Source organism: Burkholderia sp. LMU1-1-1.1, from assembly GCF_040675865.1.
GTDB lineage: Bacteria > Pseudomonadota > Gammaproteobacteria > Burkholderiales > Burkholderiaceae_D > Rugamonas.
The window spans coordinates 1-56,211 of sequence record NZ_JBEGHG010000015.1; the positions used below are offsets into that span (position 1 = coordinate 1).

At 63.4% G+C, this 56,211-nt stretch carries 51 protein-coding genes and 1 other RNA gene (1 of these 52 only partly in view); 27 read left to right on the forward strand and 25 right to left on the reverse strand.

What is annotated here, in order from left to right:
* On the reverse strand, nucleotides 1-280 hold a 280-nt coding region (locus MRBLMU1_RS15320; protein ID WP_363502810.1), incomplete at its 3' end, for a biotin/lipoyl-containing protein.
* Between the two features lie 21 nt (nucleotides 281-301).
* Nucleotides 302-2,992 (reverse strand): pyruvate dehydrogenase (acetyl-transferring), homodimeric type, encoded by a 2,691-nt coding sequence (aceE, locus tag MRBLMU1_RS15325; RefSeq protein WP_363502812.1) that lies wholly within the window; start codon nucleotides 2,990-2,992, stop codon nucleotides 302-304.
* A gap of 268 nt (nucleotides 2,993-3,260) precedes the next feature.
* Here aceE and folD point away from each other — a divergent pair, with 268 nt between their 5' ends.
* From folD to MRBLMU1_RS15350, 5 genes are all read left to right on the forward strand, one after another.
* Nucleotides 3,261-4,106 (forward strand): bifunctional methylenetetrahydrofolate dehydrogenase/methenyltetrahydrofolate cyclohydrolase FolD, encoded by an 846-nt coding sequence (folD, locus tag MRBLMU1_RS15330; protein WP_315222831.1) that lies wholly within the window; start codon nucleotides 3,261-3,263, stop codon nucleotides 4,104-4,106.
* A gap of 34 nt (nucleotides 4,107-4,140) precedes the next feature.
* Nucleotides 4,141-6,219 (forward strand): M3 family metallopeptidase, encoded by a 2,079-nt coding sequence (locus MRBLMU1_RS15335; protein WP_363502815.1) that lies wholly within the window; start codon nucleotides 4,141-4,143, stop codon nucleotides 6,217-6,219.
* 179 nt (nucleotides 6,220-6,398) lie between these two features.
* On the forward strand, nucleotides 6,399-6,824 hold the full coding sequence (locus tag MRBLMU1_RS15340) for a DNA polymerase III subunit chi (RefSeq protein ID WP_363502817.1): 426 nt from the start codon (nucleotides 6,399-6,401) through the stop codon (nucleotides 6,822-6,824).
* Nucleotides 6,821-7,237, forward strand: coding sequence for a hypothetical protein (locus tag MRBLMU1_RS15345; RefSeq protein WP_363502819.1), 417 nt, complete (start codon nucleotides 6,821-6,823; stop codon nucleotides 7,235-7,237). The genes MRBLMU1_RS15340 and MRBLMU1_RS15345 overlap by 4 nt, the downstream gene beginning before the upstream one ends.
* A 279-nt stretch (nucleotides 7,238-7,516) precedes the next feature.
* Nucleotides 7,517-8,659, forward strand: coding sequence for a branched-chain amino acid ABC transporter substrate-binding protein (locus MRBLMU1_RS15350; protein WP_363502821.1), 1,143 nt, complete (start codon nucleotides 7,517-7,519; stop codon nucleotides 8,657-8,659).
* A gap of 64 nt (nucleotides 8,660-8,723) precedes the next feature.
* Here MRBLMU1_RS15350 and MRBLMU1_RS15355 read toward each other — a convergent pair whose 3' ends face one another.
* Nucleotides 8,724-9,044, reverse strand: coding sequence for a c-type cytochrome (locus tag MRBLMU1_RS15355; RefSeq protein ID WP_363502823.1), 321 nt, complete (start codon nucleotides 9,042-9,044; stop codon nucleotides 8,724-8,726).
* 186 nt (nucleotides 9,045-9,230) lie between these two features.
* On the opposite strand from MRBLMU1_RS15355, the gene MRBLMU1_RS15360 reads away from it, so the two are divergent.
* From MRBLMU1_RS15360 to MRBLMU1_RS15380, 5 genes are all read left to right on the forward strand, one after another.
* Nucleotides 9,231-9,455 (forward strand): TIGR04438 family Trp-rich protein, encoded by a 225-nt coding sequence (locus tag MRBLMU1_RS15360; protein WP_363502825.1) that lies wholly within the window; start codon nucleotides 9,231-9,233, stop codon nucleotides 9,453-9,455.
* 290 nt (nucleotides 9,456-9,745) lie between these two features.
* Nucleotides 9,746-11,437, forward strand: a complete 1,692-nt coding sequence (locus tag MRBLMU1_RS15365) for a methyl-accepting chemotaxis protein (RefSeq protein WP_363502827.1) — start codon at nucleotides 9,746-9,748, stop codon at nucleotides 11,435-11,437.
* A 21-nt stretch (nucleotides 11,438-11,458) separates the two neighbouring features.
* Complete coding sequence (gene cysC / locus MRBLMU1_RS15370; RefSeq protein ID WP_363502829.1) at nucleotides 11,459-12,091, forward strand: adenylyl-sulfate kinase; 633 nt, start codon at nucleotides 11,459-11,461, stop codon at nucleotides 12,089-12,091.
* Nucleotides 12,092-12,096: 5 nt separating this feature from the next.
* A complete protein-coding gene (locus tag MRBLMU1_RS15375; RefSeq protein ID WP_363502831.1) occupies nucleotides 12,097-13,086 on the forward strand; it encodes a hypothetical protein in 990 nt (329 codons plus the stop codon).
* Nucleotides 13,061-14,194: a sulfotransferase family protein gene (locus MRBLMU1_RS15380; protein WP_363502833.1), complete on the forward strand. Its 1,134-nt coding sequence runs from the start codon at nucleotides 13,061-13,063 to the stop codon at nucleotides 14,192-14,194. Before MRBLMU1_RS15375 ends, MRBLMU1_RS15380 begins: the two co-directional genes overlap by 26 nt.
* Nucleotides 14,195-14,218: 24 nt before the next feature.
* On the opposite strand, the gene ilvD is transcribed toward MRBLMU1_RS15380, so the two are convergent.
* The gene (gene ilvD / locus MRBLMU1_RS15385) at nucleotides 14,219-16,081 is read right to left on the reverse strand and encodes a dihydroxy-acid dehydratase (protein WP_363502835.1); all 1,863 of its coding nucleotides are present in this window, start codon (nucleotides 16,079-16,081) and stop codon (nucleotides 14,219-14,221) included.
* A 162-nt stretch (nucleotides 16,082-16,243) separates the two neighbouring features.
* Between ilvD and MRBLMU1_RS15390 the strand changes: the two genes are divergently transcribed.
* Both MRBLMU1_RS15390 and lgt read left to right on the forward strand, forming a co-directional pair.
* Complete coding sequence (locus MRBLMU1_RS15390; protein ID WP_363502837.1) at nucleotides 16,244-17,164, forward strand: LysR family transcriptional regulator; 921 nt, start codon at nucleotides 16,244-16,246, stop codon at nucleotides 17,162-17,164.
* Complete coding sequence (lgt, locus tag MRBLMU1_RS15395; RefSeq protein ID WP_363502839.1) at nucleotides 17,158-18,018, forward strand: prolipoprotein diacylglyceryl transferase; 861 nt, start codon at nucleotides 17,158-17,160, stop codon at nucleotides 18,016-18,018. Before MRBLMU1_RS15390 ends, lgt begins: the two co-directional genes overlap by 7 nt.
* Here lgt and MRBLMU1_RS15400 read toward each other — a convergent pair.
* From MRBLMU1_RS15400 to MRBLMU1_RS15435, 8 genes are all read right to left on the reverse strand, one after another.
* Nucleotides 17,999-18,460 (reverse strand): EVE domain-containing protein, encoded by a 462-nt coding sequence (locus MRBLMU1_RS15400; protein ID WP_363502841.1) that lies wholly within the window; start codon nucleotides 18,458-18,460, stop codon nucleotides 17,999-18,001. The genes lgt and MRBLMU1_RS15400 overlap by 20 nt on opposite strands.
* Before the next feature lie 62 nt (nucleotides 18,461-18,522).
* A non-coding RNA gene (ssrS, locus tag MRBLMU1_RS15405) (6S RNA) lies at nucleotides 18,523-18,703 on the reverse strand.
* A gap of 46 nt (nucleotides 18,704-18,749) precedes the next feature.
* Nucleotides 18,750-19,061, reverse strand: a complete 312-nt coding sequence (locus MRBLMU1_RS15410) for a cell division protein ZapA (protein ID WP_090322921.1) — start codon at nucleotides 19,059-19,061, stop codon at nucleotides 18,750-18,752.
* Nucleotides 19,058-19,333, reverse strand: a complete 276-nt coding sequence (locus MRBLMU1_RS15415) for a hypothetical protein (protein ID WP_363502843.1) — start codon at nucleotides 19,331-19,333, stop codon at nucleotides 19,058-19,060. The genes MRBLMU1_RS15410 and MRBLMU1_RS15415 overlap by 4 nt, the downstream gene beginning before the upstream one ends.
* Nucleotides 19,334-19,467: 134 nt before the next feature.
* The gene (gene galA / locus MRBLMU1_RS15420; RefSeq protein ID WP_363502845.1) at nucleotides 19,468-22,335 is read right to left on the reverse strand and encodes a beta-galactosidase GalA; all 2,868 of its coding nucleotides are present in this window, start codon (nucleotides 22,333-22,335) and stop codon (nucleotides 19,468-19,470) included.
* Nucleotides 22,336-22,499: 164 nt separating this feature from the next.
* The gene (locus MRBLMU1_RS15425) at nucleotides 22,500-25,130 is read right to left on the reverse strand and encodes a TonB-dependent receptor (protein WP_363502847.1); all 2,631 of its coding nucleotides are present in this window, start codon (nucleotides 25,128-25,130) and stop codon (nucleotides 22,500-22,502) included.
* Nucleotides 25,131-25,319: 189 nt separating this feature from the next.
* Nucleotides 25,320-26,282, reverse strand: a complete 963-nt coding sequence (locus MRBLMU1_RS15430) for a LysR substrate-binding domain-containing protein (protein WP_363502849.1) — start codon at nucleotides 26,280-26,282, stop codon at nucleotides 25,320-25,322.
* Nucleotides 26,283-26,331: 49 nt separating this feature from the next.
* Nucleotides 26,332-27,288 carry an SMP-30/gluconolactonase/LRE family protein gene (locus MRBLMU1_RS15435; RefSeq protein WP_363502851.1) on the reverse strand — a complete coding sequence of 319 codons (957 nt, stop codon included), beginning with the start codon at nucleotides 27,286-27,288 and terminating at the stop codon, nucleotides 26,332-26,334.
* 219 nt (nucleotides 27,289-27,507) lie between these two features.
* Between MRBLMU1_RS15435 and dgoD the strand changes: the two genes are divergently transcribed.
* The 5 genes from dgoD to MRBLMU1_RS15460 all read left to right on the forward strand — a co-directional run bounded on the left by dgoD (nucleotide 27,508) and on the right by MRBLMU1_RS15460 (nucleotide 33,209).
* Nucleotides 27,508-28,656, forward strand: a complete 1,149-nt coding sequence (gene dgoD, locus MRBLMU1_RS15440) for a galactonate dehydratase (RefSeq protein ID WP_363502853.1) — start codon at nucleotides 27,508-27,510, stop codon at nucleotides 28,654-28,656.
* Between the two features lie 185 nt (nucleotides 28,657-28,841).
* Nucleotides 28,842-29,831 (forward strand): arabinose ABC transporter substrate-binding protein, encoded by a 990-nt coding sequence (locus MRBLMU1_RS15445; RefSeq protein ID WP_363502855.1) that lies wholly within the window; start codon nucleotides 28,842-28,844, stop codon nucleotides 29,829-29,831.
* Between the two features lie 3 nt (nucleotides 29,832-29,834).
* Nucleotides 29,835-31,388 (forward strand): L-arabinose ABC transporter ATP-binding protein AraG, encoded by a 1,554-nt coding sequence (araG, locus tag MRBLMU1_RS15450; protein ID WP_363502857.1) that lies wholly within the window; start codon nucleotides 29,835-29,837, stop codon nucleotides 31,386-31,388.
* A complete protein-coding gene (araH, locus tag MRBLMU1_RS15455; protein ID WP_363502859.1) occupies nucleotides 31,385-32,368 on the forward strand; it encodes an L-arabinose ABC transporter permease AraH in 984 nt (327 codons plus the stop codon). Before araG ends, araH begins: the two co-directional genes overlap by 4 nt.
* Nucleotides 32,369-32,435: 67 nt before the next feature.
* Complete coding sequence (locus MRBLMU1_RS15460; RefSeq protein ID WP_363502861.1) at nucleotides 32,436-33,209, forward strand: SDR family oxidoreductase; 774 nt, start codon at nucleotides 32,436-32,438, stop codon at nucleotides 33,207-33,209.
* A gap of 24 nt (nucleotides 33,210-33,233) precedes the next feature.
* On the opposite strand, the gene MRBLMU1_RS15465 is transcribed toward MRBLMU1_RS15460, so the two are convergent.
* Nucleotides 33,234-34,574 (reverse strand): MFS transporter, encoded by a 1,341-nt coding sequence (locus tag MRBLMU1_RS15465; protein WP_363502863.1) that lies wholly within the window; start codon nucleotides 34,572-34,574, stop codon nucleotides 33,234-33,236.
* 9 nt (nucleotides 34,575-34,583) lie between these two features.
* Entirely contained in the window at nucleotides 34,584-35,708 is a 1,125-nt protein-coding gene (locus tag MRBLMU1_RS15470; RefSeq protein WP_363502865.1) for an ROK family transcriptional regulator, read from the reverse strand.
* 137 nt (nucleotides 35,709-35,845) lie between these two features.
* On the opposite strand from MRBLMU1_RS15470, the gene MRBLMU1_RS15475 reads away from it, so the two are divergent.
* The 6 genes from MRBLMU1_RS15475 (at nucleotide 35,846) to MRBLMU1_RS15500 (ending at nucleotide 42,892) form a co-directional block, all read left to right on the forward strand.
* Nucleotides 35,846-38,356: a TonB-dependent receptor gene (locus MRBLMU1_RS15475; protein ID WP_363502867.1), complete on the forward strand. Its 2,511-nt coding sequence runs from the start codon at nucleotides 35,846-35,848 to the stop codon at nucleotides 38,354-38,356.
* Between the two features lie 14 nt (nucleotides 38,357-38,370).
* Entirely contained in the window at nucleotides 38,371-39,522 is a 1,152-nt protein-coding gene (locus MRBLMU1_RS15480; protein ID WP_363502869.1) for a YdcF family protein, read from the forward strand.
* A 248-nt stretch (nucleotides 39,523-39,770) separates the two neighbouring features.
* On the forward strand, nucleotides 39,771-40,061 hold the full coding sequence (gene groES, locus MRBLMU1_RS15485) for a co-chaperone GroES (RefSeq protein ID WP_008451606.1): 291 nt from the start codon (nucleotides 39,771-39,773) through the stop codon (nucleotides 40,059-40,061).
* 49 nt (nucleotides 40,062-40,110) lie between these two features.
* Nucleotides 40,111-41,760, forward strand: coding sequence for a chaperonin GroEL (gene groL, locus MRBLMU1_RS15490; protein WP_363502872.1), 1,650 nt, complete (start codon nucleotides 40,111-40,113; stop codon nucleotides 41,758-41,760).
* A 121-nt stretch (nucleotides 41,761-41,881) separates the two neighbouring features.
* Nucleotides 41,882-42,331, forward strand: a complete 450-nt coding sequence (locus MRBLMU1_RS15495) for a cupin domain-containing protein (protein WP_363502874.1) — start codon at nucleotides 41,882-41,884, stop codon at nucleotides 42,329-42,331.
* A 69-nt stretch (nucleotides 42,332-42,400) separates the two neighbouring features.
* Nucleotides 42,401-42,892, forward strand: a complete 492-nt coding sequence (locus tag MRBLMU1_RS15500; RefSeq protein ID WP_363502876.1) for a hypothetical protein — start codon at nucleotides 42,401-42,403, stop codon at nucleotides 42,890-42,892.
* 12 nt (nucleotides 42,893-42,904) lie between these two features.
* Here the strand turns inward: MRBLMU1_RS15500 and MRBLMU1_RS15505 are convergent, their stop codons facing one another.
* From MRBLMU1_RS15505 to MRBLMU1_RS15515, 3 genes are all read right to left on the reverse strand, one after another.
* A complete protein-coding gene (locus MRBLMU1_RS15505) occupies nucleotides 42,905-43,264 on the reverse strand; it encodes a hypothetical protein (RefSeq protein ID WP_363502878.1) in 360 nt (119 codons plus the stop codon).
* A 6-nt stretch (nucleotides 43,265-43,270) separates the two neighbouring features.
* Nucleotides 43,271-43,756 (reverse strand): hypothetical protein, encoded by a 486-nt coding sequence (locus MRBLMU1_RS15510; RefSeq protein ID WP_363502880.1) that lies wholly within the window; start codon nucleotides 43,754-43,756, stop codon nucleotides 43,271-43,273.
* Between the two features lie 113 nt (nucleotides 43,757-43,869).
* Complete coding sequence (locus MRBLMU1_RS15515) at nucleotides 43,870-44,295, reverse strand: DUF7684 family protein (protein ID WP_363502882.1); 426 nt, start codon at nucleotides 44,293-44,295, stop codon at nucleotides 43,870-43,872.
* Between the two features lie 167 nt (nucleotides 44,296-44,462).
* Between MRBLMU1_RS15515 and MRBLMU1_RS15520 the strand changes: the two genes are divergently transcribed.
* Nucleotides 44,463-44,897: a VOC family protein gene (locus MRBLMU1_RS15520; RefSeq protein WP_363502884.1), complete on the forward strand. Its 435-nt coding sequence runs from the start codon at nucleotides 44,463-44,465 to the stop codon at nucleotides 44,895-44,897.
* Nucleotides 44,898-44,915: 18 nt separating this feature from the next.
* Here MRBLMU1_RS15520 and MRBLMU1_RS15525 read toward each other — a convergent pair whose 3' ends face one another.
* The 4 genes from MRBLMU1_RS15525 to MRBLMU1_RS15540 form a co-directional block, all read right to left on the reverse strand.
* Nucleotides 44,916-45,905 (reverse strand): glycoside hydrolase family 53 protein, encoded by a 990-nt coding sequence (locus MRBLMU1_RS15525; RefSeq protein ID WP_363502886.1) that lies wholly within the window; start codon nucleotides 45,903-45,905, stop codon nucleotides 44,916-44,918.
* Nucleotides 45,906-46,047: 142 nt separating this feature from the next.
* Nucleotides 46,048-46,932 carry an SMP-30/gluconolactonase/LRE family protein gene (locus MRBLMU1_RS15530; protein ID WP_363502888.1) on the reverse strand — a complete coding sequence of 295 codons (885 nt, stop codon included), beginning with the start codon at nucleotides 46,930-46,932 and terminating at the stop codon, nucleotides 46,048-46,050.
* Nucleotides 46,933-46,957: 25 nt separating this feature from the next.
* Nucleotides 46,958-47,578: a 2-dehydro-3-deoxy-6-phosphogalactonate aldolase gene (locus MRBLMU1_RS15535; protein WP_363502890.1), complete on the reverse strand. Its 621-nt coding sequence runs from the start codon at nucleotides 47,576-47,578 to the stop codon at nucleotides 46,958-46,960.
* A 2-nt stretch (nucleotides 47,579-47,580) separates the two neighbouring features.
* Nucleotides 47,581-48,489 (reverse strand): 2-dehydro-3-deoxygalactonokinase, encoded by a 909-nt coding sequence (locus MRBLMU1_RS15540; protein ID WP_363502892.1) that lies wholly within the window; start codon nucleotides 48,487-48,489, stop codon nucleotides 47,581-47,583.
* 209 nt (nucleotides 48,490-48,698) lie between these two features.
* Between MRBLMU1_RS15540 and MRBLMU1_RS15545 the strand changes: the two genes are divergently transcribed.
* Both MRBLMU1_RS15545 and MRBLMU1_RS15550 read left to right on the forward strand, forming a co-directional pair.
* Nucleotides 48,699-49,499, forward strand: coding sequence for a class I SAM-dependent methyltransferase (locus MRBLMU1_RS15545; RefSeq protein ID WP_363502894.1), 801 nt, complete (start codon nucleotides 48,699-48,701; stop codon nucleotides 49,497-49,499).
* A gap of 80 nt (nucleotides 49,500-49,579) precedes the next feature.
* Entirely contained in the window at nucleotides 49,580-50,149 is a 570-nt protein-coding gene (locus MRBLMU1_RS15550; RefSeq protein ID WP_363502896.1) for a hypothetical protein, read from the forward strand.
* A gap of 2 nt (nucleotides 50,150-50,151) precedes the next feature.
* On the opposite strand, the gene MRBLMU1_RS15555 is transcribed toward MRBLMU1_RS15550, so the two are convergent.
* The 4 genes from MRBLMU1_RS15555 to MRBLMU1_RS15570 all read right to left on the reverse strand — a co-directional run bounded on the left by MRBLMU1_RS15555 (nucleotide 50,152) and on the right by MRBLMU1_RS15570 (nucleotide 55,884).
* A complete protein-coding gene (locus MRBLMU1_RS15555; RefSeq protein ID WP_363502898.1) occupies nucleotides 50,152-51,405 on the reverse strand; it encodes an MFS transporter in 1,254 nt (417 codons plus the stop codon).
* A gap of 2 nt (nucleotides 51,406-51,407) precedes the next feature.
* Complete coding sequence (locus MRBLMU1_RS15560; RefSeq protein WP_363502900.1) at nucleotides 51,408-51,845, reverse strand: PadR family transcriptional regulator; 438 nt, start codon at nucleotides 51,843-51,845, stop codon at nucleotides 51,408-51,410.
* A gap of 369 nt (nucleotides 51,846-52,214) precedes the next feature.
* A complete protein-coding gene (locus MRBLMU1_RS15565) occupies nucleotides 52,215-54,089 on the reverse strand; it encodes a glucokinase (RefSeq protein ID WP_363502902.1) in 1,875 nt (624 codons plus the stop codon).
* 154 nt (nucleotides 54,090-54,243) lie between these two features.
* Nucleotides 54,244-55,884: an alpha-amylase family glycosyl hydrolase gene (locus MRBLMU1_RS15570; RefSeq protein ID WP_363502904.1), complete on the reverse strand. Its 1,641-nt coding sequence runs from the start codon at nucleotides 55,882-55,884 to the stop codon at nucleotides 54,244-54,246.
* A gap of 241 nt (nucleotides 55,885-56,125) precedes the next feature.
* Between MRBLMU1_RS15570 and MRBLMU1_RS15575 the strand changes: the two genes are divergently transcribed.
* Nucleotides 56,126-56,211, forward strand: partial view of an oligopeptide:H+ symporter gene (locus MRBLMU1_RS15575; protein WP_363502965.1) — the beginning only. Its footprint extends 1,504 nt past the window's final position; only the first 86 of its 1,590 coding nucleotides appear in the window; the start codon lies at nucleotides 56,126-56,128; the stop codon falls past the right edge of the window.

The window sequence follows — 56,211 nt, forward strand, 5'->3', positions numbered from 1 at the left end:
GCGCCGGCGCGGCGGCAGCGGCGGCCGGCGCGGCGGCGGCGCCTTCGGCCTCCACCAGCAACAGCAGCGAACCCTCGGCGACCTTGTCGCCGACCTTGACCTTGATTTCCTTGACCACGCCGGCGGCGGACGAAGGAATCTCCATGCTTGCCTTATCCGATTCAACGGTGATCAGCGACTGATCGACCTTGATCGTATCGCCGACCTTGATCATCAATTCAATGATTTCAACTTCCTTGAAATCGCCGATATCCGGGACTTTAACTTCCACAATGCTCATAGCGTTTGCTCCGTATTCTATTTATTGGGTCACCGGATTTGGCTTGTTCGGATTCAGGCCGTACTTGACGACTGCCTCCTCAACCACCTTGACGTCGATCTTGCCTTCTTCGGCCAGCGATTTCAGCGCGGCGACCGTGATGTAGTAACGGTTCACCTCGAAGAATTCACGCAGCGCGGCGCGGGTGTCCGAACGGCCGAAACCATCGGTGCCCAGCACGCGGTAGGTGCGGTCCTTGGGAATGAAGGCGCGGATCTGTTCAGCAAAGGCGCGCATGTAATCGGTCGTCGCAACGATAGGACCGGAGGTATCTTTCAGCAGCTGGGTCACGTAAGGAACACGTGCTTCCTTGGTCGGGTTGACCAGGTTCCAGCGCTCGGCGTCCTGGCCGTCGCGGGCCACCAGGGTCAGCGAAGGAGCGGACCAAACGTCGGCGGCGATGTTCCAGTCGTTCTTCAGCAGGTCGGCGGCGAAGATCGATTCGCGCAGGATGGTGCCGGAGCCGATCAGCTGCACGCGCTGCTTGGCTTTCTCGTCGCCCTTCTGCAGCAGGTACATGCCCTTCAGGATGCCCTCTTCCTGGCCTGGCTTGATGCCTGGATGCGGGTAGTTCTCGTTCATGATGGTGATGTAGTAGAACACGTCTTCCTGTTCTTCCACCATGCGGCGCATACCGTCCTGGATGATCACTGCCAGTTCGTGGCCGAAGGTCGGATCGTACGGCATGCAGTTCGGTACGGCGGCCGCGAACAGGTGGCTATGGCCGTCCTCGTGCTGCAGGCCTTCGCCGTTCAGCGTGGTGCGGCCGGCGGTGCCGCCCATCAGGAAGCCGCGCGAACGCATATCGGCCGCTGCCCACACCAGATCGCCGATACGCTGCATACCGAACATCGAGTAGTAGGTGTAGAACGGGATCATCACGCGGTTGTTGGTCGAGTACGACGTCGCCGCTGCGATCCACGAGCTCATACCACCGGCTTCATTGATACCCTCTTGCAGGATCTGGCCGGCCTTGTCTTCGCGGTAGTACATGACCTGGTCTTTGTCGACCGGCTCGTACAACTGGCCTTGCTGGTTGAAGATGCCGACCTGACGGAACAAGCCTTCCATACCGAAGGTGCGCGACTCGTCGACCAGGATCGGGACGATGCGCGAACCGACGCTAGGGTCTTTCAGCAGCGTGGTGAGGATACGCACGAAGGTCTGGGTGCTCGATACTTCACGGCCTTCGGCGGTCGCATCCAGCACGTTCTGGAAGGCGCTCAGTGGCGGCACGGTCAGTTTTTCATCGGCTTGCTGGCGGCGGGCCGGCAGGTAGCCGCCCAGCGCGGCGCGGCGCTCGTGCAGGTACTTGATTTCCGGCGCGTCGTCGGCCGGCTTGTAGAACGGGATGTCGGCCAGCTTGTCGTCCGGGATGGGGATCGAGTAGCGGTCGCGCATTTCGCGCACGGCTTCGTCGGTCAGCTTTTTGGTGTTGTGCGCGGTGTTGCGCGCTTCGCCGTGCTTGCCCATGCCGAAGCCCTTGATGGTCTTCACCAGCAGGACGGTCGGCTGACCTTTGTGCTCTTGCGCGACCTTGAAGGCGGCGTAGATCTTGTGCGGATCGTGGCCGCCACGGGTCAGGCGCCAGATGTCGTCGTCGGTCATGTTGGCGACCATTTCCAGCAGCTTCGGATGCTTGCCGAAGAAGTGCTTGCGCACGTAGGCGCCGTCCTTGGCTTTGTAGTTCTGGTATTCGCCGTCCAGCGTTTCCATCATCACCTTGCGCAGGATGCCGTCCTTGTCCTGCTTCAGCAGCGCGTCCCAGCCCGGACCCCAGATGACTTTGACGACGTTCCAGCCGGCGCCGCGGAAGTCCGCTTCCAGCTCTTGAATGATCTTGCCGTTGCCGCGCACCGGGCCGTCCAGACGCTGCAGGTTGCAGTTGACGACGATGACCAGGTTGTCCAGCTTTTCACGCGCGGCCATGCCGATCGCGCCCAGCGATTCCGGTTCATCCATCTCGCCGTCGCCGCAGAAGGCCCAGACCTTGCGGTCGGTGGTGTCGGCGATCGAGCGCGCGTGCAGGTACTTCAGGAAGCGCGCCTGGTAGATCGCCATCAACGGGCCCAGGCCCATCGACACGGTCGGGAACTGCCAGAAGTCCGGCATCAGTTTCGGGTGCGGATACGACGACAGACCCTTGCCGTCGACTTCGCGACGGTAATGGGTCAGTTGTTCTTCGGTCAGGCGGCCTTCCAGGAACGCGCGGGCGTAGACGCCTGGCGACGAGTGCCCCTGGATGTACAGCAGGTCGCCGCCGTGGCTTTCGCTCGGCGCTTTCCAGAAGTGGTTGAAACCGATGCCCAGCATGTTGGCCAGCGAGGCGAACGAGGACAGGTGGCCACCGAGGTCGCCGTCGACGCGGTTGGCCTTGACGACCATCGCCATGGCGTTCCAGCGCATCCACGAGCGCAGCTTCTCTTCGTATTCCAGGTTGCCCGGGCAGTGCACTTCCATGCTGGTCGGGATGGTGTTGACGTAGGCGGTGTTGGCCGAGAACGGGATGTCCGAGCCGCTTTGGCGGGCCAGGTCGATCAGGCGTTCCATCAGGTAATGAGCACGTTCAGGGCCCTCTTGTTCCAGCACTGCGGCCAGAGCATCCAACCATTCTTTGGTTTCTTGCGAATCAGGGTCGGTGTTTGCCGTTACCTGGTCAAGTTGAGCTGACATGTATTAAGTCTCCTGAGTTGAGTGCCCGTTTTATACCGTTCTGGGCCGTTGGAACGCTGTCTTTAATGAATTATTTACTATTACTTCAATGACGTGTGGGGATTCTAACAGTGATTTTTTGGTTTTTCAAACTATGATACGACATTTCGTATTATGAAATTGCCCTATGAAAATCTTGTGCGACGCAGCATGGCAAACTGCTTGGAAACGCGGCGCGGCGCGCCCCGGCGCTTTATAATCCTGCTTTCCTCTCCAACCTGGTTAAATCATGCCTGCTCAACTGATCGACGGAATCGCCCTCTCCCAAAAACTGCGCGCGGAAATTGCTGCACGTGCTGCCGCCCTCACCGCCAAAGGCAAAAAACCCGGCCTGGCCGTGATCCTGGTCGGCGACGACCCGGCCAGCCACGTATATGTCCGCAACAAGGTCAAGGGGTGCGAGGACGCCGGTTTCTACTCGTTGAAGGAACAGTACCCTGCCGACCTGACCGAGGCCGCCCTGCTCGAACGCATCGCCGCCCTGAACGCCGATCCGGCCATCCACGGCATCCTGGTGCAAATGCCGCTGCCTAAACACATCAACCCGCACAAGGTCATCGAAGCGATCTCGACCACCAAGGACGTCGACGGCTACTCGGTGCTCAGCGCCGGCGAGCTGATGACGGGCCTGGAAGGCTTCCGTCCGTGCACGCCGTACGGCTGCATGAAGCTGATCGAAAGCACCGGCGTCGACCTGCGCGGCAAGCACGCGGTCGTCATCGGCCGCAGCAACACCGTCGGCAAGCCGATGGCGCTGCTGCTCTTGCAAGCCAACGCCACCGTCACCATCTGCCATAGCGCGACGCCGGATCTGGGCCTGTACACCCGCCAGGCCGATGTCGTCGTGGCCGCCGTCGGCCGCCGCAACACCCTGACCGCCGACATGGTCAAGCCGGGCGCGATCGTCATCGACGTCGGCATGAACCGCGACGACGCGGGCAAGCTGTGCGGCGACGTGGATTTTGCCGGTGTTAAGGAAGTGGCGTCGCACATCACGCCGGTGCCCGGTGGCGTCGGTCCGATGACGATCACGATGCTGTTGATGAACACTGTAGAGGCGGCGGAACGCAGCTAACCGCGAGCATTTAAACAACCTATTGGAAGCTGACATGACCACAGACGCAAGCAATCCCCTTCTCGATTTTTCCGGCCTGGCGCGCTTCGACGCGATCAAGCCCGAGCATGTCACCCCGGCCATCGACGACCTGCTGGCCAAGAGCCGCGCCGTCGTCGAACAGTTGCAAGCGCCCTCGGAGCAAGTGACGTGGGAGAACTTCGTCACGCCACTGGAGAACGCCACCGAGCTGCTGGGACGCGCCTGGGGCATCGTCAGCCATCTGAACAACGTGGTCGACACGCCCGAGCTGCGCGCCACCTTCAACGAGAACCAGCCCAAGGTCACCGAGTTCTGGACCGCGCTGGCGCAGAACGAGGCGCTGTTCGCCAAATACAAGGCGCTGCGCGCGTCGCCCGAATTCGCCACCCTGTCGCCGGCGCGCAAGCGCATCGTCGACAACGCCATCCGCGATTTCCGCATGGGCGGCGCCGAGCTGCCGGCCGATAAGAAGGAACGCTTCGCCGCCATCCAGGAAGAGCACGCGTCGGTGTCGACCCGCTTTTCCGAAAACGTGCTCGACGCCACCAACGATTACAAGCTGCTGGTGACCGACGAGGCCGACCTGGCCGGCCTGCCGGACGATGTCAAGGCGGCCGCCCGCGCCGCCGCCGAAAAGGACGGCAAGCAAGGCTGGCAATTCTCGCTGCACTTCCCGTCCTACTACCCGATCCTGCAATTCGCCCACAAGCGCGAGCTGCGCGAGACCGTCTACCGCGCCAACGCCACCAAGGCGTCCGAGCAGGGCGACGTGTTCAGCAAAAAGGACGAGTGGGACAACACGCAAAACATCGTCACCTTGCTCAAGCTGCGCGACGAGGAAGCCAAGCTGCTCGGCTACAAGAATTTCGCCGAGGTGTCGCTGGTGCCGAAGATGGCCAAGTCGCCCGACGAGGTCGTCAACTTCCTGGAAGACCTGGCCAAACGCGCGCGTCCGTTCGCCGAGAAGGATCTGGAAGAGCTGCGCCAGTTCGCCAAGGCCGAACTGGGCATCGACGAATTGAAGGCGTGGGACATTCCGTACGCGTCCGAAAAATTGCAGGAACAGCGCTACGCGTTTTCCGCGCAGGAAGTGAAGCAGTACTTCCCGGAACATAAAGTGGTCGACGGCTTGTTCCGCCTGATCCAGAACCTGTTCACGGTCGAGATCAAACCGGACCAGGCGCCGGTCTGGCACAAGGACGTGCGCTTCTTCCGCATCGAACGCGACGGCAAGCTGATCGGCCAGTTCTACCTGGACCTGTACGCGCGCGCCGGCAAGAGCGGCGGCGCCTGGATGGACGACGCCCGTGGCCGCCGCGCCGACAAGCAGACCGTGCAAACGCCGATCGCCTACCTGACCTGCAACTTCACCGAACCGGCCGTGGTCGACAGCAAGGCGCAGCCGTCGCTGTTCACGCACGACGAGGTGATCACCTTGTTCCACGAGTTCGGCCACGGCCTGCACCACATGCTGACGGCGGTCGACGAGCTGGGCGTGTCGGGCATCTCCGGCGTCGAGTGGGACGCGGTCGAACTGCCGTCGCAGTTCATGGAAAACTTCTGCTGGGAATGGGAAGTGCTGGAACACATGACGGCCCACGCCGTCACCGGCGAACCGCTGCCGCGCGCGCTGTACGACAAGATGCTGGCCGCGAAGAATTTCCAGTCCGGTTTGCAGACCTTGCGCCAGGTCGAGTTCTCGCTGCTGGACATGCACCTGCACTACGACTACGACGCCAGCACCGGCAAGACCGTGCAGCAACTGATCGACGAAGTGCGCGCCAAGTTCGCGCTGATCATTCCGCCGGCGTTCAACCGCTTCCAGAATTCCTTCGGCCACATTTTCGCCGGCGGCTACGCGGCCGGCTACTACAGCTACAAGTGGGCCGAGGTGCTGTCCGCCGACGCCTACGCGGCGTTCGAGGAAGCCAAGGCGCTGGGACCGGCGGCGACGACGGAAACGGGCAAGCGCTACCTGCGGGAGATCCTGTCGGTCGGCGGCTCGCGCCCGGCGCTCGAATCGTTCACCGCCTTCCGCGGCCGCGAGCCGAGCATCGACGCGCTGCTGCGCCACAGCGGTATGGCCGCCTGAACAAACTTCGTCTAAACGAGATACCGCCGCGCGCATCGAAAGCCGATGACGCGCGGCATTTTCGTTTTACGCGGGGTCGATAGCAACATCGATGCCAGCGGCAAAAACAGTTTTCGCATAAACTGGAATCATGCGGGCCACGCCGCCCGCCATTCCCCTCTACAGACAGAACAACAGCTATGACACGCATCGATTTCCACACCAATGTGCCGGACAAGATCGCCTACGCCTGCCGCCTGGTGCGCAAGGCCTGGGCGGCCAACCACCGCGTGGTGCTGATGGCGGAAGATGAGGCACAACTGACGGAACTTAACGCGGCGATGTGGACATTTTCGGCGACCGACTTCCTGCCGCACGTGCTGGCCGGCGACGCGCTCGCGCCGCACACGCCGATCGTGCTCACCGACAACGATGAGGCGGAATTACCACACACCGAATTATTAGTGAATTTGTCGCGCCGCGCGCCAAACCGGGTCGCGCAGTTTCAGCGCATGATAGAAGTGATTTCCTCCGACGAGGATGATGCGGCCGCCGGCCGCAAGCGCTATGTCGCCTACAAGCAGCAAGACTATCCACTCACCCACTTTGTCACAGGAAAATCATGAGCCAAGCCCAATCGTTTGACGCCAGTATCCCTGTATTGACGGAAGTCCTCAAAGCCGAGCCGCTGGGCGGGGACTTGCTACCCGGCGAAACGGCCAACGCGCCGCTCGCCACCTCCACCCGCGCCGAAATGGCCGCCCAGCTCGAAGCCGACGCCGTCGACGGCTGGAGCGACGCCGAATGGGCGATGCTGGAGCATCGCCTGTCCGAGCGCATCATGGGCAAGCTGCAATCGCGCGTCGACTTCGTGCTCGAGCAGCGCATCAAGGACAGCATGGCCGAAGTGCTGACACACGCGCTGCACGGCCTGACCAACGAGATCCGCATCGGCCTGCACGACACCATCGAGAAGATCGTCGCCCGCGCCGTGTCGCAGGAGCTGACGCATCTGCAAGCGCAAAAGAAGTCGCAATAGTCCGAACCCGTCCATCCCACCCCGCTTCCCTTCCCTCCGGTCCGCGCCCCCACGGTGCGCGGATCGCCCCGTTTGCGCGCACGGCCGCACCAATTTTGGTAATGCATCATAGATAGCCGTACCAATTCTGGAGCTGCATCATAAAAGCGCAAACTTTCGCGTTTCTTTCGTGTTTCCTCCTTTGCGCGGGCAATAATTTGTTGTACCTTTTGGCCTTGCAGAAAAAAACCGCGGCGTTCACAAGACAGCCGTCGACTATTCAACCATTGGAGAATGTATATGCTGTTCAAATCTAAATTCATTCCACTCGCCATCGCCCTGGCTTTCGCCGGCAGCGCCGGTGCGCAAGAAGTGATCAAGATCGGCCACGTCGGCCCGGTCTCGGGTCCGTCGGCTCACCTCGGCAAGGACAATGAAAACGGCGCCAAGATGGCAGTCGAAGAATTGAACGCCAAAGGCTTCAAAATCGACGGCAAGCCGGTCAAGTTCGTACTGCAACTGGAGGACGACGCCAGCGATCCGAAACAAGGCACGGCGGTCGCGCAGAAGCTGGTCGACGCCAAGGTCAACGGCGTGATCGGCCACCTGAACTCGGGCACCAGCATTCCGGCCTCGAAGATCTACTACGACGCCGGCATTCCACAGATCTCCCCCGCCACGACGCAAACCAAGTACACGCAGCAAGGCTTCAACTCGACGTTCCGCGTGGTCGCCAATGACGCCAAGCTGGGCGGCACCCTCGGGGCCTACGCCGTCGGCAAGATGGGCGCCAAGAAGATCGCCGTCATCGACGACCGCACCGCCTACGGCCAGGGCGTCGCCGACGAATTCATCAAGGGCGCCAAGAAAGCGCTGCCGGGCGTGCAAATCGTCGGCAAGGAATTCACCAACGACAAGGCCACCGACTTCAACGCCATCCTGACCACCATCAAGGGCAAGAATCCGGACCTGGTGTTCTTCGGCGGCATGGACTCGGTCGGCGGCCCGCTGCTGCGCCAGATGAAGGCGCTGGGCATCAAGGCCAAATACATGGGCGGAGACGGCATCTGCACCGAGCCGTTCGCCAAGCTGGCCGGCGACGCCGCCACCAACGGCACGGTGATCTGCGCCGAAGCGGGCGGTGTGTCGCCTGAGCAGCAAAAGAACATGGACGACTTCGTCGCCCGCTACAAGAAGAAATACAACGCCGACGTGCAGATCTACGCGCCGTACGTGTACGACGCCGTCATGACGATGGCCACCGCGATGGCCGAGGCCAAATCGTCGCAACCGGCCAAGTACCTGCCGTTCCTGCACAAGATCAAGTACCAGGGCGTAACGGGTCTGATCTCGTTCGACCCGAAAGGCGACATCAAGGACGGCGCGCTGACTTTGTTCACCTACACCGATGGCAAGAAAACCAAGGTCGAAGTGGTCAAATAAATTATCCGGCCCAACAAAAAACGCACCCCGTGGGGTGCGTTTTTTTATGCCGGCCAGAAGTGGATTACTTCTGCGCCAGTACCCATTTGACCAGGGTCTTGGCTTCCGCCTCGCTCACCTGCGGGTTGGCCGGCATCGGGATCGCGCCCCAGGTGCCCGAGCCGCCCTTGATCACTTTGGTGGCCAGCTTGGCCTCCGCGTCCTTTTGACCGGCGTATTTCGCGGCCACATCCTTATAGGCGGGGCCGACCAGCTTGGTCGCGACAGCGTGGCAAGCCATGCAGTTCTTCGCCTTCGCCAGATCCATGCCGGCATCCGCCATCGCCGACGACGATGCGAAAGCCGTGGCCACTACCATCCCAACCATCATCAAATTGCGTTTCATTGTGTTCTCCAAGTTAATGCTATCAATGCATGCTATCAATTCGGTGCTATCGATCCGCCGATCATTCTACCGTGTTTTGCCATTGTGCATTTAACGCATAAACCGCCCAAGGGTTGACCCAGAATTAGAATATTGCCCCCAGTAAAGCTAGAATCTTTGTAAGATGAGGGCAGGAGGAAATCCAACATGCCTATCATTCTGCTGATCGTGGCGCTGTCGGGGCTGCGTTATTTTGAAGTGTGGAAGTTCGCCCAGATCTCCTGGTGGTGGATCGTCGCGTTGAGCGTGTTCGCCTTTGTCTGGTTCGAATTCCTGGAACCCCTGTTTGGCCTGGACAAACGAAAAGCGCATAACGAAGACGAACGCCGCCGTAAGGCCCGCGTCAAAAAAAACTTCGACAAGAAGTCGTAAGACCGCAACAGTGGCCCTAAAGCCCGCCACACTCATCTTTCGTTGCGTGATGCAAGTCGCCGCCCGCGCCGATACTGCCGCGCTCGCCTTCTTGCCTGTGGACGCATAAAGCTAAGCCTTCTTTTACCTCACGTCAATGCCGGCGCGCATTGTTGCGTCTCAACAAAAAGTGACTATTGGAGACTTTTTAACCCCGCGCGCTCACTAAGATGAATCGTCCGATATGCGAAATTCTTATTTGCATATGCGGATCACGATGGACCTCAGGAGGAAGTATGAAAGCGCGTAACATGACAATTGCGAAACGGCTGGGCATGGGTTTTGGCCTCGTTTCGGTGTTTCTCATAGTAGTAATAGCGCTGGGATTGGTCAGCATGCGCCAAATCCAGGGCCGCATGGACGAGATCATCAACGTCAACGGCGTCGAGACCAGGCTCGCCCAAACCATGGATTTGACCGTCACCGAGCGCGCACTGGCACTGCGCAACCTGATTTTGTTAAAAGAAGATAAAGAAATCCAGATCGAGATCAAACGCATCGCCGAACAGGAAAAAAAATACGCCGCTGCCCAGGACAAATTGGCCCAGATGTTCGGCAAGCTCGAGGAGACGTCGGCCGAGGAAAAACAACTGCTGGACCAGATCCAGAAACAGGCCGTGCTGGCCGCCCCCTTCATCCAGCGCGCCGCCGGCCTGGCGCTGGAGCAACAACAGGACGACGCGTACAAGCTGCTGCGCTATGAATTCCGCCCGGTGCAAAAAGCTTGGTGGGAAATGCTGCGCAAGCTCATCGCCGTCGAGGAAAAGCAGAATCTGGAGGCCACCGAGGCCGCCGCGGCCGCCTACGAGCGCGCCCGCACGGTGATGCTGATCATCGGCTCGCTGGCCCTGCTGACCAGCCTGGTCGCGGCGGTGTTGATCACGCGCGGCGTCGTGCGCGAACTGGGCTGCGAGCCGGAGCACGCCGCCGAGATCGCCGGCCAGATCGCCGCCGGCAACCTGGCCGTGCACATCGCCACCAAACCGGGCGACACGCACAGCCTGCTGTTCGCGATGCGCTCCATGCGCGACAGTCTGGCGGAGATCGTTAGCCAGGTGCACGCCAGCACCGAGACCATCGCCTGCGCGGCCGGCCAGATCGCCTCCGGCAACCTCGACCTGTCCTCGCGCACCGAGCAGCAGGCCAGCACGCTGGAGGAAACCGCCTCGTCGATGGAGGAGTTGACCAGCACCGTGCGCCTGAACACGGACCACGCGCGCCAGGCCAACGGCTTGGCCGAATCGGCCTCCAGCGTCGCGGTCAAGGGCGGCGCCGTGGTCGCGCAGGTGGTCGACACGATGGCCGCCATCAATATCTCGGCGCGCAAGATCGTCGACATCATCGGCGTCATCGACGGCATCGCCTTCCAGACCAACATCCTCGCGCTCAATGCCGCCGTCGAGGCGGCGCGCGCCGGCGAGCAGGGACGCGGCTTCGCCGTGGTGGCGACCGAGGTGCGCAACCTGGCGCAGCGCTCGGCGGCGGCGGCCAAGGAGATCAAGGACCTGATCGGCGACTCGGTCGACAAGGTCGAAGCGGGCAACCGCCTGGTCGAACAGGCCGGCTCGACGATGCACGAGGTGGTCGCCAGCGTCAAGCGCGTGACCGACATCATGTCCGAGATCATGTCGGCCAGCCAGGAGCAATCGAACGGCATCGAGCAAATCAACACCGCCGTCACCCAGATGGACGACGTGACGCAGCAGAACGCCGCGCTGGTCGAGGAGGCGGCCGCCGCCGCGCAGGCCATGCAGGACCAGGTCAACAGTCTCAATGAGGTGGTCGGCATCTTCCGCGTCGAGGCGAAGCCCGGCGCGGCGCGCCCGCCCATGAAGTCGCTGGCCAAGCCGGCGCCGATGCAGCGGCTGGCCCACACGCCCGCCAAGCCGGCGGCGCGCGCCAAGGCGCCGGCGCTGGCCTCGGATAGCTGGGAACAATTCTAAGTCGCCAACGGAGAAACGATCATGGGCAAACTGGACAAAATCGATCCCCCCGGCATCGCCGGCAACGCGCCACACATCTTCTGGCACGCCAGCCAGGTGACGGCGCAGGCGCGCACGCACCAGGCGGGCCAGCAGGCCGCCACCGTGTGGCTGACCGGCTTGAGCGGCGCCGGCAAATCCACGCTGGCGTGCGCGCTGGAGACAAAGCTGATGGCGGCGGGCCACATGGCCTACGTGCTCGATGGCGACAATCTGCGCCACAACCTGAACCGCGATCTCGGCTTCTCGCCGGCCGACCGGCGCGAGAACATCCGCCGCAGCGCCGAAGTGGCGCGGCTGATGAACGACGCGGGCCTGATCGTGATCTGCGCCTTCATCTCGCCGCTGCGCAGCGACCGGGAGATCGCCCGCGACATCATCGGCAGCGGCAATTTTGTCGAAACCTACGTCAGCACGCCGTGCGAGGTGTGCGAGGAGCGCGATCCCAAGGGCCTGTACAAGAAGGCCCGCGCCGGGCTGATACCGGAATTCACCGGCGTCTCGGCGCCGTACGAGGTCCCGCTCGCACCGGCCATGTCGCTCGACACCGGCGAGCTGTCGCTGGAGCAGTCGTGCGAACAGCTGCTTGAGCACCTGTCGTACCGCTTCCTGTGATGCAGATGAAGTATGACGTCTTCAACGGCGACGCCGACGGCATCTGCGCGTTGCACCAGCTACGCCTGCACGCGCCGGCCGACACGCAACTGGTCACCGGCGTCAAGCGCGATATCGAACTGCTGCGGCGCGTGCCGCAAGGCGCGGCCGAGGTGCTGGTGCTCGACATTTCGCTCGACGCCAACGCCGGTGAGCTGCGGCGCCTGCTGGACGGCGGCGCGCGGGTCGACTACTACGACCACCACTCGGCCGATTGCGCCTTCGAGCATCCCGGCCTGCGCCTGCACTGCGACGGTTCGCCCGACGTCTGCACCAGCATCCTGGTCGACCGCCAGCTCGGCGGCCGCCACCGGCTGTGGGCCGTGACGGCGGCCTTCGGCGACAACCTGGAACAGGTCGGACAAACAATGGCGCTGGAGATGGGCCTGCGCGACGATGCGGTCGCCGAACTGGCGCAACTGGGCCAGACCATCAACTACAACGCCTACGGCGAATGCACGGAAGACCTGCACATCGCCCCCGAGGCGCTGTACCGTGAATTGAGCGGCTACGAAAACCCGTTCGACTTCATCGCCGCCAGCGCCGTCTACCGCGACCTGCGCGAAGGTTACCGCGAGGACTGCACCCGCCTGCACGAGCTGCAACCGTACCTCGAGCAGCCGGGCGGCGCCATCTACCTGCTGCCGGCGACACCCTGGTCGCGCCGCATCAGCGGCGTGCTGGCCAACCGGCTGGCGGCGCGGCGCGACGGCGCCTCCTTCGCCGTGCTCAATGAACGGGCCGACGGATCCTATCTGGTCAGCGTGCGCTCCGGCGCGCCGTCGCTGCGCAGCGCCTGTGGACTGTGCCAGCAATTCGACAGCGGCGGAGGCAGGGTCGCCGCCGCCGGCATCAACCGCTTGCCGCGCCAGGAACTGGCCAGCTTCATGAAACGCTTTTGCGAATATTTTGAATTGAAAGGAACATGGAATGACTACCGCCCCCAAAACTCCTAGCCTCCAGATGGCCCAGGGCGCGCGTCCGCGTCCCGTGATGATGATACCGCTGCGCCGCTGCGGCAGCCACGCGCTGCGCCTGCGGCTGAACATGTCGCCGCAGTTCTATTCGCCCTACCCGCTGCACATCGTCGACCTGATGCCGCTGGTGCCGCTGTACGGCGACCTGCGCGACGACCGCAGCTACTTCCGCATGGTGGCCGACGTGGTCGGTCTGCAGGCGGTCAGCATGGTCAAGTGGCCCGGCGCGGTGTTCGACCCTGTCGAAATCTTCGAAACCATCCGCAACCAGCCGCGCAGCATCCACCGCGTGGTGTGGGAACTGCTGCTGCGCGCCGGCGAGCGCCAGCACGCCAGCGTGGTGATGGACAAGTCGCTCGACAGCGTGCACTACGCCGACCAGCAGATGGAGCTGTATCCGGATATGTTGTTCGTCAACGTGGTGCGCGATCCGCGCGCGCAGGTGGCGTCGATGAACCGCGCCATCATCCATGATTTCGACAGCCTGCTCAACGCGCAGACCTGGCTGGCCGCGCACCGCGCCGCCGACCATGTGCGGCTGCGCTGGCCGGAGCGGGTGCTGACGATACGCTATGAGGATTTCCTGTCGCAGCAGGAGACAACGCTGCGGCAGGTGTGCGTCTTCCTCGGCATCGACTTCCTGCCGCAGATGCTGGACGTGACGGGCTCGCAGGAAGCGAAGCAGATCTCGCAATTGTCGGCGTTGTGGTCGTCGAACTGCTACCCGCCGATCGCCGCCAATATCGACAAGTTCAAGCAGCAGTTGACGACGCCGGAGATCAACGTCATCGAGACGGTGACGGGCGAGTTTATGGATCGCTATGGCTACACGCGCTTGACGGCGGGCGATACCGAGATCACGCCGGAACTCAAGGCGCAGGCGCGCGTACGTTCGAACGAGGGCCGAGAGCGCGCGTGGCGCGATCTGGAATTGGATAATTTCAGGGATTATGTGCTGCGCCGCTGCCGCGCCGATTATCTGGCGCAGCTGGCGGCCAGGTTGACGCAGCAGGCGGCGCATCCGGGCCGCAACACCATCGTCACGTTGGATGCGTTGGACCCGGCGGCGTTCGAGGTGACGGATTGAAGTCAGCCACCTCGAAGTGAGCGCTTAACGCTTCAACTGCGACAGGTCGCGCACCGCGCCACGGTCGGCGGACGTGGTCAACGCCGCGTACGCCTGCAACGCCTGCGACACATACCGCTCGCGGTTGACAGGCTGCCAGGCGTCGCCGCCCTTCGCTTCCATCACCTGGCGGCGCGCCGCCAGATCGGCGTCGCTGATGCGCAGATTGATGGTGCGGTTCGGGATATCGATGTCGATCATGTCGCCCTCTTCCACCAGACCGATGGCGCCACCCTCGGCCGCCTCCGGCGACGCGTGGCCGATCACCAGGCCCGACGACCCGCCCGAGAAGCGCCCATCCGTCAACAACGCGCACGCCTTGCCCAGGCCCTTGGACTTGATGTACGAGGTCGGATACAGCATCTCCTGCATGCCGGGACCACCTTTAGGGCCTTCGTAGCGGATGATCACGACATCGCCCTCGTGCACCGTGTCGCCCAGGATCGCCTCGACCGCCGAATCCTGGCTCTCGAACACGCGCGCCTTGCCGCTGAATTTCAGAATGCTCTCGTCGACGCCGGCCGTCTTGACGATGCAACCCTTCTCGGCCAGGTTACCGTACAAAACAGCCAGGCCGCCGTCCTGCGAATAGGCGTGCGCCTTGTCGCGGATGCAGCCGGTGCTGCGGTCCAGGTCCAGGGTCGCGAAACGCTCCGATTGGGAGAACGCCGTCTGCGTCGGCACGCCGCCCGGCGCGGCACGGAACAGCTGGTGCACCGCCGGATCGTCGCTGCGCTTGACGTCATTGCGTTCGATCGCCTCAGCCATGGTCGGCGCGTGGATGGTCGGCAGCGAGGTGTCGAGCAGGCCGCCGCGCGCCAGTTCGCCCAGGATGCCGATGATGCCGCCGGCGCGGTGCACGTCTTCGATGTGGTACTTGTCGGTCATCGGCGCGACCTTGCACAGGCATGGCACCTTGCGCGAGATGCGGTCAATGTCGGCCATGTTGAAGTCGACGCCCGCCTCGTGCGCGGCCGCCAGCAGGTGCAGCACGGTGTTGGTGGAGCCGCCCATCGAAACGTCGAGCGCCATGGCGTTTTCAAACGCGGCCTTGGTGGCGATGGAACGCGGCAGCACCGAGTAGTCGTCCTGCTCGTAGTGGCGCTTGGCCAGTTCGACCACCAGGCGGCCGGCGCGCAGGAACAGCTGTTCGCGGTCGGAGTGCGTGGCGAGGATGGTGCCGTTTCCCGGCAGGGCCAGGCCCAGCGCCTCGGTCAGACAGTTCATCGAGTTCGCGGTGAACATGCCCGAGCACGAACCGCAGGTCGGACAGGCGGAGCGCTCGATCTCGGCGACATCGGCATCGCTGACGGTTTGATCGCCGGCCTTGATCATGGCGTCGACCAGATCGAGCTTGATGATCTTCTGCGTGCCATTGACGACCTTGACCACCTTGCCGGCCTCCATCGGGCCGCCGGAGATGAACACCACCGGAATATTGATGCGCATGGCCGCCATCAGCATGCCCGGCGTGATCTTGTCGCAGTTGGAGATGCAGACCATCGCGTCGGCGCAGTGGGCGTTGACCATGTATTCGACCGAGTCGGCGATCAGGTCGCGCGACGGCAGCGAATACAGCATGCCGCCGTGTCCCATGGCGATGCCGTCATCGACGGCGATGGTGTTGAATTCCTTGGCGACGCCGCCGGCCTTCTCGATCTCGCGCGCCACCAGCTGTCCCAGGTCCTTCAGGTGCACGTGGCCGGGCACGAACTGCGTGAAGGAGTTCACCACGGCGACGATAGGCTTGTCGAAATCGCCATCCTTCATGCCGGTGGCGCGCCACAGGGCGCGCGCGCCGGCCATGTTGCGGCCGTGGGTGGTGGTACGGGAACGGTATACAGGCATGATGTTTCTCCAGTGATAAGGCGGCTCTAAGGCTTTGAGCGTAGCCTGACAGATTGCCTTGCCCCCGCCCCGGTGTCAAATATATGATTTTCGACTCTGTGAGTCGCATAAAATATCACCAGAGTGAATTTCAATACAAACACATATGAATCTCGAACGAGGATGAATCTGGAACTTCGCCAGTTGCGCTACTTCGTCACCGTGGCCGAGGAACTCCACTTCGGCAAAGCGGCGCTGCGCCTGCACATGACGCAACCGCCGCTGTCGCAGACGATCCAGGCGCTGGAGCAGTTGTTGGGCGCGGCGCTGTTCGAGCGTAGCCGCCGTGGCGTGGCGCTGACGCCGGCCGGCATCGCCCTGCTGCCGGAGGCCAGACGGCTGCTGGCGCAGGCCCAGGAGCTGCCGCAGCTGGTCCAGCGGGCCGCCGCCGGCGAGGTTGGCCGCCTGACCCTGGCCTTCGTCTCCTCGGCCGACTACAGCGTGCTGCCGCCCTTCCTGCGGGCCTACCGCGCCGCCTACCCGCAAGTGCAGATCACGCTGCAGGAAGCCACCTCCGACCTGCAGCTCGACGACCTGCTGCACAACCGCATCGACGCCGGCTTGCTGATTCCACCGCTGCCCGACAAGGCCAAACTGGAACTGGACTATCTGCCGGTGCTGAACGAGCCGCTGGTGCTGGCCGTTCCGGCCGGGCTGCTGGCGAAAAAGGGCAAGGTGGCGCTGGCCGCGCTGCAGGAGTCGTTCCCTGCGCTACCGCTGATCGTGTTCCCGCGCGCGATCTCGCCGGCGCTGTACGATGCCATCCTCTCGGTGTTCCGCGACGCCGGCATCACGCCGGAGATCGGCCAGCAGGCGATCCAGATGCAGACCATCGTCAGCCTGGTCTCGGCCGGCATGGGCATGGCGCTGGTGCCGCAGTCGGTCTCCAACCTGATGCGGCCCGGGGTAGAATACCGGGCCTTGGCCGACACCGGCCCGCTGGTCGAAACCGGCCTGGCCTGGCGCCGCGATAATACGTCGCCGGTGCTGCGCGGCTTTTTGGAACTACTGAATAAGAATTTAGGAAAGAACGCTTTATGCTGATACATCCGATGCCCGACCCGGTCGCCATTCATCTGGGGCCGGTCGCGATCCACTGGTATGGCCTGATGTACGTGCTGGCCTTCGCCCTGTTCATCACCCTGGGCCGGGTGCGCATCAAGCAGCCGCATATCGCCGCGCAGGGCTGGCGCAAGGAGGACCTGGACGACATGCTGTTCTACGGGATGCTCGGCGTCGTCATCGGCGGCCGCCTGGGCGAGGTGCTGTTCTATGAACCGGTCAAATACTTCTCCAACCCGATCGAGATCTTCAAGATCTGGCACGGCGGGATGTCCTTCCACGGCGGTTTCATCGGCGTGTTGATCGCGATGGCGGTGTGGGCGCGCCGCGTCGGCCGCAACCTGCTCGACGTCTACGACTTCATCGCCCCGCTGGTGCCGCTGGGTTACGCGGCGGGACGCCTGGGTAACTTCATCAACTCCGAGCTGCCGGGCCGCGTGGTGTCAGATCCGTCGCTGCCATGGGCGATGATGTGGCCGGACATTTCGTATCCGCTGTTCCCCAATCCCGTGTTCCTGCAAGGGCTGCGCCATCCGTCGCCGATCTACCAGATGCTGGTCGACGGTCTGCTGGTGTTCGTGATCCTGTGGCTGTACGCGCGCAAGGAGCGTCCGCGCCTTGCGGTGGGCGCCTTCTACACGCTGCTGTACGGGTGCGCGCGCTTCTTCACCGAGTACTTCCGCACGCCGGACTGGGAGACCACGGTGCTGGGCATGCCGATCACCTCAGGCCAGGTGTTGTCGCTGCCGATGATCGTCGGCGCCGTCGCCATGCTGGTGTGGGCCTACAAGGTCAAACAAAAAGGCCGCGCGCCGATCATTTCTTCAAAAGCTTGACGATCGCCTTCCATTGCGCCGCCGTGACGGGCGTGATGGACAGGCGGCTGCCCTTCTGCAGCACCACCATGTCCTCCAGCGCCGGGATGGTCCGCATTTCGGCCAACGACAGCAAACGGGTTTTCTCCGTCCCCTTCACATCGACCGAAATCCAGCGCGGCTGCTCCGGCGTCGCCTTGGCGTCGTAGTACTTGCTCTTCTTGTCGAACTGCGTGGCGTCGGGATACGGCCCGCCCACCACCACCGCCAGCCCGGCGATACCTGGCTCGGGGCAGCTCGAATGGTAGAACAGCACCCCATCGCCGTCCTGCATCTGGTCGCGCATGAAATTGCGCGCCTGGTAGTTACGCACGCCGAACCACGGCGTGGTCTGATCCTTCGCCGCCATCACGTCGTCGATACTGACCTCGTCCGGCTCGGACTTCATCAACCAATATTGCATCGCTTTTCTCCAGACGAAAAAAAGCGGCTGCGCATTCACATGCTAACAACCGCTTTCTAAAATGAGGCCCCGCCTGTGCCGTCTTTGCCGGCATCCCGAACCAAACGGTTCAAGGTGGTCACAGTTAGTTCAATTTCGGGTTCATCGGTCTAGCGACGCTCACGCCCATCGAACAAAATTCCGCAACCGGTGCACATAAATGGTTCAAGGAATATATGGCAATCGCGAACACCGCAGGGTACGAAGAAGTTTACTCTCTTGTCCGCCGCAAAGGAAGGAGTTTAGCGAATTAAAACAGGGTTTCTTGTGGAGTCAGTGCGCTATCGAGCACTTTGTGCATGGCTGCGATCTTGGTCTGCACCTCCAGGATCGACATGTCAGACAACGGACCTTGCGGCGATTTCACCGACAGGAATTCCGCCGCCATGCCCAGCGCGGCCATCACGGCGATGCGGTCGTTGCCCTTGATCTTGCCACCGTCGCGGATGCCGGTCATCTTCTTGTCCAGCAAAGCGGCCGCTTCGCGCAGCGCGCGCTCTTCCTCGGGTTTGCACACCAGACGGTATGGCTGTCCCATGATGGACACATCCAGCTGAATCATCGTACGTCCTCTTTTTCAGGCAGACGGCCGGCTGCTTCCTCGTCCTGCTCGGACGTGGATTCGGGCGTGGACTCGTCCTCCAGCGACGGCACTTTTTCCAGCAACGCCACGATCCTGCCGGACGCTTCGCTGAGGCGGCGCTGATAGCCCATATTTTCGACCACGAGGGCGGCATTGGCTTGGCGCAACTGAGCATTCTCGCGGCGCAAGGCAGTGGTCATGTCGGCCAACTGGTCGATCTTGTCGGATAGTTCTTCGAATTCGGAAATCATCCCGCCACTATAGGCAGCGCGCGGGGCGCCGTCAACCGAATCAGGCGACCGCAGCCCTATTTTGGGGCTGCGGCAACGCGATTTAATTAATGGCTAAGAATACAAGACACAATCTTATTACTTTACCAGCCTCATTACTTTACCCGCGGCTCGATCGTGACGTGGCCTTCGATGCCGCTGCCCTGCCCGGGCTCGGCTTCGACGATCACGTTGATCTCGCGCTTGCCGGTGCCCGCCGGCAACGGCAGGTCCAGCGGCGCGGGCGCGTAGCCGTCCTTCTTGCCAACGAGAGCGCCGTCGATCCACACCTCGGCCTTGCCACGGATGCCGCCGAAGCGGATCAGGCCGTTGCCGTTGGCGAGGTTCTTGCGCGGCGTGAAGCTGGAGCGGTACAGGTGGTACTTGGCACCGGCGTCGGCCCACAGCGGCGGCGAGCCCCAGCCCCAGGTATTCATGTCGAAGCCGGCCAGTTTCTGGTTCGGGTCCGGACGCTGGTCGCTGACCGGCGCCACGCGCCAGCTGCGCACAAAGGTGGTCGGCGCGTCGGCGCTGGCGACGAACGGCTCGGGCGCCACCGCCTTGACCGGAATCGAGATCTTCGCCGCACCCAGGCCCGGCGCCGTGGCGACCACGTTGACCGGTTCCTTGCTGTCCCAGTTGGTCTGCACGATCAGCTGCGCCAGGCCGTTGAACAGGCGTCGCGTCGCACCCTTCTCGTCCTCGTGCGAAGTCGGATCGCCGTTGCCGTGACCGATCGAGCGGCCGCCGCCCGTCACTTCGAAGGTGACGCTGGCGTCGGCCAGCGGCACCGCGCGGCCTTGCGCGTCGAGCGCGCGCACGGTGATCGGCATGGCGTCGCGGCCATCGCCGGCAAGCTGCGCGCGGTCCGGCACCAGCTCCAGCGCGACGGCGCCGCCGGTGGTCTCCACCGACGTGCGCGCCACCTCTTTGCCACCGCGATAACCGACCGCCTCCAGCTTACCCGGTGCGTAGGCGACGTTGAAGAAGTTCATGCGGAACGGATCGACCTTCTGCTCGCCCAGCGCTTTGCCGTTCAACAGCAGCTGCACCTTTTCGACGTTGGCCATCACCATCACGCGGATGTCCTTGCCCTCGCTGCCGCTCCAGTTCCAGTGTGGCGCGATGTGGATCAGCGGACGGTCCTTGATCCACTGGACCTGGTGGATGTAGTAGGCGTTCTTGGGGAAGCCGTTCAAGTCCATGATGCCGAACACCGAGCTGACGGCCGGCCAATCGTTCGGCGTCGGTTCGCCGCGATAATCGAAGCCGGTCCAGACGAAACCGCCGGCCACGTAAGGACGGGTGGCGATCGCCTCCCACGCGTCGCGGTGGGTATTGCCCCACTGGGCCGCGTCGCTCAAGTCATCGTAGCTGGCGATGATGCCCTTTTCCTTGATGGTCTTGAACTCGCCGCGCGTCATGAAGGCCGACGTGTCCTCCGAGCTGGTGAACGGCTTGTTCGGGAACGCCTTGTGATAGCGGTCGTAGTCCGGCACCTGGTAGTTGGCGCCGACCACATCGACCGCGTGCGAGACATTCAGGTCGCTGAAGAAGCCACCATTCATCGCCGCGGTCACCGGACGCGTATCGTCCAACGATTTGACCACGGCCGCCATGCGGCGCACCATCTCGTAGCCCACTTCGGAACCCTGCACCGGCTCCTCGTTAAACACCGACCACAGGATGATGCCCGGATGGTGGCGGTCGCGCTTGACCATCCACTCCAGCTGCTTCATGTAGTCCGGCGACGGATTGAAGTTGCGGTTCTCGTCCATGACGACAAAGCCCATGCGGTCGACCATGTCCAGCACTTCGGCGGCCGGCGCGTTGTGCGAGAAGCGGATCGCGTTCACGCCCAGTTCCTTCAGGCGGCGCAGACGGTATTCCCACACCGAATCTGGAATCGCCACGCCGACGCCGGCGTGGTCCTGGTGGATGCACACGCCCTGCAGCTTGAGGTGCTGGCCGTTCAGGAAGAAACCCTGCTGCGCGTCGAAGCGGATGGTGCGGAAGCCGGTATGCAGCGACACCTCGTCCTGCGCCTTGCCGTCCTGGATCACGCGCGTGGTGACGCGATACAGATTGGTCTTCTCGATCGACCACAGGGCCGGATCGTTGATGGAGAACGGCAGCTTGACGACGGCGTCTTTCAGCACGCCGACCGAGGCCTTGGCGGTCTGGCGGCCGACCTGTTTGCCGGCCGGGTCGAACAACGTGACCTCGACGGTGACGTCGGAGACCTTTTTGCCGCTGTTGTTGACGGTGACTTCCACCGGCAGCGTCCATTGTTTGCCTTTACCGGCGCGCGGCACGGCGTACACGCCGTCGGTCGCCACGTGCACCGGCGCGCGCTTGACCAGCCACGCGTGGCGGTACATGCCGGCGCCCTCGTACCACCAGCCCTCCATCGCCTCCGCGTCGGCGCGGATCGAGATGGTGTTGAGCGAGTCGCCGTAGTTCAGGTATGGCGTGATGTCGATGTTGCTGGCGTTGTAGCCGGACCAGTTGCGGTTGACCACATTGCCGTTGACCCAGACCGTGGCGTGGGTGGCGATGGCGTCGAACTGCAGCTCGAAATGGCGGCCGCGATCGGCCGGATCTACCTTCAGGTAGCGGCGATACCAGCCAATGCCGCGCGGACGATAGCCCTGCGAGATATTGGCCTTCTGGTCGAACGGACCTTCGACGGCCCAATCGTGCGGCAGGTCGAGACGGCGCCAGTCGGAATCGTCGAATTCGGTGCCGGCCGCGCCGGGCGCGTTGCCGGCCTTGGCGTTGCTATACGATTCCTCGTGACCGACGATGGGCGGCTGGACGACGTCGCCCAGATGGAACAACCAGCCGCGATCGAGCGACAGACGCTCGCGCCCCGCTTTGATGTCGGGCTTGGTGGAAGTGTTGGACGCATGGGCGGACACACACGCCGCCAGCAGCATAACGGCGGCGCCAAAGCCCCGCCAATTGAAGATGTTGGAATTCAAATTGGACTCCCGGTAGGCGAAACCCGCAAACCTGGGGTCGTACCCGGTTGGGTACGACCCCGCATTGCTGTGCGGGTTAAAAAAAAACGGAGCAGCGCTCTCACGCACCGCTCCGTAAAACCACGATAAAAAAGTTACAAGGGACTACAGCAAAACAGATTCAATTACAGCTTGAACGACAGACCCAGGTTGAAGCGGCGGCCGAATTCGGTCACTTCCTGCTGCACAGGGATGTTCGCGCTGGTGTAGACGGCCTTCTGGTTGGTCAGGTTGTCGATACCGAAGCGCAGCTGGATGTTAGGCGTCAGTTGCTTGGCCAGGTTCAAGGTCAGATAGGTCTCGGCCTCGTTCTCGATCAACTGACCCGCGTTCCAGGTCGGATTGCGCACGAAGGCGCTCTTGTAGTTGGCCGACAGACGCGCTTCGTAACCGGCTTTTTCGTACCACAGGGTCACGCCGCCGTTGTGCTTCATCAGGCCTTCGATCGGAAACGGATTGACCGATGGCGTGGCTTCGCGGATGTTACTGGTCGTGTAAGCGTAGTTGCTGGCGACGCCCAGGCCGTCGAACGGTGCCGGCAGGCCGGTGAACGCTTGCTGATACACCAGCTCGATGCCGCGAATATCGCCGCCGTCGCCGTTGATCGACCGCGTCACGGTCGCCGGACGGCCGTTGATGACGGTGGTGTCGCTGGTCAGGGCGATGTAGCGCTGGACCTTCTTGTAGAACGCGCCGGCCGACAGCAGCGAACCTTTCGAGAAGTACCACTGGTAAGCCAGATCGACCTGGTTGGCCATCATCGGCTTCAGCTCGGGATTACCCGCGCTGCCGGTGGTCGGCTGCGTCGAATCGGCAACCACGTTCAGGTTGCGCGAGGCGCGCATTTCATCCATCGGCGCGCGCGACATGGCGCGGGCCAGGCTGAAACGGATCTGGTGTTCCTGCTTCTCGTCCAGGTTGAAGATGGTGTTCAGGCTAGGCAGGATCTCGGTGTACGAGGTGCCGCCTTCGACGTCGGTCGGCGCCGCGCCGTTGACCGACTGCATGCCGTAGCCGGTCTGCTTGGTGTGCACCACGCGCACGCCGACGTTGCCGCGATAGGTCTTGCCGAAGGCTTCGCCATCGAGGTCGCCCTGGATGAAGGCCGAGGTGCTGCGCTCCTTGACCTTCCAGCCCGACAGCAGGTCGTTCTGGGTCTGCGGACGGCCGTCTGGATTGAAGGCGTTGGGACCGAAGGCCGCCGCGGTGCTGGCGCCGAAGTCCTTCAGCACGAAGTACGAAGGGAAGCCATCGACGTTGACGGTCTCGTAAGCCGAAGCCGGGATCGCCGAGGTCTGCGACAGCTGCCAGGTGGTCTGGCGATAGCTCTTCTCGCGATCGGTGGCGCGCACGCCGACCTTGATGCGGCTGATGATGCTGTTCTCGATCGGACGCGCGGCGGTGACCGACGCGGCGTTCAGCAGATCCTTGATATGGCCATCGGTGTCGACGTACAGGGTCGGCGCCTCGAAGTTGGCAGGGTTGCCGGTGTCGATGCCGCCGAAGTTGTAGCTCTGGCGCTCATCGCCGGTGAACGACCAGTTGATCGACACTGGAATGCTGCCCAGCGAGTTCTGACGCAGATCACGCCACTGGCTGCTGCGCAGCGCGTGGGAGGTCGACAGATCGGTTTCGACTTTCCAGTCGCCGATGTTGACCTTGGCGTTCAAGCCACTGGCCGAGACGCTGCTGTCCTGGATCCAGTGCGCGTCGTTATTGATCACGCGCGACCAGTTCAAGGTGCCGCCGGCGACGTAGCCGTTGCGGACGTCCAGGTTGCTGAAGTTGCTCGAGTTGCCGCCGTCCCAGTTGCCCATGTCGCCGGTCCAGTGCTGCATCTGGGCTTCGTCGATGGCGGTCTTGGCGTAATAGGTGTCGGCGGTGATCAGGACGTCGTTGTTCGGTTTCCATTCGACTTTACCCAGCACGCTGCTGCGCTTGTTGCTGCCACGGCGCACGTCGTCCTGGAAGCCCCAAGGGGTCTTGTCGATCTTGCCGTCGCCGTTGATGTCGGCCGAATTGTTCTCATTGAAGCCCCAGTGGCGCACGTTCTTCTGCACCGAAGGCTGGTCCTGGTAGCTGAACGCGATGGCCGCGCCCAGGGTCTTGTTCAGGAACTGATCGACGTAGATGCCGCCCACGCGTGGCGCCACCTTGTCGGCGCCGGCGATGTCCTTGGCCAGCGCGTAGTACAGCGCGTCGGTTTTGAACGACAGCTGGCGGCCGGCGTACTTCAACGGCGAGACGGTTTGCAGATCGATGGTGGTGGCGATGCCGCCTTCGGCGATTTCGGCGTTCTGCGTTTTATAGACGGTGGCGCCGGTCACCGACTCCGACGGGAACTGCTCGAAACGCACGGCGCGGTTAGGCTCCGACGACGCCAGTTCGCGGCCGTTCAGGGTGGCGCCGATGAAGCGTGGGCCCATGCCGCGCGCGACGATCTGCGACGCATTGCCACGATCGAGGCCGGACGACAGGCCAGGCAAGCGCGCCAGCGATTCGGCGATGGTGGTGTCAGGCAGCTTGCCGATGTCTTCCGACGATACGACTTCCACCATGCTGTTGCTGGCTTCCTTGGCCGCCAGCGCGTTGCGCACGGAGGCGCGGATACCGGTCACGTTCACTTGCTGGATCTCGCCGGCGGCCGGCGCGGCCGGTGCGGGTGTTGCTGCGGCTTCTTGCGCAAAGGCCTGCTGCGCCATCAACGGGGTCGTGAAAAGCGTGGCGATCAGCCAGCTCATTTTCTTGTGCTTCATGTGCATCTCCAGTGTTTGTATTAGTTCCGTCTCTGATACAGAGCGGACGGATAGACTGGATGCTATCGGAAACACTAGTTCGAAAGCCAATAGCTAATTGCATTCTGCCCATATCAAGTTCGTATATCAGACATACACAATGGCACAAACGGCAATAGCTCGGCTGTGGAAACAGGAATGGAAAGAAGATTAAGCCGGCGCGTGATAATGCGGGTACATGCTGGCGGCGGCGTCGCGCAAAGCCAACAACATTGCATCCGCGCCAGGCGAGAGCTGGTGCCGTTTACGCGTGACGATGCCGAACGAATCCATGCTCACGCCCAGATCGAACGGCAGCACGGTCATCAGGCCGGCTTGCAGATACGCTTGCACGGCGTCGGCCGGAAGCGCTACCACCATGTCGCTGCTCATCAAAAGACTCGCGACGACCGGCAGATCCTGGGTCTCCACCGTCTCGCCGGGTTGCTCCAGGCCGTGCGATAAAAACAAGGCGGTCAGGCGGTCGCGCAGGATGCTGCCGGCCGGCGGCAGCACCCAGCACTGATGCATCAACTCTTCCAGTTGCAGGTCGGTGCGGCTGGCAAGCGGATGGCCGCTGCGCGCGATCAGCAGGTGCGGCTCGTCGGTCAGCGGTTCGAAATTGAGTTCGTCGGCGGCGGCCGTGTCGAGGATGCGGCCGACCACCAGATCGAGCTCGCCGCTGCGCAAGCGCTCCACCAGCACTTTGCTGGTCGACATCTTGACCGCGACATGCACCCGTGAATGGCGCGACTTGAGCAGGTTGATCGCCTTCGGCACCAGGCTGGTGGCCGGCGCCAGCACGGTGCCGATGCCCACGCGACCGCGCAGGCCGGACAACAGTTCCATCACCTCCTGGTGGGCCGCGTCCATTTCCGCCAGCGCCGCGCCGGCGCGCCGGATAAGTACTTTCCCGTACCAGGTCGGCGACACGCCGCGCGAGAGGCGCTCGAACAGCTGGACGCCGAGCGCGTGTTCAAGCTCGCCCAGTAATTTGGACGCACCTGGTTGAGTCAGGTTGGCGGCTTGCGCCGCGTGTGCGATGGAGCCGTGACGGCCCAGTTCTACCAGCAAGACCAGATGGCGGGTTTTCAGGTGGGAACGAACAAAGCGATCTGAGCGGGAATCGGTCATATGGGTGATTATTTTGAGCGCCCATCATATATGGCGGGCTGGTGCAGCGTCAATCACCGATGGAAGGTCCCGGCAGGACGGCGAAGCGGGCGGGGCCGCCATCGTCGAACGGCACGTCCGGCACGCCCCTGGGCGGATGGCGCGCCAGATCGGCCGGCAAATCGGGCGCCAGGTCCGGCGGCAGGCCGTACAGGCCGCCGTTCGCGCCCAGCACCAGCAGCTGGCGCAGGCCTTCGCCGCCGAAGGCCACGCCGACCGCCGCCTCGCGCGCCATGCCGATGCGGCGCAGCGCGCCGCCGTGTGGCGCATATTGCACCAGGGCGCCGCCCTGCACGCTCCACAGCCGGTCGCCGCTGTCGACGACGGCCGCGCCGGCCCCGGGCGCCAGCACCGGCGCAAACGTTTTCACATTGGCCACCTTGGCGCGCTCGGCGTCATATTCGCATTGCATGATGCCGCCCTCGGCCGTGTCGGCGAAGTACATGCGCCGGCCATCCTTGCTGAAGGCGATGCCGCCGGCCCGCACCACCACCGGCAACGCCAGCCGGCGCAGCCCGTGCCGTTGCGAATACTGGTAGAAGCTGCCGATGGGACGCTGGTCGCTGGCCGTGTTGGCGGTGCCGAAGACGAAATTGCCGCCCCGGTCGGTGCAGCCGTCGCTGATGCTGGTGCGCGGCTCGGCCGCGTCGACGGTGAGCAGGACCTGGCTTTGCAGCGGGCGGCTGGCCTGCCCCGGCGCCGGCAAGTCGACCATGCCGAGGCGTTTGCCCTGTCCCAGCAGCACGCGGCCGGAGGTGCAGCACGCCATCACGCAGGCGTTTTCCTGCAGGCGCAGGCCGCTGGGCATGCCGGCCGGGGCCGGCCAGGCATACAACTGGCCGCCCTGCGGATCCGGCCAGCGCCAGCAGCGCCCGGCGGGGTCCCAGCGCAGGGCGCTGCCCGCCTGGCCGACGCGCAGCAGCATGATGCCAGGGGTCGACGCGACATGCGTACTGGTATCGATCATGCTGGCCGCGCTCCCGGAGTATTGAGTGCTGCCAGTCTAATGGGACAAGAAATAAAATTGATATGAATTTACCACTATCAGCTATGCTGATATCAGATAGCAGCCTGGCTTATTTCTGCTATTCGATAATGATATGGCTTGTGTTGAATTAATCATATTTCCTGTCTAGGCGGGAAGCTTAGACTGAAGCCTGTTCCCTGAACTTATTCTTCTTCTCCTATGAAAATCACCAAACTGACGACCTACCGTGTTCCACCGCGCTGGATGCTGCTGAAAATCGAGACCGATGAAGGCGTGGTCGGCTGGGGCGAACCAGTCATCGAAGGCCGTGCGCGCACTGTGGAGACCGCCGTCCAGGAAATGGAATCGTATCTGATCGGCGCCGATCCGGCCCGCATCAACGACCTGTGGCAGACCATGTACCGCGCCGGTTTCTACCGCGGCGGCGCCATCCTGATGAGCGCCATCGCCGGTATCGACCAGGCGCTGTGGGACATCAAGGGCAAGGTGATGGGCAAGCCGGTGTACGAACTGCTGGGCGGCCTGGTGCGCGACCGCATGAAGATGTACAGCTGGGTGGGCGGCGACCGTCCGTCCGACATCATTGAACAGATCACCAAATTGAAAGCCGGCGGCTTCGATACTTTCAAGATGAATGGCACCGAAGAACTGGGCATGCTGGACACCTCGGCGGCCGTCGACAAGGCCGTGCAGCGCGTGGCGGAGATCCGCGAAGCGTTCGGCAACACCATCGAATTCGGCCTGGACTTCCACGGCCGCGTGGCCGCGCCGATGGCCAAGACCCTGTTGCGCGAACTGGAGCAGTTCCGTCCGTTGTTCGTCGAAGAACCGGTGCTGGCCGAGCAGGCTGAGTACTACGCCCGCCTGGCCGAAATGACGGCGATTCCGCTGGCGGCCGGCGAGCGCATGTACTCGCGCTTCGAATTCAAGAACGTGTTCGCGGCCGGCGGCCTGTCGATCGTGCAGCCGGACCTGTCGCACGCCGGCGGCATCACCGAGTGCCTGAAGATCGCCTCGATGGCCGAAGCCTACGACATCACGCTGGCGCCGCACTGCCCTCTGGGTCCCGTGGCGCTGGCCTCGTGCCTGGCCGTCGACTTCGTGTCGTACAACGCCGTGCTGCAGGAACAGAGCATGGGCATCCACTACAACAAGGGCGGCGAGCTGCTCGACTACGTGATCAACAAGGAAGACTTCACGATCACCGACGGCTACTGCAAGCCGCTGCCTAAACCAGGTTTGGGCGTGGAAGTGGACGAGGAGCGCGTGATCGCCGCGAGCAAAAACGCACCCGACTGGCGCAACCCTGTATGGCGCCATGCGGATGGCAGCGTCGCCGAATGGTGATGCGGTAGTGAACGAGCCGGCGCTTCGACGCCGGCTTTTTTCTGCCCGTCGGGAAGCGGCGCTAGACCAAACCCGACACGCTTTTAGCGATACGCCCGCCGCGCCACTTAAGGGTCGTACCCCGAGGGGTACGACCCTGACCGGCAGTGCGGGTTAAAAAATTTAAAACAAATCGGAGACTTACCATGAAACGTACCTTGCTCGCCGCAGCATCGCTGTGCCTGATGGCCGCGACCCAACTCACCAGCGTCGCCCACGCGGCCGATCCGGTCAAGATCGGCTTCCTCGTCAAACAGGCCGAGGAGCCGTGGTTCCAGGACGAATGGCGCTACGCCGAGCAGGCGGCCAAGGACAAAGGCTTCACGCTGGTCAAGATCGGCATTCCCAACGGCGAGAAAATGATCGCCGCCATCGACAACCTGGCCGCGCAAAAAGCCCAGGGCTTCGTCATCTGCGCGCCGGACGTCAAGCTGGGCAAGGCCATCGAACGCTCCGCCAAGCGCAACAACCTGAAAGTGATCGCGGTCGACGACCGCCTGGTCGACGGCACCGGCAAGCCGATCGAATCGATCCCGTACATGGGCATCTCCGGCTACGCCATCGGCAAGCAGGTCGGCGAAGGCATCGCCGCCGAAGTCAAGAACCGCAAGTGGAACATCGCCGAAGTGGGCGTGATCCGGGTCGCCTACGACCAGCTGCCGACCGCCAAGGAACGCACCACCGGCGCCATCGACGCGCTCAAAGCCGCCGGCTTCCCGGCCGCGAACATCGTCGACGCGCCGCAAGCGAAGACCGACACCGAGAGCGCCTTCAACGCCGCCAACATCGCGTTGACCAAGAACGCCCGCTTCAAGCACTGGGTGGCCGTGGGCCTGAACGATGAAGCGGTGCTGGGCGCGGTGCGCGCCGCCGAAGGACGCGGCATCAAGGCCGATGCGATGGTCGGCGTCGGCATCGGCGGCGCCAAGGCCGCCGAGAATGAGCTGAACAAACCGGCGCCGACCGGCTTCTATGGCTCGGTGATGATCAGCGCCAAACAGCACGGCTACGAGACCTCGGTCAATATGTACAACTGGATCACTGGAAAAGGAACCCCGCCGGCCGAAGTGCTGACCAAGGGGATGCTGATGACGCGCGCCAACCAGGCCGACGTCCGCAAGCAAATGGGGATGTAGGCCATGGCCGCTTACCTCCAATTCGACGAGGTCTGCAAATTCTTCCCCGGCGTGAAAGCCCTGAACGGCGTGAGCTTCGACGCGCACGCCGGCCAGGTGCACGGCCTGCTGGGCGAGAACGGCGCGGGCAAGTCGACGCTGCTGAAGATCCTCGGCGGCCAGTACAAACCCGACGGCGGGCGCCTGATGGTCAACGGCGCCGAGTGCCGCTTCACCAGCGCCAAGGACGCCATCGGCGCCGGCATCGCCGTGATCCACCAGGAGCTGCAATACGTCCCCGAGCTGACGGTGGCGGAAAACGTGCTGCTGGGCCGCATGCCCACCCGTTTCGGCCTGCTGGACAAGCCCAAGGCGTATCGCATGGTGTCCGAGAAGCTGGCCGCCATCGGCGTCGACCTGGCGCCGGACGCCAAACTTGCAGATCTATCGATCGCGCAGCGCCAGATGGTGGAGATCTGCAAGGCCATCATGCAGGACGCGCAAGTCATCGCCTTCGACGAACCGACCAGCAGCCTGTCGCACCGCGAGACCGAGATCCTGTTCCGCCTCGTGCGCGAACTGCGCGCCGACGGCCGCACCCTGATCTACATCTCGCACCGGCTGGAGGAGCTGTACGCGCTGTGCGACGCCTGCACCATCTTCCGCGACGGCCGCAAGATCGTCACGCATCACGTCATGGCCGAAGTGCCGCGCGACCGGCTGATCAGCGACATGGTGGGCCGTGAACTGAGCGACATCTACGACTACCGTCCGCGCGCGCTCGGCGAGGAGCGCCTGAGGATACAGGGCCTCGACGGCCACCACATGAAAGGCCCGCAAAGCTTTTCCGTGCGCGGCGGCGAAGTGCTCGGCTTTTTCGGCCTGGTCGGCGCCGGCCGCAGCGAGTTGATGCGATTGCTGTACAACGCCGATCCACGCAGCGCCGGCCAGGTGACGCTCGACGGCGCGACCGTGCCGACGGGCGCGCCGACCGACGCCATCGCCGCTGGCATCGTCCTGTGTCCCGAGGACCGCAAGGAGCAAGGCATCCTGGCCACGGCCTCGGTGGCGGAGAACATCAACATCAGCGTGCGCCGCATCGACCTGCGCGCCGGCCTGTTCCTGCGCCATAAGAAGGAGGCGGCGCTGGCCGACGAATTCATCGCCCGCCTGCGCATCAAGACGCCCAACCGCCAGCAGGAGATCCGCCTGCTCTCCGGCGGCAACCAGCAGAAGGTGATCCTGGCGCGCTGGCTGGCCGAACCCGGGCTGAAAGTGCTGATCCTCGACGAACCGACGCGCGGCATCGACGTCGGCGCCAAGAACGACATCTACCGCATCATCCACGAGGTGGCCGAACGCGGTTGCTGCGTGATCGTCGTCTCGAGCGAACTGCCCGAGGTGCTGGGCATCTCGGACCGCGTGATCGTCATGCGCGAAGGCGCCATCTGCGGCGAACTGTCGCGCGCCGACGCGAGCGAAACCGAAGTGCTGCGCCTGGCGCTGCCCGATGCGACCGTCCCCGCTCCCACAGCCCCTATTGAAACTCCCGCCCTTCATACCCGGAGCATCGCATGAACGTCTCATCCATCAATCCCGCCGCCAAGCCGGCGGCTCCCCTGGTCTCGCGTCAATGGCTGATCGAATACAGCATGCCGCTGGCGTATGTCGTGCTGTTCGCGGTGCTGGCCGTCACCGTCGAGAACTTCTTCTCGGTGACCAACGTCGTCGGCCTGATGCTGTCGGTGGCGCAGATCGGCATGGTCGCCTGCACCATGATGCTGTGCCTCGCCTCGCGCGACTTCGATTTGTCGGTCGGCTCGACGATCGCCTTCGCCGGCGTGCTGGGCGCGATCGTGCTCGAACATAGCGGCAGCGTAGCGCTGGCCGTCGGCGCGGGCCTCGCGGCCGGCGCCATGATCGGCGCGCTCAATGGCGTGTTGATCGCCTATCTGCGTGTGAACGCCTTGATCGCCACGCTGGCGACGATGCTGATGGTGCGCGGCCTGGCCTTCATCGTCTCGCAGGGCCAGGCGGTCGGCATCAACAACGACGCCTTCATCGACTTCGGCGACACCCGCATCTTCGGCATGCCGCTGCCGGTGCTGATCTGCGCCTGCTGCTTCGTGGTGTTCGGCATTTTGCTGAACCAGACCGTCTTCGGCCGCAACACGTTGGCCATCGGCGGCAACCCGGAGGCGGCGCGCCTGGCCGGCGTGCGCGTCGAGAGGCTGCGCGTATGGATCTTCCTGCTGCAAGGCCTGGTGACCGCGATGGCGGGTCTGATCCTGGCCTCGCGCATCACCAGCGGCCAGCCGAACGCCGCGCAGGGTTTCGAGCTGGATGTGATCTCGGCGTGCGTGCTGGGCGGAGTCTCTCTCCAAGGCGGCAAGGCGCGCATCTTCGGCGTGCTGATCGGGGTGCTGATCATGGGGACGGTCGAAAACGTCATGAACCTGATGGACGTCGACGCGTTCTACCAGTATCTGATGCGCGGCGTGATCCTGCTGGTGGCGGTGCTGCTGGACCAGTTGAAGACGCGCGGCGAACGGCACTAAACCCGCAAAGCGTGATTCGCCGGGGTCGTACCCGTTGGGTACGACCCCATCTGTCTTGAGGTTATGCATGACAAACCGTTTATCGAACAAAGTCGCCATCGTCACCGGATCGACGCAAGGCATCGGCGCGGCCATTGCCCGCCGCTTTGCCGCTGAGGGCGCGATGGTCACCCTCAACAGCCACCGCAACGACGACGACGCGCGCGCCATGGCCGAAGAACTCGGCCCCGAACGCGCCCTCTTCATCGAAGCCGACGTCTCCAACCGCGCCGCGATGGAAATGCTGGTCGCGCGCACCGTGGAGCGCTTCGGCAAAGTCGACATCCTGATCAACAACGCCGGCATGAACGTCTTCGGCGATCCGCTAGCCCTGAGCGACGAGGACTGGAAACGCTGCTTCGCCGTCGATCTGGAGGGCGCCTGGAACGCCGCGCGCGCGGTGCTGCCGGCCATGCTGGCGCAAGGCGGCGGCAGCATCGTCAACATCGCCTCGGTCCACGGCCACAAGATCATCCCCGGCTGCTTCCCCTACCCGGTCGCCAAGCACGCGCTGATCGGCCTCACGCGCGCGCTGGGCCTGGAGTACGCCGCGCGCGGCATCCGCGTCAACTCGATCTCGCCGGGGCTGATCGTCACCGACATGGTCGAACGCCACTTCGCCGGCTTCCCGGACCCGGAGGCCGAACGCGCCCGCCAGGCCGCGCTGCTGCCCTGCAAACGCCTCGGCACGCCGGAGGAAGTCGCCGCCACCGCGCTGTTCCTCGCCAGCGACGAAGCGCCGTTCATCAACGCCACCGACATCCTGATCGACGGCGGCCGTTCGCAGCTCTATCACGAGTAAGGCGCGATCCGGCCCCACCGGCCGCTATGCCGACCTGTTGTTCGCCCGCACCACGCGGGCATGCGCCCTGTGCCCGATCGCGAGCCGCCGCAAGGTCAGGATGGCCACCAGCGAACCCATAATCGGAATGCCGTAGGCAAGCAGCTTCATACCCTGGATCACGGACTCGGACTGCGCCACGCCGGGCACATAGCCCAACCGCTCCAAGGTCCAGCCCACCGTCGCCAGCGATGCCGCGCTGCCCGCCTTGAGTATGACCAGGATGGTGGCGAAAGTGGCCGTCTCGCGCCGCTCGCCGTGGCGGAATTCCGCGAAATCGGTGATGTCAGCCAATATCCCCCACGGCAGCATGAACACGCCGCCGAAGCCGATGCCGATCAACAGCGCCGACGTGGTCAGCAACCATGGCGTGGCGCCCGCCATCGCAAAACACAAAACGCCGCAGATGGCGACACCGTGGCTGATTGCAAGCAACGAGGTCTTGTCGCGGGACCGGACGAGAAAAATCCACAGCGCGGCGCCGGCCAGTTGGCCCAAGGTGATGGTCAGCAGGACCGGGCCGGCGAGGCCGGGCTGCTTCAACACATATGTCGCGATATGCAGCATCATTTTGCCGAACACCGGAATCGCGAATCCGGTCATCAACGCGATGACGGCGATGGCCCCGAACAACCTGTCCAGCTTGGGCAGGAAGACTATCCTCGCCGATGGCCTCGGCCGCCGTTCGCCAGCCAAGCCCTCTTCCCTCGCCGACCAGGCCGCGAAAAACATGACGGCACAGAACACCAGCCCGCCCGCCATGCCCAACAGGGACAATTGACCGGCGGTGGCGCGCTGGCCGGCGGCGCCCATGAAGGGCACCAGCACCGTGGCGATGACCACGCTTGCCGCCGAGCTGAACACGGTGCGGTAACCCGAAGCGCGGCCGCGCGCGCGGCTGTCGGTCGCCACCCGCGCGAGCAGGCTGTTGTGCGGAACGTCGATGATCGCGTACGCCGCGCGAAAGAAGATGATGACCAGCGCGATCACCGTGATGTTCGCCGGCGCCAGCGCGGGCAGGCTGTAAATGAGGGCGAACGCGGCCGCGCATGGCGGCGCGCCCAGGGCGATCAGCCGCCGGTAGGCGGTTCCCCTGTTTTGCGCCCAGGCGGCCAACAAGCCGGCGCCCAGGTCGAGCACCAGATCGGCGGCGAAGACCATCAGCATCAACAGGCCGACCCGTTGCGGGGCGATTCCCAGCAGGTCCGTGAGCAGAAACAGCAAGGTCACGTCCACGCTGCCGAGCAACAGGTTCTTGCCGAAGTTGCCGCTTGAGTACCCGATCAAATACCGGTCCGTCGTCAGCGTCGCGCGCAAACGTCCCATGAGCAGCCCCTACCAGAAGGAAACAGTGGTCGACGCGTGGATCGGCAGCAGCGCCGCGCCCAGCGCGATCGAGCTGCCGCCCAGGCGCGAGACGCGGATTTCGGTCGGCTGCCGGTGTCCCGGCCAGCGCAACTGGCCATGGTTCAGCCTGGCGGCGAGACGTGCCATGACGGAGGCCGGCAGCGGACTGGAAAAGACGATCTCGCCCGGATCGAACCATGCGATCGCGCTGTTGACCACCGATTCCAGCTGCCCGGCCGCCCGGTCCAGCCAGCGTTCGATCACCGCCTCGTGGCCGGCGCAGGCCTCGTCGAAATGGGCGATCGACTGGACCGCGCAGCCCGCCTCGCGCAACACCGACAGCAGGTCCATGGTGGTGGGGCGCGGCCGGTCCATCGGATACAAGCCGCCGATCTCGGCCGCGCCGCCGAACTCGCCCTTGAGCAGGCGCCCATCCTCGATGACGCCCGCCCCGATGCCATACCCCAGCAGGAACACCACCACCGTCGAGGAGCGGCGTATCGTATCGTTCAGATAGTACTCGGCCAGCGCCGAGGCGTTGGCGTCGTTTTCCAGCATGGTCGGCAAGCCCAGGGCGTCGTCGAGAATGCGGCGCAGCGGCACGCCGCGCCAGCCCGGCAGGTCGTTGACGACATTCCATTCATCGCCGTCGCGCCCCCGGGGCGGGCCCGGCAGGCCGACGCCGACGCCGAGAAACCGCCCGCCCAGCAGCCGGTGCTTGACCGCCAGCCCGGTGATGCGTTGCTCCAGCAGTTGCGCGAAGCCGAGCGGGTCCGGCGCGCCGACCTCCTCGCTGGTCAGCGAGATGACGCCGCCCGCATAGTCGACCAGGGCGATTTCCAACACCCCCTTGTGCACCGTCGCCCCCACCGCGAAACCGCCGGCGGCCGAAATCGCCAACGGAACCGTCGGACGTCCACGGCCGCTCGCGTCGGACGAGGCCTGCTCTTCGACCAGGCCCATGCTGATCAAATTGCGCGACAACTTGGTCAACGCCGAATTACTGACCTGCAGCGCCATCGACAGCTCGGTGCGCGGCAACGGCCCCTTCGTCCTGAGCTCCCATAACAAACGTTTTTCTTCTGAAGACAGTTTTAACCGCGCAATTTTCATACAGTTATTTATATAAAGATAATTCCTGTAACACGCTTGTCATATTCTATTTATTTTACAAGTAATAAATATTTATACCACAATACCGTGGCTATACTCCGGCTCGATCACGCCCACTCATCCATCCGGAGAAATCTATGTTGAAGCGAAAGAACAAGCTTGCCCGCAACTGGGCGATCGGCGCCTTGTGCGCTGTCGCCGGCCCCGCCCTGGCCCAAACCGCGCCCGCGGAAACGACGCCCGCGCCAGCGGCGCCAGCCGGTCAGGAAGCGGACATCGCCAGTGTGGTGGTGACCGGATCGGCGCGTCCGCAGCGCCGCTTCGACGTCTCGTACGCGGTCAATTCGCTGTCGCAAAACGACGTGCAAAAACTGGCGCCGCAGAACATGGCCGACCTGCTGGGCAAGCTGCCCGGCATCCAGGTCGAGGCGACCGGCGGCGAAGTGCAAAACATCACCCGCGTACGTGGCATTCCGACCGATGACGGCCTGGCGCTGTTCCAGCAGGACGGCTTGCCGCTGTTCACGGAAATGAATGGCTTCTTCTTCCGTGGCGACAGTTTGAACCGCTACGACCTGATGACGAAGACGCTGGAGGTAGTGCGCGGCGGGCCGGCATCGATCTACGCCAGCCAGGCGGCGGCCATCGTCAACAGCAGCACCGTCACCGGCACCGAGACCACCAAGGGCAAGGCGCAACTGACCCTGGGCACCACCGGCCTCGGCCGTATCGACGCCTACCAGGCAGGCAAGATCGACGACAAGACTTTCTACGCGGTCGGCGGCTTCGTGCGCCGCGACGACGGCCACCGCGACAACGGCTTCCCGAACGATCGCGGCGGCCAGATTCGCGGCAACATCAAGCGCGTGCTGGAGTCCGGAACGCTGACCGTCAGCGCCAATTACCTGAACGACCACAACACCTTCTACCTGCCGATCCCGATCTCCGATCCGCGCAATCCGGCGGTGTCGCTCGACAAATACATCGACTACTTCGACGGCACGATGAATTCGCCGTCGTTGCGCGCCGTGCCGCAGAAATACCAGGACGGCGCCGGCAAGCTGCAAACCGACACGCGCGACCTGGCCAACGGCCGCCATCTCGAATACGGCAATCTCGGCGTGCGCTACGAGGGTGAGCTGGGCCAGTGGCAATTGTCGGCCAAGGGCGGCATGACCAAGGGCACCCTGGACTTCGACGCGTTCTACTCGACCTCGAACCCGGCCGACGCCACCCAGTTCGCCAACGGCTTCATGACCGCCGCCAAGGCCGCGTTCGGGCCGGTCGACCGCCTGGGTTACGCCATCGCCGGCAGCAATGGCGCGCAGGTGTACAACCCGGCGGCCGCCTCGGGCCTGGTGATGCAGGCCCAGTACCGGGGCGCCGGGTCCGACTTCTACTCGAACCAGGCCGACGTGAATATCACCCGCAACTTCCAGACCGGTCTGGGCAACCACGATGTCAAGATCGGCGTCTATGGCAGCGGCTACGGCCAGACCAGCAAGACCGTCTACAACGACATGCTGATCGAGGTGCAAGGCAAGCCCCGCACGCTCGACCTGCTCGCCTATTCGGCCTCCGGCGCGGTGCTCGGTTCGGTCACCGACAACGGCGTGCTGCGCTATACCACCACGCTGAACCAGGGCGATGTCGACGCCAGGATGGGCGCGCTCTATGTCAACGATACGTGGGAAGTAATCGACGGCCTGCGCCTCGACGGCGGCGTGCGCAAGGAACGCTATCACTACGACGGCTACGCCTTGCTGACCAAGCAGCTCAACCTGGGCGACCGGGCCACCCTGGCCGACGACACCACGCGCGCCTTCACCGGCGCCCGGCAGGAGCACAAGTACAACTTCAACACCGTCAACTGGACGCTGGGCGCCAACTACGACTTCTCGCAACGCTTCGGCGGCTACGCGCGGGTGTCGCACCTGGAAGTGCCGCCGTCGATGCAGGTGGCCTCCTCGGTCGATCCGCTGGTGCTGACCACCAAGGCGGACCAGTATGAGGCGGGCTTCAAGATGGCCGCCGGCCGCTCCTACCTGTACGTGACCGGCTTCTACACGCAATTCGATCCGCTCAACGCCTCGTTCACGGCCTTCAATCCGGTCACCGGACGCAACGACCAGACCGTGCCGTTCTTCGGCAAGGCGGTGGTGCGCGGCGCCGAGTTCGACGGCGCCTGGCACGTGACGGAACGCTTCTCCATCAACGGTTCGCTGACCGTCCAGGACCCGCAATACCGCAACTTCGTCAGCGCCACCGGCGCCGATCCGTCCAAGGTGGTGGGCAACCAGATCATCCGCGAGCCCAAGGTGTTCGGCAACATCCGTCCGAACTTCAACTTCAACGTCGGCGACAAGCTGGTCGAGCTGTACGGCAGCTACGCCTACACGGGCAAGCGCTACGTCGACTTCTTCGAGGCCACCGCGATGCCGGCCTACCACTCGATCGGCGCCGGCTTCTCGGTCAGCCAGGGCGACTGGCGGCTGCAGATCGTCGGCGACAACCTGACCAACGCCAAAGGTATAACCGAAGGCAACACCCGGACCGATGCGCTGGCCGGTCAAGGTACGAAAGAAGCGATTTACGGGCGTCCGGTGTTCGGCCGCAGCGCCCGTCTGGTGCTGAGCAAGGCATGGTGAACGGAGTGAACCACATGATCAAAAAATCCAGGACGGCAGCCATCGTCATCTCGCTGCTGCTGGCGCAGCAAGTCCACTCCGCCCCGGTGCGCGACAAGCACTGGGCGCTGCTGGCCAATCAATTGTTCCCCGCGCTGGTGGACCTGGGCGCCGCCCGGCCCGCCGTCACGGCGCCGGCCGCGCGCCGCGCGCGCATCGACGCCTGCCAGCAGGACACCGCCTGCGTGCTGGGCGCCAGCCTGTGGACCGACGCCGAAATCAACGACTTCGCGTCCCGGGCCGCGAAGGCGCCCGCCACGGCATGGCGCAAATCCACGCTGGCCGACGATGGCGCGCAGGCCCAGGTGGCGCGCGAACTGCGCGGACTCAACAGCATCATCCAGGTGTACGGCCAAGGATCGGCGCCGCGCTATCCCTTGGTCGACGGCCCGATCGACGCGCCCGGCAGCACCTTGTTCAACGCCGCCGTCAAGGACGCGCTGGCGCTGGCCAAGGCCGGCGAGGACGATCCCGTGCTGCCGCTGGACCCCAGCCTGCCGCTGGCGCTCGCCCTGCTCGACGCCAACGACCGCGCCGACGCCGTCGCCTTCGAGCCGCTGGACCTTGCCCACAACGGCGGCGCCCTTGGCCGCTCGGGCATCATCGACTGGAAGCTGTACCGCTATTCGGCGATCATCATTCCTGGCATCGGGCCGGAAAACGTGGGCATGGCGCTGAGCGCGCGCGGCAAGTGGAATGTCCGGCTGGCGGCCAAGCGCTTCGCCGACGGCGAGGCGCCGTTCATCATCTTCAGCGGCGCCTCGGTGCATCCGAAGGGCACGCGCTTCGTGGAGGCGGTGGAGATGCGCAAGGCGCTGATCGAACGCTTCGGCGTGCCGGCCGAGGCCATCATCATCGAGCCGTATGCGCGCCACACCACGACCAACCTGCGCAACGTCACGCGGCGGCTGATCGCGATGGGCGCGCCGCTGGACAAGGACAGCCTGATCGTCACTTACACCAACCAGAGCCGCTACATCGAAAGCCAGGAGTTCACCTCGCGCAACCTGAAGGAGCTGGGCTACCTGCCGGGCACCGTCGGCGCGCGCCTGTCGCCGACCGAGCTGACGTTCCGGCCGTCGGCCAAGTCGCTGCGCATCGATCCGGCCGATCCGCTGGACCCCTGATCCTCCCGGAACGCCGCGCGCCAAGGCGCCCGGCGCTCCAATTCCTAGTCACTTTGCAACATTCCCCCTCTTTTTTGTGCCTTCTCAAGGTATGCGCCTTGAAATACGGTTGGGTCGTCCCTATAATTGGCACTCGTTCCGAGAGAGTGCTAACAGCGCCCTCGACAACTTTCCGTTGTGGCAATCTGAGCATTTAGGCATGATCGGCACAACAACAAACTGTACCAATGCTAATTAAGGAGTTTTGTATGAACCTTCGCCCTTTGAACGATCGCGTAATCGTCAAACGCCTCGACCAGGAAACCAAAACTGCGTCCGGCCTGATCATCCCTGATGCGGCCGCTGAAAAACCGGATCAAGGCGAAGTGCTCGCCGTCGGCAATGGCAAGATTCTCGAAGACGGCAAAGTCCGTCCGCTGGATGTCAAAGTAGGCGACCGCGTTCTGTTCGGCAAATACGCCGGCCAGACCGTCAAAGTTGACGGTCAAGAACTGATGGTCATGCGCGAAGAAGACATCATGGCAATCGTCGTCAAGTAAATCTACTTGGCACACGGTTCCACTCATCACCTAATTCTGGAGAAACAACATGGCAGCTAAAGAAGTAATCTTCGGCGACGCAGCGCGCGCCAAAATGGTCGAAGGCGTCAACATCCTGGCCAACGCCGTTAAAGTCACCCTGGGCCCTAAAGGCCGTAACGTCGTGCTGGAACGTTCGTTCGGCGCCCCTACCGTCACCAAGGACGGCGTGTCGGTCGCGAAAGAAATCGAACTGAAGGACAAGCTGCAGAACATGGGCGCGCAAATGGTCAAGGAAGTTGCTTCCCGCACCAGCGACAACGCCGGCGACGGCACCACCACCGCCACCGTGCTGGCCCAGGCCATCGTGCGCGAAGGCATGAAGTTCGTTGCCGCCGGCATGAACCCGATGGACCTGAAGCGCGGCATCGACAAGGCCGTCGCCGCCACCGTCGAGCAGATCGCCGCGATCGCCCGTCCATGCACCACCACCAAGGAAATCGCCCAAGTCGGTTCGATCTCGGCCAACTCGGACGCGTCGATCGGCGAGCGCATCGCTGAAGCGATGGAAAAAGTCGGCAAGGAAGGCGTCATCACCGTGGAAGACGGCAAGTCGCTGAACGACGAGCTGGACATCGTTGAAGGTATGCAGTTCGACCGCGGCTACCTGTCGCCATACTTCATCAACAACCCAGAGAAGCAAGTCGCGATCCTGGACAATCCATTCGTCCTGCTGTGCGACAAGAAAATCTCGAACATCCGCGATCTGCTGCCGGTACTGGAACAAGTCGCCAAAGCCGGCCGTCCATTGCTGATCATCGCCGAAGACATCGAAGGCGAAGCGCTGGCGACCCTGGTTGTGAACAACATCCGCGGCATCCTGAAAACCTGCGCCGTCAAGGCTCCTGGCTTCGGCGACCGTCGCAAAGCCATGCTGGAAGACATCGCGATCCTGACCGGCGGTCAAGTGGTTGCCGAAGAAGTCGGCCTGACGCTGGAAAAAATCACGCTGGAAGAGCTGGGCCAAGCCAAGCGTATCGAAGTCGGCAAGGAAAACACCATCGTCATCGACGGTGCCGGCCAAGCCGAAGGCATCGAAGGCCGCGTCAAGCAAATCCGCGTGCAGATCGAAGAAGCGACCTCGGACTACGACCGTGAAAAACTGCAAGAGCGCGTGGCCAAGCTGGCCGGCGGCGTTGCGGTGATCAAAGTCGGTGCCGCCACCGAAGTTGAAATGAAAGAAAAGAAAGCCCGCGTTGAAGATGCACTGCACGCCACCCGCGCCGCAGTGGAAGAAGGCATCGTGCCAGGCGGCGGCGTAGCCCTGCTGCGCGCCCGCGCTTCGATCACCATCAAAGGCGACAACCCGGACCAGGACGCAGGTATCAAGATCGTTCTGCGCGCCATGGAAGAGCCACTGCGCATGATCGTGCAAAACGCCGGCGAAGAAGCTTCGGTCGTCGTTGCGGCGGTCCTGGCCGGCACGGGTAACTACGGTTACAACGCCGCCAACGGCACCTATGGCGACATGGTTGAAATGGGCGTGCTGGATCCAGCCAAGGTCACCCGTTCGGCACTGCAAAACGCAGCGTCGATCGCCGGCCTGATGCTGACCACCGACTGCATGGTTGCCGAAGTCACCGAAGACAAGCCAGCCGGCGGCGGCATGGGCGGTATGGGTGGCATGGGCGGCATGGGTGGTATGGACGGCATGATGTAATTGCCGGCCGGCCCAGCCCAGGCTGAGCCAGCCCCGCTGCATGGAAAAGCCAGCTTCTTCGGAAGCTGGCTTTTTTTATGCGCCCGCCGTCTGCTACACTCGCGCTTTTTCCCCGATAGCCATGAAACCACTTGCCCTGCTGTTCGCCGCCCTGCCAGTCCTCGCATCGGCGCAAACCCCGCCCGTCATCGATCCGGCCAGCCTGCCCGTCATCACGGCCGCACCCGGCGTCACCTTGCGCGAATTGAGCGGCAGGACCGCGCCCGCCGGCGCCCGCAGCGACAAGGTCAGCGTCGCGTTGTTTCATCTGGAACCGGGCAAGGCCAGTCCGTGGAGCCATAACAAGGAGGGCGAGGAATCGTTCTTCGTCCTCAGCGGAACCGGCGAGATCTGGACCGGCGGCCACGTGCAAACGATAGGTCCGGGCTCGTACATCGTCATCCAGCCAAGCACCGTGCGCTCGATCCGCGCCAGCAAAGGCGTGCCGCTCGACTTCTACGCGATCACGTCGCCGGCCTGGAGCAAGGATGACGACGTGCTGGTCACGGCGCCGGCCGGCGCGCCCAAGTAAGGGCGGCCGACGTCTGCTGCGGTCCGGCCTGTGATAGAGTTAGCAATTCCGCAACAGAAAGTCCAACACATGCAGACGATACGCGCCCGGATGACCTATTTGCGCAACGGCGAAGGATTCGCCGCCGTGGCCTTGCCCACCGTCCTGTCAATGGTATGGGACACATCGGGCGCTCCGGTGGCATGGGGCATGCGGGGCGCGACCATGGCGATGGTCGTCTACATCCTGTTGCAGGGCATGCTGTACTGGCAGCTGAAGCTACAGTCGACGGTGCGGCGTCAGCCCTTGCCCGCGTATTTCCAGCCGCTGTACAGCTTCTTTAAATATTCGAACATCGTGGCGATCTCCGGGGTGGTGATGTTTATCGCGTTGACCGGTGGAGGGGCTGCGGACCTGTGGTGGTCGTGCGGCTTGCTGGCATTCGCCGCGCTGGAGCACATCAACTATTACCACTACCAGCTGATGTACGACACGCGCGGCGCTGTCGATTACGTGCGCCGCAACGGCCGGCTGCGCAGGGCCGCGCTGGGGCTGGATCTGCAACGGCACAACCCGTCATAAGGGCTGGCTATTCTACGGTTCACTGTAAAACAGCTGCCGCACCAGCTCAGCACCGCGTTCGCGATTGAAGCCTTCCATACGCAAGATCAGCTCATCGCTGGCCATGCCGAGCTCACATATATACATCTCCGCCTTTCGCACGTCGAGATGATCAAGGTCAATCCCCTCCTCCTCTTCAATCTTGCTGAGTATGGTCTTGGCAAGGTCGACGGCTTCGGGGGTGGGCCGGCTCGACGCTGTATCGTGAAAATAGTCCCGCTGGACCTCAATGGGTGTACCGACCTGCGACAACGCCCGCATACAGTAATTAATGGCTTCAGTTGCGACCATGCGCGGAACCGACTCAACAAGGTTAAGCATATCCATCATCATCTCCCCTTACAATTCAATGGCATCGAAAAGCTTTCTCGGCAGGCTTTCGATGAAAAACTCTTCTGACAAGACAGAAGCCCTTTTGCTGACAGCAACAGGCTGCAACAAACGGCAGACCGGCATACCCGGGATCACCAAAAGCAATGGTTTGAATTCGTGAATCTGCGCCAGCATGACGATTTCCAGTATCTCATTATGGGTCGAAGCAGTGATCACACCCGCTTTGAGCTTGGCATCAGCGCCGAGCAAAATATTGCTACGGGTGTGGAATATCTTGAAGGAATGCAGATCTCCCGCCTCCACCTCTTTTCTCAACGACCAATAAATCTCTCTCGGATTAGACGTCGTTGGCACGCAATTGTTCTGGCTCATGCGCGAAGAAGCATCAAAATATGGCGTGCACCACACGTAATGATACTTGCCGTAATATCGCTCGCAGATGAAATACGACAGCGAAGTACAGCAGGAATAGTAGATACGCTTGTGATTCATGACGCCGGCCTCCGTCGCAGCGGGAACGTGGGCTTTGATGATAAGCCGGCGTTCCGCCGTCCTTTTGCCGGGCGCGGCCTAAGTTTGACCGCCATCATGAAGGATCCGAAGACTCAGGCGTCGCGGAACTCAGCCTCGATCTCTTCGCGGCGCGGCTCGTCGGCGATGTGGAGGATCAACGTCTCGGGCAGCTCCAGCGCCGGATGCGAGGCGCGGTGTTTGGCGAACCAGAAGACTTCGCTCAAGTCCTCGTCCTCATGCGCGGTCGCCATCAATTGCTGGTCTTCCGGCACGTCCTCATAGTCCGCCGCCTCCAGGCTGGCGTCGTCGATCGACTCACGCCAGGCCTCGCATTGATCGCCCCACGCGAGCGCATACCTGCAGCCGGACTCGACGAGCCAGCGGCTGACGTCCCAGCGCGTCATCTCGGGCACTTCCGCCTCGACCATGACAATGGCTTTAAAGGCGGTCAAGCCTTCCAGTGCCGGCAAGTCGTTTTCCGGGGCGAGGTGTAAATATCTGATCGATGGTTTCTGCATGATGGCGCCGCTGTAATGTTCAAGCGACGCATTCTCACCCGATTTCGCCGATACCGCAAATCCATCCGCGCCGCCACCGATATCGGCGATGGGAAGCGCCGACTCCTGACAGAAACTGACGGTGCCGCTGGCTAGAATGAGCTTCCTTTTTTCAACCGGAGTTCAACATGAAACCAGCAACCGTCAGCGCCGTCATCCACTTAAACTTCCGCGGCCAGGCGCGCGAGGCGCTCAATTTCTATCAATCCGTATTTGGCGGACAAGTCAATGCCATCACGTACAAGGACTTCAACCAGGTGACCAACGAAGCGGAGGCGGACCAGCTGATGTGGGGCCAGGTGGCTGCCGATAACGGTTTCCGTGTGATGGCCTACGACGTGCCGTCGCACACGTCCTGGAACCCGGGCGAAAACGCCTTCCTGATTGCGTTCGAAGCAAAAACACAGGACGAGATCCGCGCATATTGGGAAAAATTGTCCGCCGGCGCCACGGTCACCGCCCCGCTGCAGTCGGCGCAATGGACGCCGTTGTTCGGCATGCTGAAGGACCGCTACGGCATCAACTGGACGTTGAGCGTCGCGGCCCAGCAAGCCGCGACGTAATTCCCGGGACCGTGTGGCTTAGAACGGGTCCAGCGCGATGGTGAACTTGCCGCTGGCGTCGATGGCGCCCATGGTGTAACCCTGCCAGCCCGGGTAACCCTGCGGCTCCCAGTAGAACACGCCCAGGCCATTCGAGCCCAGCGCCTTGGTCTTGCTCAGCAGATCGGCGATCATGGCCTTGGAGGTCGCCGCCTGGGTCCAGTCCATGCCGACCTCGGTCACCATCACCGGTTTGGCGTAACGCGACACCATGTCCCACATGTTGGTGGAGATCTTGTTGTTGTAGTTGGTCCAGTCCGAGGCCGGCGGATAGTGCGACATGCCGATCACGTCCCACTTGGCGCCGGCGCCTTTGACGCCGTCGAAGAACCAGCGGAACACGGCATTGTCGTGGCCGTTGGCCAGGTGCAGAATGACCTTGGCGTTCGGATAGACGGCCTTGGTGGCGTTGTAGCCGCTGTTGATCAGGCCGGCCAGATTGCCGAAGCTGGTGGTCTTGCCTTCCGGCCACAGCATGCCGCTGTTGATCTCGTTGCCGACCTGCACCCACTCGACATTGATGCCGTTGGTCTTCAGATAATTCAAGATGCCCTGGGTGTGGCTGTAGACGTCGTTGTTGAGCTGGGCCAGTGTATGGTTGGCCCAGGCGGCCGGTTTGGTCTGCTGTCCCGGATCGGCCCAGCTGTCGCTGTAGTGGAAGTCGATCATGATGCGCTGGCCCTGCGCGGCGGCGCGCTTGGCTTTGTAGAGCACGTCGGCGCCGTCGTTCCAGCCGCCGTTCGGATTGACCCACACGCGCAAGCGGATCGAGTTGATTTGCAGATTCTTCAGCAGCACGAAGGGATCGGTCTTGACGCCGCTGTTGTTATAGAAGGAGTAGCCGCTGGCTTCCTGCTGGCTGACCCAGCCGACGTCGGCGCCGTTGGCGAAGGTTTGTGCGGAACCGACGGACGCGGCAAGGCCCATCGCCACGCCGCAGACCGCGGCGAGCAAATTCTTGAATTTCATTGTGTCTCCAGTGTCTTATTGATTTTTATAGTGTTTACTACGCCGTGTTGCCGGCCACCTGTGCGCACCTCCCCCCGCCGCGTCGCGCGGCACATTTTGATTTCGGAATGCCGCGCCGGGGTGCCGGCGCGGTTAGTGGCGATTAACCGAAGCGCGCGGCGGGAACGCCGGCCACTTCCACCCGCACCGAGAACAGCGCCCCGGTCAGCGGGAACTTTGCCAACTCCTCGGGCGTGTTGTCCTCGCTGGCGGTGGTGATGAACAAGGTTTTCAGGTCGGGACCGCCGAAGGTGCACGAGGCCGGATTGCGCACCGGCACGCGGATCGTTTCCAGCAGTTCGCCTTGCGGCGAGTAGCGGCAGACGCGGGAACCGCCCCATTGCGCGATCCAGACGCAGCCTTCGCTGTCGACCGTCATGCCGTCCGGCGCGCCTTCGGCGTCGAATTCGAACTGCCGCCACACGCGCGGCTCGCCCAACGTGCCGTCGGCCGCCAGCGGATAGGCGTAGGTGCGGCCCTCGAAGCTGTCGGTGTGGTACATCGTGGCGCCGTCGTTGCTGAACGCCGGGCCGTTGCAGATGTGATAGCCGTCGTCGGCCACGGTCAAGGTCAAGTCCTTGTCGAGGCGGAACAACATGCCGATCGCCTGCGCGTAGTCGGTGTTGTGCATCGAACCGGCCCAGATGCGGCCGGTGCCGTCGACCTTGGCGTCGTTCATGCGCAGGCCGCTGCCTTCGGGGAAAGGACGCGCCACGTACTCGATGCGCAGCTCCGGCTCAAGCCAGACGCGGGCGATGCCGTCGCGCAGGCCGGCCATGAAGCCGTCGCCATCGCGGCGGGCGATCAGCCAGCAGATGTAGTCCGGCATTTTCCAGCTGTGGCGCTCGTCCTTGACGGTGTCGAGCGCGTGCAGCGTTTGATTTTTCAGGTCGACGAAATACAGGCGGTTTTGTTCGGCCACCCACAACGGGCCCTCGCCCAGTTGCGCGCCCACTTCCCACAGACATTGCACGTCATGCTTGCTCATTGGTTTTATCCCGGTATGGAAAGAATCAGGCGGCCAGGCCGCGCCAGGTGTTGACGAAGGCCGTCGCGCGCTCGCCGAGCTGCTCGATGGTCACGCCGGGCGTGTAGAGCGCGCCGCCGATGCCGAAGCCGGTCGCGCCGGCCTTGAACCAGCCGGCCATCGTCTCCGGCGTGACGCCGCCGACCGGCCACATCGGGGTGCCGGCCGGCACCACGCTGAGCATGGCCTTCAGGCCGCCATGGCCGATCATCTCGGCCGGGAACAGTTTGAGCGCGTGGGCGCCGGCGTCGAGCGCGGCGAACGCCTCGGTCGGCGTAGCCACGCCGGGCGCGCAGTACATGCCCAGGTCGGCGGCGCGGCGGATCGCGGCCGGATTGCAATTCGGGGACACCAGCAGGCGGCCACCCGCCTCGTAGACGGCTTCGACGTGCTCGACGTTGAGCATGGTGCCGCCGCCGACCAGGGTGCCAGGCAGGTTCAGCTTGACCATCGAGGCGATGCACTCGAGCGCGCCCGGGCGGTTCAGCGGCACTTCCAGCGCGCGGAAGCCGGCGTCGAACAGCACCTGGGCGACGGCCACGGCCTCGGTTGGTTGCAGGCCGCGCAAGATGGCGACCAGCGGCGTGGTTGGATGGGAAATAGTCATGATCAGCCCTGCTTGATGAATTGGGAAATCGCCGTGCAGTACACGCGATGGGGATCGAGCACTTCGCACTGCAAGCCGAAGTGGGCGGCGGCGGCGGCATAGCGGGCGGCCAGCGCCGGCGAGCCGATGACGGTGATGCCGGCGCCGTTGCCACCGGCCGGCACTTCGCGCGCAGCGGCGGCGAACTCGGCGCCGATCAGCAAACCGCTGACGACGGCCGCGGCCTGCTGCTGCGGCCAGGTGCGCGAGACGACGCCGGCGCGCACGCGGAACAAGGTGTTCGACAGCGGCTCGTTGCGCGCGGCCTGGTTCAGGCCGGCGGCGAAGCCTTCGGCGTCGGTGGTGTCGCCGGCCATCATCGACGACAGGGTGCCGCCGGCCGACAACATGGCGAACAACTCGCCGGTCATGTAGGTGGCGAAGGACTGGATCACGCCGTCGCGCAGCAGCACCCATTTGCTATGGGTGCCGGGCAACACCAGCCAGCCGTCGCGTTTGCCCAGCGCCACGGCGCCGAGCAGTTGGGTTTCCTCGCCGCGCATCACGTCGACGGCGGCGCCGTTGCGGTAGCAATAGCCGGGAACGATATGGCAGCGGCCGGCCCAGGCCGGATCGGTGACGGGCGCCAAATGGCGCGGCAGCTCGGTCAGCGGCACGGACGCGTCCAGATAGTTGACTTCCTGCCAGCCGGAGGCGCTGCCGACCATGCCGGACATGATCACCGGCACGTCGCTACCGAGGTGCATGGCATCGAGCAAGCCGCCAAGCGAGGCGCTGAAACGCTCGCGTCCGCCGACCGCCAGCATGCCCTGGCCGTCTTCGTGTTCCGCCAGGCAGTTGCCTTGTTGGTCGATCAGATAGGCGCGCCGGTTGCTGGTGCCCCAGTCGACGCCCAGAATTGTCTTATCCACTAGTCAAAGTCCTTTTCTTATGGTGCGAAGATGGTACAAAAATGGCTATAGTGCCGCCAATGAATTATCTCGCGCAACTGATACCAAAATAATATAGACAATAATATAGACCTTGGGCATTCGGCGACGCCCGGCCGGTTTGCGCCAAGACAAGCGGTCCCGGCGCCTAGCCTCCTATAGTTGAGACGCAATTCAACAAGGGAGGTTCCATGAGCACAGTCGACGTCCATCAGCATACCAAACAGCAAGATTTCGACACGCTGGCGCGCCAGCTCGGACTCAAGCCGCGCGACCCGTGGATCGGCGGCAAGGTCGATTATGAATGGGATCAACTGCGCATGGTATTGGACGTCATGCCCCTGCGCCTGCCGGACATGCAGGTCCTCGAATTCGGCTGCAACATCGGCGCCTCGGCCATCCTGTTCTCCTACCTGGGCGCCAAGGTCTGCGCCACCGACGATTCGGCCGACTGGGTCGCGCTGGCGCGCCTGAACGCCGAGCGCTACGGCATCGACAACATCGACTTCGCCCACGTGGCCGACTCGCGCCGCCTGCCCTTCGCCGACGGGCAGTTCAGCCTGATCGCCTGCAACAGCGTGCTCGAATACGTGGCGCCGGCCGAGCTGCCGGCCGTGCAGCGCGAGCTCGACCGTGTGCTCGCGCCGGGCGGGCTGATCCTGCTGACCGGCTCGAGCAACCGGATCTGGCCGCGCGAGGCGCACAGCGGGCGCTGGCTGGTCAACTACTTGCCGCGCTGGATAGACCGCCTGCTCGGCAAACCGCTGCCGCGCGGCGTCTGGCCGTGGGCGATGCGGCGCGGCTTCGGCCCCCACTACGACAATCTGGACACCGCGCAACCCGATAATTTCCTACTGCGTTCGCGTTTGCGCGGCGGCGCCGACGTCCGCAGCCTGCGGCCGCTGCTGTGGCTGGCGCGCCGGCTGGGCATAGCTCCGGGCATGCTGACGCCCAATATCTGCTGTTTCCTGCAAAAACACGCGCTTTCATAGGCGAACTGGAGGGTTGAAGTTGCCCGATGGATGCCTTTGGTTTAGTATGGCCGTCAACAAAATAGTCCAGGCTATCCCTTATGGCATCTCGTTCCCCGTCCCCCCGCACCTTGGCCATCGCCGGCGCCGCCGCCGTCGCGCTGGCCATCGGCGTGGGTGTTTATATTAGCAACACGCCGCCGGTGACGCTGCCGCCCGCGCCGGTCAAGCCGGCCGAGCCGGCCGTCGCCAGCAAGGCGCCGCCGGCCAGCAAGGCGCCGCGCGCCACCGCGCCGCGTCCGGCGGCCAGCGAACCGTCCGCGCCGGCCGAGCCCAAGGCCACCCGCACCAAGGAACAAGCCGCCGCCGCGCTGATGGCGCTGCCGGAACTGCAACAGTGGTCGTCGATGCTGGAGAAAAGCTCCGGCGGAAAAGTACGGGGCGCGCTGATCGAATACGATCCGACCCCGCGCAAGCTCAACGGCAAAAGCTACTGGCAGTTCAGCTTTGTCGAAAACAGCGCCGAATCGGCGCAGCGCTGGGAAAGCTTCCTGGTCTCGTCGAGCGACGACGAGATCCTGGTGGAAGACGCCACCAACGACGAGGTCATCAGCCTGGCGCGCTGGCGCCGCGAAAAGCATCCGGAAAAGCGCATCAACATCGACGGCTGACCCTAGGCCGCCTGGCGCTCTCGCGGCGCCGGCGTGACGCCCGCCGCGCTGGCCACCTTCCCCACCCACAGCACCGAGAACGCCGTCAGTCCGGCGGCGATCCAGCCGTTCCAGCCGTAACCGAGGATGTGGCCGGCCGCGTCGGCATGCAAGGTCAGGCCGCCCAGCAAGGCGCCGACACCGCTGCCCAGTTGCTGGATCGCCGAATTGGCGCTGAGGAAGGCGCCGCGTTTGGACGGCTCGGGTACGGTCGTCATCAATGCCTGCAAGGGAATCGTGCGTCCCGACACCGCCGTCATGAAGAACGGGAAGAACAGGATCACCGCGACCAGCGGCATGACCGGCATATGCGTCATGAACATCATCGGCAGCACCGACAACAGTGCCAGATAGCGGTAGACCTTGTGGGCGCCGGCGCGGTCGGACCATTTGCCCACCATGCGCGCGCTGACCAGCGTAGCCAGGCCGCCGGCCAGATACACATAGGTGATCTCCGCCGGCTTGACGCCGAGGTTGTTCACCAGCACGGGCGAAATGAACGGGATCACCAGCATGCCCGTCGTCATGTTGACGAAGGACAGCGCGAACGCCCTCAGGTGGTTCGGTACACGGTACAGGCCGATCAAATTCGGCAGCACGGCCGACAGCGGCACCCGCTGCGTCAAATGGCCCGCGATCGACGGCAGCGCCCGCGCCGCTAGCGACCAGATCACCAGCGAGAACAGCACCAGCAGATAGAACGGCGACGCCCAGCCGAAGTGCGCCGCCAGCATCACGCCGGTCGGCACCCCGACCACCGCCGCCAGGCTGAACGACGTCATCACGATGCCGGTGGCGGCGCCGCGCCGATGGGCCGGAATCAGGTCGCCGATGATGGCCATGACGATCGCGCCGAGCACGCCGCCGGTCATGCCGGCGAACGCCCGCGACAGCACCAGCACATGGAAATTGGGCGCGACCGCGCACGCCAGGTTGGACAGGGTGAATAGCGCGAACATCCACAGCAGCAGTTGCTTGCGGTCGAAGCGGTCGATATACATCGCCGCCAGCAGGCCGGACAAGCCGGCGCACCAGGCATAGGCCGACACCGCGCCGGACACGGCGGCCGGCGTGATGGCGAAGGCCTGCATCAGCTGCGGCGCCAGCGGCATCATCACCATGAAATCCATGATGACGGTGAACTGGGTCAGCGCCAGCAGCCACAGGACCAGGCGCTCGCGCGCCGGGGTCAGGGTCGAAGCGGGGGGAACGGCCATGCTCACTCCAGCGCCAGGATCTCGGCCGTCGTGCGGCGCAGGATCGCCCGGATGTGCTCCAGCTTGGCGGCACTCGGATGGTTCTCCTGGCCCTGCGCGATGACCGCGTGCTTAAGCTCATGCATGATCGTGCGCAGGTCGTCGCGCGACTCGGCCGGATCGCTCATGCGGGCCACGATGGCATCGACGAACTGGCGGTTCTCGGCCAGGAACGCCTCGCCTTCCGGGGTAATCGTATGCAGCTTCTTGTTGCCATCGGCGGCGGCGGCGACATGGCCCATATCGAGCAGCATCGACAGTAACGGATAGATCGCGCCCGGGCTGGGCGTATAGCCGCCGCCGGAACGCTGTTCCAGCTCCTTGATGATCTCGTAGCCGTGACGCGGCTTTTCAGAAATCAGTTGCAACACGATGTAGCGCATGGCGCCGGCATCGAACATTTTCGGACCGCGACCGCGACCACCCCCACCGCCGTGGTGTGGACCATGCGCCGCGTGCGGATGATGAGAGTGATGTGAAAATCGAAACATTTTGAACTCCTTCTTCAGATATAACAAGTTAAGATATAACTTATTAAGATATATCTTAGCTTATTTCAGGAAGAGTTCAAGCGCCGATTTGTAACAACCGTAAAAGCAACTCCGGGGTCAGGTCCACCATTTCTACACGAACTGAGGCCTAGCACGTACAAATGGTCGGTCTGGGCGCGATACGGCTTAGCCCGTGTAGAAATGGTGGACCTGACCCCGGAATGAAAAAGGCAGACCATCAAGGTCTGCCTTTGGGATTGGATTGCCGTCGTCTTACGGTCAGCTGTCGAGGTGGGAGATCAGCAGGCGCCGGTTGTCGCTCTCGCCGCTCTTGGCTTTCTGTTGAACCACCACGCGCGAGTTCTGCGTGTCAAGCGAGATGCCCACCGACAGGATGTCGATCAGCAGCAGCTGCAATATGCGCGAAATCATCGACAGGAACGTGGTGCTGTCCTCCGTGTGATCAACCGCCAGGCAGACGCTGGCCTTCTTCGCCAGCGGCGAGTTGCTGGCGGTGATGGCGATGACGTCCGCCCCCGCCGCGCGCGCCGCGTCGACCGCTTCCAGCAGATCCGGCAGCTTGCCCGAATTGGAAATGGCGATCACCACGTCGCCCGGATTGAGCAGCTCGGCCGCCAACGTCAGCAAGTGCGAGTCGCCATACGCCGACGTCGGGATGCGGAAGCGGAAGAACTTGTGCTGGCCATCCAGCGCCACCACGCGCGAATTGCCCATCGCGTAAAACTCGACCCGCTTGGCCTTGGCCACCAGCGCGATCGCCTTGTCCAGCGAGCGCACATCCAGCTGGTCGCGGAATTTCAAGATCGCGGAAACGGTATTGTCGATTACCTTGGCGCTCAGATCGTGCGTGCTGTCGCTCACCCTCACCTGGCTGTGACGCACCGGGATCGCGCCCGTCAGGCTGCTGGCGAACTTCAGTTTGAAATCGGCCAGGCCGAGGAAACCGAGCGAGCGGCAGAAACGGATCACCGTCGGCTGGCTCACCTCCGCCAGGCGCGCGATGTCGGCGATCGGTTCGTTGAGCACCAGGCGTGGCTGCTCCAGCACCAGTTGCGCGACGCGCTGCTCGGCCGGCGTCAGTTCGTGCTGCAGATGCTGCACGCGTTCCATCAGGGTGTTGGCGCCGCTGCGTCCGCGCAGGTGCTCGGACAGAATCGTCGCCACGCCATAGAAGGCCGGATTCGGCGTGGTGATCACGTACGTCGGAATCTCCGACAGATAACTGGTGAAGCGGCCCTTGGCCTCGAAGCGCGAACGGAACGGCGACGACGCGAACCATTCGCCCATGCGCGGCACGATGCCGCCGCCGATGAACATGCCGCCGAACGCGCCCAGGGTGACGGCCAGGTTGGCGGTAGCGCCGCCCAGCATCGCGCAGAAGCATTCCAGCACTTCGAGGCACAACGGGTCCTTGTCGGTCAGCGCGCCGGCCATGATCTCCTGCGAGGTCAGGTCGCGCACCTGGCGGCCATTGCGCTTGGCGATGGCGCGGTAGATGATCTCCATGCCGGGGCCGGAGATCAGGCGCTCGGTCGAAACGTGCGACCAGGTTTGCCACGCGTACTGCAGGATCGAATATTCACGCTCGTCGGCCGGGGCGAAGTTGGTGTGGCCGCCCTCGGAACCGAGCGTGACGAAACCATCGACGGTCGGGATCACGCCGGACACGCCAAGCCCGGTGCCCGGTCCCAGCACGCCGATGACGGAGTTCGACGCCGGCTTGCCGCCGCCGACCTGCATCAAGTCGGCAGGCTTGAGGCCCGGCAGCGACATCGCCAGCGCCGTGAAGTCGTTCACCACTAATAAAGTGTGCAGGCCGAGCGCGCGGCGCACTTCGTCGGTGGAGAATTCCCAGTCGCGGTTGGTCATGCGGACATGGTCGCCGCTGACCGGATTGGCCACCGCCAGCGCGGCGTGGTTCAAGGTGATGTCGGCGTGGTCGGACAGGTACGATCGCAGCATGGCGACGATGTCGCTAAAGTCGTCGCACTTGAGCACCCGCACGGCGCGGAATTCGCCGGGGGCCGTTTGCAAAGCGAAACGCGCGTGCGTCGCGCCGATGTCGGCCAGCAGGCGCGGGCCGTCGGCGAACGCCGTGCGGTTGAGTTTTTGGTCCACTTCAGCTTGTTTCATCGTTCGATTCAGTCAAAACAGTTGGCGGAAGCATACCCGAAATATGTGGTGTTAAGAAGTAAAGGCGTAAACCCGACCGCCTTTTGCGATACGCCCGCGTCACCACTTAGGGGTCGTACCCCGTACGGGGTACGACCCCGGTCAGCCGTGCGGGTTAAGCGCGTGCGTACCCGAACCAGGCGCCGAAGGCCGGCAATTGCACCTGGCTGCCATCCACCGTTCCAGGCAGGTCGTAACCTTCCATCTGCTCGGCGCCCGCTACTTGCGGTAACGTGAAGCTGACCGGCGCCCCACCTAGATTAAAGATGGCGATGATACCGCGCTCGCCGTCGGCGTCGCGGCGCAGCGCCAGCACCGGCTCCGGCGTGTCGAAGAACTGGATGTCGCCGCGCGTGAGCTGCGGCAGCTTGCGGCGCCAGGCGATGAACTTGCGCGTGAACGCCAGCGACGATTCGGCATCCGACTCCTGCACCGCCGCCGCCTTGGCGATATGGTCCGGCGACACCGGCAGCCATGGCTTGCCGGTGGTGAAGCCGCCATCGGCCCCGCCGGTCCACGCCATCGGCGTGCGGCAGCCGTCGCGGCCCTTGAACTCCGGCCAGAAGGTGATGCCGTACGGGTCCTGCAGCAGTTCGAACGGCACGTCCGCCTCGGCGAACGCCAGCTCGTCGCCCTGGTACAGGCACGGCGTGCCTTTAAGCGACAGCTGCATCGCCAGGATCATCTTGGCGAATGCCTTCGGCGCGCCCGGTCCGCCCCAGCGCGTGGCGACGCGCTGCACGTCGTGGTTACCGACCGACCACGAGGCCCAGCCGCCTTTGACGCGCGCCTCGAACTGCTCCACCTGTTTACGGATGTAGTGCGACGAACAGGTGGGCACCAGCAGGTTGAAGCTGTAGGCCATGTGCAGCTTGTCGCCGCCCGCCGTGTATTCGGCCATAACGGCCAGCGAATCGTCGGCGCCCACTTCGCCGATCGACACCGCCTGGTATTCGTTCAGCAGGGTGCGCAGCTTTTGCAGGAACGGCAGGTTCTCCGGACGGCTCTTGTCGTAGACGTGGGCCTGCATGCCGTACGGGTTCACGTCCGACACGGTGGCGGTGTCGCGGTTGACGGCCGGCGGATTGCTGCGCAACTCAGGATCATGGAAGTGGAAGTTCGACGCGTCCAGGCGGATGCCGTCGACGCCGCGTTCGAGCCAGAAACGCAGCGCATCAAGGTGCGCCTGCTGCACTTCGGGGTTGTGGAAGTTGAGCTGCGGCTGGCTAACGAGGAAATTATGCAGATAGTATTGACGACGGCGCGTGTCCCACTGCCACGACGAGCCGCCGAACACCGACATCCAGTTGTTGGGTGGATTGCCGTCCGGCGCCGGGTCGGACCACACGTACCAGTCGGATTTCGGATTGTCGCGGCTGGCCCGGCTCTCCTTGAACCACGGATGCTCCTCCGCGGTGTGCGCCATCACCTGGTCGATCATGATCTTCAGGCCCAGGCTATGCGCCTTGGCGATCATGACGTCGAAGTCGGCCAGGGTGCCGAACATCGGATCGACGTCGCAGTAGTCGGAAATGTCGTAGCCGAAGTCCTTCATCGGCGATTTGAAAAATGGCGAAATCCAGACGATGTCCACGCCCAGCGATGCGATATAGTCCAGCTTTGCCGTAATCCCGGGCATGTCGCCGATGCCGTCGCCGTTGGTGTCAAGGAAGCTGCGCGGATAAACCTGGTAGATGATGGCTTCGCGATACCAGTCTTTAGTGTGCGGGGAAACTTGAGTTAGTTGCTTAGTCATAAGAGAATCCGGGGTTGGCTGCGTGTCGTGGAAGATGCGCGGATGAGTTTGTAGAGAATATACATCACGATATTGTTTTTTTCAATCGTGCACCAGATTTGGGATTACCACAATTAATCCAAACAAATCAATTAGTTATGAGTTTTTATCGGAATTCATAAAACAAAAATGAGTAGTCAAACTACACAAATTTTAGGAGAAACGAGTGACTAGCAGCGCTATCGCCAACGGCAACGGGCCGATGCCCCGACAAATTCCCTACATCATCGCCAACGAAGGCTGCGAGCGTTTCAGCTTTTACGGCATGCGCAACATCCTCACGCCATT

What these genes read in the sequence shown, in the direction of transcription:
- aceE (WP_363502812.1), bottom strand. Translation starts at nt 2,992, where the DNA reads ATGTCAGCTCAACTTGACCAGGTAACGGCAAACACCGACCCTGATTCG.
- folD (WP_315222831.1), top strand. Translation starts at nt 3,261, where the DNA reads ATGCCTGCTCAACTGATCGACGGAATCGCCCTCTCCCAAAAACTGCGC.
- MRBLMU1_RS15335 (WP_363502815.1), top strand. Translation starts at nt 4,141, where the DNA reads ATGACCACAGACGCAAGCAATCCCCTTCTCGATTTTTCCGGCCTGGCG.
- MRBLMU1_RS15340 (WP_363502817.1), top strand. Translation starts at nt 6,399, where the DNA reads ATGACACGCATCGATTTCCACACCAATGTGCCGGACAAGATCGCCTAC.
- MRBLMU1_RS15345 (WP_363502819.1), top strand. Translation starts at nt 6,821, where the DNA reads ATGAGCCAAGCCCAATCGTTTGACGCCAGTATCCCTGTATTGACGGAA.
- MRBLMU1_RS15350 (WP_363502821.1), top strand. Translation starts at nt 7,517, where the DNA reads ATGCTGTTCAAATCTAAATTCATTCCACTCGCCATCGCCCTGGCTTTC.
- MRBLMU1_RS15355 (WP_363502823.1), bottom strand. Translation starts at nt 9,044, where the DNA reads ATGAAACGCAATTTGATGATGGTTGGGATGGTAGTGGCCACGGCTTTC.
- MRBLMU1_RS15360 (WP_363502825.1), top strand. Translation starts at nt 9,231, where the DNA reads ATGCCTATCATTCTGCTGATCGTGGCGCTGTCGGGGCTGCGTTATTTT.
- MRBLMU1_RS15365 (WP_363502827.1), top strand. Translation starts at nt 9,746, where the DNA reads ATGACAATTGCGAAACGGCTGGGCATGGGTTTTGGCCTCGTTTCGGTG.
- cysC (WP_363502829.1), top strand. Translation starts at nt 11,459, where the DNA reads ATGGGCAAACTGGACAAAATCGATCCCCCCGGCATCGCCGGCAACGCG.
- MRBLMU1_RS15375 (WP_363502831.1), top strand. Translation starts at nt 12,097, where the DNA reads ATGAAGTATGACGTCTTCAACGGCGACGCCGACGGCATCTGCGCGTTG.
- MRBLMU1_RS15380 (WP_363502833.1), top strand. Translation starts at nt 13,061, where the DNA reads ATGACTACCGCCCCCAAAACTCCTAGCCTCCAGATGGCCCAGGGCGCG.
- ilvD (WP_363502835.1), bottom strand. Translation starts at nt 16,081, where the DNA reads ATGCCTGTATACCGTTCCCGTACCACCACCCACGGCCGCAACATGGCC.
- MRBLMU1_RS15390 (WP_363502837.1), top strand. Translation starts at nt 16,244, where the DNA reads ATGAATCTGGAACTTCGCCAGTTGCGCTACTTCGTCACCGTGGCCGAG.
- lgt (WP_363502839.1), top strand. Translation starts at nt 17,158, where the DNA reads ATGCTGATACATCCGATGCCCGACCCGGTCGCCATTCATCTGGGGCCG.
- MRBLMU1_RS15400 (WP_363502841.1), bottom strand. Translation starts at nt 18,460, where the DNA reads ATGCAATATTGGTTGATGAAGTCCGAGCCGGACGAGGTCAGTATCGAC.
- MRBLMU1_RS15410 (WP_090322921.1), bottom strand. Translation starts at nt 19,061, where the DNA reads ATGATTCAGCTGGATGTGTCCATCATGGGACAGCCATACCGTCTGGTG.
- MRBLMU1_RS15415 (WP_363502843.1), bottom strand. Translation starts at nt 19,333, where the DNA reads ATGATTTCCGAATTCGAAGAACTATCCGACAAGATCGACCAGTTGGCC.
- MRBLMU1_RS15425 (WP_363502847.1), bottom strand. Translation starts at nt 25,130, where the DNA reads ATGAAGCACAAGAAAATGAGCTGGCTGATCGCCACGCTTTTCACGACC.
- MRBLMU1_RS15430 (WP_363502849.1), bottom strand. Translation starts at nt 26,282, where the DNA reads ATGACCGATTCCCGCTCAGATCGCTTTGTTCGTTCCCACCTGAAAACC.
- MRBLMU1_RS15435 (WP_363502851.1), bottom strand. Translation starts at nt 27,288, where the DNA reads ATGATCGATACCAGTACGCATGTCGCGTCGACCCCTGGCATCATGCTG.
- dgoD (WP_363502853.1), top strand. Translation starts at nt 27,508, where the DNA reads ATGAAAATCACCAAACTGACGACCTACCGTGTTCCACCGCGCTGGATG.
- MRBLMU1_RS15445 (WP_363502855.1), top strand. Translation starts at nt 28,842, where the DNA reads ATGAAACGTACCTTGCTCGCCGCAGCATCGCTGTGCCTGATGGCCGCG.
- araG (WP_363502857.1), top strand. Translation starts at nt 29,835, where the DNA reads ATGGCCGCTTACCTCCAATTCGACGAGGTCTGCAAATTCTTCCCCGGC.
- araH (WP_363502859.1), top strand. Translation starts at nt 31,385, where the DNA reads ATGAACGTCTCATCCATCAATCCCGCCGCCAAGCCGGCGGCTCCCCTG.
- MRBLMU1_RS15460 (WP_363502861.1), top strand. Translation starts at nt 32,436, where the DNA reads ATGACAAACCGTTTATCGAACAAAGTCGCCATCGTCACCGGATCGACG.
- MRBLMU1_RS15465 (WP_363502863.1), bottom strand. Translation starts at nt 34,574, where the DNA reads ATGGGACGTTTGCGCGCGACGCTGACGACGGACCGGTATTTGATCGGG.
- MRBLMU1_RS15470 (WP_363502865.1), bottom strand. Translation starts at nt 35,708, where the DNA reads ATGAAAATTGCGCGGTTAAAACTGTCTTCAGAAGAAAAACGTTTGTTA.
- MRBLMU1_RS15475 (WP_363502867.1), top strand. Translation starts at nt 35,846, where the DNA reads ATGTTGAAGCGAAAGAACAAGCTTGCCCGCAACTGGGCGATCGGCGCC.
- MRBLMU1_RS15480 (WP_363502869.1), top strand. Translation starts at nt 38,371, where the DNA reads ATGATCAAAAAATCCAGGACGGCAGCCATCGTCATCTCGCTGCTGCTG.
- groES (WP_008451606.1), top strand. Translation starts at nt 39,771, where the DNA reads ATGAACCTTCGCCCTTTGAACGATCGCGTAATCGTCAAACGCCTCGAC.
- groL (WP_363502872.1), top strand. Translation starts at nt 40,111, where the DNA reads ATGGCAGCTAAAGAAGTAATCTTCGGCGACGCAGCGCGCGCCAAAATG.
- MRBLMU1_RS15495 (WP_363502874.1), top strand. Translation starts at nt 41,882, where the DNA reads ATGAAACCACTTGCCCTGCTGTTCGCCGCCCTGCCAGTCCTCGCATCG.
- MRBLMU1_RS15500 (WP_363502876.1), top strand. Translation starts at nt 42,401, where the DNA reads ATGCAGACGATACGCGCCCGGATGACCTATTTGCGCAACGGCGAAGGA.
- MRBLMU1_RS15505 (WP_363502878.1), bottom strand. Translation starts at nt 43,264, where the DNA reads ATGATGATGGATATGCTTAACCTTGTTGAGTCGGTTCCGCGCATGGTC.
- MRBLMU1_RS15510 (WP_363502880.1), bottom strand. Translation starts at nt 43,756, where the DNA reads ATGAATCACAAGCGTATCTACTATTCCTGCTGTACTTCGCTGTCGTAT.
- MRBLMU1_RS15515 (WP_363502882.1), bottom strand. Translation starts at nt 44,295, where the DNA reads ATGCAGAAACCATCGATCAGATATTTACACCTCGCCCCGGAAAACGAC.
- MRBLMU1_RS15520 (WP_363502884.1), top strand. Translation starts at nt 44,463, where the DNA reads ATGAAACCAGCAACCGTCAGCGCCGTCATCCACTTAAACTTCCGCGGC.
- MRBLMU1_RS15525 (WP_363502886.1), bottom strand. Translation starts at nt 45,905, where the DNA reads ATGAAATTCAAGAATTTGCTCGCCGCGGTCTGCGGCGTGGCGATGGGC.
- MRBLMU1_RS15530 (WP_363502888.1), bottom strand. Translation starts at nt 46,932, where the DNA reads ATGAGCAAGCATGACGTGCAATGTCTGTGGGAAGTGGGCGCGCAACTG.
- MRBLMU1_RS15535 (WP_363502890.1), bottom strand. Translation starts at nt 47,578, where the DNA reads ATGACTATTTCCCATCCAACCACGCCGCTGGTCGCCATCTTGCGCGGC.
- MRBLMU1_RS15545 (WP_363502894.1), top strand. Translation starts at nt 48,699, where the DNA reads ATGAGCACAGTCGACGTCCATCAGCATACCAAACAGCAAGATTTCGAC.
- MRBLMU1_RS15550 (WP_363502896.1), top strand. Translation starts at nt 49,580, where the DNA reads ATGGCATCTCGTTCCCCGTCCCCCCGCACCTTGGCCATCGCCGGCGCC.
- MRBLMU1_RS15555 (WP_363502898.1), bottom strand. Translation starts at nt 51,405, where the DNA reads ATGGCCGTTCCCCCCGCTTCGACCCTGACCCCGGCGCGCGAGCGCCTG.
- MRBLMU1_RS15560 (WP_363502900.1), bottom strand. Translation starts at nt 51,845, where the DNA reads ATGTTCGATGCCGGCGCCATGCGCTACATCGTGTTGCAACTGATTTCT.
- MRBLMU1_RS15565 (WP_363502902.1), bottom strand. Translation starts at nt 54,089, where the DNA reads ATGAAACAAGCTGAAGTGGACCAAAAACTCAACCGCACGGCGTTCGCC.
- MRBLMU1_RS15570 (WP_363502904.1), bottom strand. Translation starts at nt 55,884, where the DNA reads ATGACTAAGCAACTAACTCAAGTTTCCCCGCACACTAAAGACTGGTAT.